This is a genomic window from Veillonella sp. 20925_1_51, from assembly GCF_041431445.1.
Lineage (GTDB): Bacteria > Bacillota > Negativicutes > Veillonellales > Veillonellaceae > Veillonella > Veillonella nakazawae.
On the sequence record NZ_JAPVXT010000004.1, the window covers coordinates 1 to 57,671 of the forward strand.

The 57,671-nt window shown below is 38.9% G+C and carries 57 protein-coding genes (1 of these 57 running past the window's edge); 41 read left to right on the forward strand and 16 right to left on the reverse strand.

The window, feature by feature from the left end; all coding sequences use genetic code 11:
• Positions 1 to 158: 158 nt before the first annotated feature.
• The 3 genes from O3607_RS05315 to O3607_RS05325 form a co-directional block, all read right to left on the reverse strand.
• Positions 159 to 566, reverse strand: a complete 408-nt coding sequence (locus O3607_RS05315; protein ID WP_295214648.1) for a Fur family transcriptional regulator — start codon at positions 564 to 566, stop codon at positions 159 to 161.
• A 129-nt stretch (positions 567 to 695) separates the two neighbouring features.
• Complete coding sequence (locus O3607_RS05320; RefSeq protein WP_371443496.1) at positions 696 to 1,514, reverse strand: metal ABC transporter permease; 819 nt, start codon at positions 1,512 to 1,514, stop codon at positions 696 to 698.
• Positions 1,507 to 2,316, reverse strand: coding sequence for a metal ABC transporter ATP-binding protein (locus O3607_RS05325; protein ID WP_371443497.1), 810 nt, complete (start codon positions 2,314 to 2,316; stop codon positions 1,507 to 1,509). Before O3607_RS05325 ends, O3607_RS05320 begins: the two co-directional genes overlap by 8 nt.
• Before the next feature lie 147 nt (positions 2,317 to 2,463).
• Here O3607_RS05325 and O3607_RS05330 point away from each other — a divergent pair, with 147 nt between their 5' ends.
• The 7 genes from O3607_RS05330 to O3607_RS05360 all read left to right on the forward strand — a co-directional run bounded on the left by O3607_RS05330 (position 2,464) and on the right by O3607_RS05360 (position 7,797).
• A complete protein-coding gene (locus O3607_RS05330; protein ID WP_129823615.1) occupies positions 2,464 to 3,369 on the forward strand; it encodes a metal ABC transporter substrate-binding protein in 906 nt (301 codons plus the stop codon).
• 136 nt (positions 3,370 to 3,505) lie between these two features.
• On the forward strand, positions 3,506 to 4,111 hold the full coding sequence (gene fic / locus O3607_RS05335) for a protein adenylyltransferase Fic (protein WP_371443498.1): 606 nt from the start codon (positions 3,506 to 3,508) through the stop codon (positions 4,109 to 4,111).
• 11 nt (positions 4,112 to 4,122) lie between these two features.
• Complete coding sequence (locus tag O3607_RS05340; RefSeq protein ID WP_285365279.1) at positions 4,123 to 4,692, forward strand: hypothetical protein; 570 nt, start codon at positions 4,123 to 4,125, stop codon at positions 4,690 to 4,692.
• 166 nt (positions 4,693 to 4,858) lie between these two features.
• Positions 4,859 to 5,530, forward strand: a complete 672-nt coding sequence (locus O3607_RS05345; protein WP_156719703.1) for a hypothetical protein — start codon at positions 4,859 to 4,861, stop codon at positions 5,528 to 5,530.
• A 180-nt stretch (positions 5,531 to 5,710) separates the two neighbouring features.
• Positions 5,711 to 6,394, forward strand: a complete 684-nt coding sequence (locus O3607_RS05350) for a hypothetical protein (protein ID WP_371443499.1) — start codon at positions 5,711 to 5,713, stop codon at positions 6,392 to 6,394.
• A 15-nt stretch (positions 6,395 to 6,409) separates the two neighbouring features.
• The gene (locus tag O3607_RS05355; protein WP_371443500.1) at positions 6,410 to 7,039 is read left to right on the forward strand and encodes a hypothetical protein; all 630 of its coding nucleotides are present in this window, start codon (positions 6,410 to 6,412) and stop codon (positions 7,037 to 7,039) included.
• A 149-nt stretch (positions 7,040 to 7,188) separates the two neighbouring features.
• Positions 7,189 to 7,797: a hypothetical protein gene (locus O3607_RS05360; RefSeq protein WP_371443501.1), complete on the forward strand. Its 609-nt coding sequence runs from the start codon at positions 7,189 to 7,191 to the stop codon at positions 7,795 to 7,797.
• A gap of 20 nt (positions 7,798 to 7,817) precedes the next feature.
• Here the strand turns inward: O3607_RS05360 and fliB are convergent, their stop codons facing one another.
• Positions 7,818 to 8,732: a flagellin lysine-N-methylase gene (gene fliB / locus O3607_RS05365; protein WP_371443502.1), complete on the reverse strand. Its 915-nt coding sequence runs from the start codon at positions 8,730 to 8,732 to the stop codon at positions 7,818 to 7,820.
• A gap of 156 nt (positions 8,733 to 8,888) precedes the next feature.
• Here fliB and O3607_RS05370 point away from each other — a divergent pair, with 156 nt between their 5' ends.
• The 3 genes from O3607_RS05370 (at position 8,889) to O3607_RS05380 (ending at position 11,092) form a co-directional block, all read left to right on the forward strand.
• Complete coding sequence (locus tag O3607_RS05370) at positions 8,889 to 9,452, forward strand: PepSY domain-containing protein (RefSeq protein WP_314360288.1); 564 nt, start codon at positions 8,889 to 8,891, stop codon at positions 9,450 to 9,452.
• Between the two features lie 513 nt (positions 9,453 to 9,965).
• Entirely contained in the window at positions 9,966 to 10,655 is a 690-nt protein-coding gene (locus O3607_RS05375) for a ribonuclease E (RefSeq protein WP_371443503.1), read from the forward strand.
• A gap of 158 nt (positions 10,656 to 10,813) precedes the next feature.
• The gene (locus tag O3607_RS05380) at positions 10,814 to 11,092 is read left to right on the forward strand and encodes a PepSY domain-containing protein (RefSeq protein ID WP_119206988.1); all 279 of its coding nucleotides are present in this window, start codon (positions 10,814 to 10,816) and stop codon (positions 11,090 to 11,092) included.
• Between the two features lie 494 nt (positions 11,093 to 11,586).
• On the opposite strand, the gene alr is transcribed toward O3607_RS05380, so the two are convergent.
• The gene (alr, locus tag O3607_RS05385; protein ID WP_371443504.1) at positions 11,587 to 12,699 is read right to left on the reverse strand and encodes an alanine racemase; all 1,113 of its coding nucleotides are present in this window, start codon (positions 12,697 to 12,699) and stop codon (positions 11,587 to 11,589) included.
• A 296-nt stretch (positions 12,700 to 12,995) separates the two neighbouring features.
• Here alr and O3607_RS05390 point away from each other — a divergent pair, with 296 nt between their 5' ends.
• The gene (locus O3607_RS05390; RefSeq protein ID WP_371443505.1) at positions 12,996 to 13,949 is read left to right on the forward strand and encodes a 2-hydroxyacid dehydrogenase; all 954 of its coding nucleotides are present in this window, start codon (positions 12,996 to 12,998) and stop codon (positions 13,947 to 13,949) included.
• 215 nt (positions 13,950 to 14,164) lie between these two features.
• On the opposite strand, the gene pflA is transcribed toward O3607_RS05390, so the two are convergent.
• The 3 genes from pflA to pflB all read right to left on the reverse strand — a co-directional run bounded on the left by pflA (position 14,165) and on the right by pflB (position 17,386).
• Positions 14,165 to 14,941 (reverse strand): pyruvate formate-lyase-activating protein, encoded by a 777-nt coding sequence (gene pflA / locus O3607_RS05395; protein ID WP_371443506.1) that lies wholly within the window; start codon positions 14,939 to 14,941, stop codon positions 14,165 to 14,167.
• 12 nt (positions 14,942 to 14,953) lie between these two features.
• Positions 14,954 to 15,193: an autonomous glycyl radical cofactor GrcA3 gene (grcA3, locus tag O3607_RS05400; protein WP_024066082.1), complete on the reverse strand. Its 240-nt coding sequence runs from the start codon at positions 15,191 to 15,193 to the stop codon at positions 14,954 to 14,956.
• 75 nt (positions 15,194 to 15,268) lie between these two features.
• On the reverse strand, positions 15,269 to 17,386 hold the full coding sequence (pflB, locus tag O3607_RS05405; RefSeq protein ID WP_285365265.1) for a formate C-acetyltransferase: 2,118 nt from the start codon (positions 17,384 to 17,386) through the stop codon (positions 15,269 to 15,271).
• Between the two features lie 376 nt (positions 17,387 to 17,762).
• Here pflB and O3607_RS05410 point away from each other — a divergent pair, with 376 nt between their 5' ends.
• From O3607_RS05410 to O3607_RS05460, 11 genes are all read left to right on the forward strand, one after another.
• A complete protein-coding gene (locus tag O3607_RS05410) occupies positions 17,763 to 18,629 on the forward strand; it encodes a DMT family transporter (RefSeq protein WP_371443508.1) in 867 nt (288 codons plus the stop codon).
• 204 nt (positions 18,630 to 18,833) lie between these two features.
• Entirely contained in the window at positions 18,834 to 19,856 is a 1,023-nt protein-coding gene (locus O3607_RS05415) for a methionine ABC transporter ATP-binding protein (RefSeq protein WP_371443510.1), read from the forward strand.
• Positions 19,856 to 20,527, forward strand: coding sequence for a methionine ABC transporter permease (locus O3607_RS05420; protein WP_005381510.1), 672 nt, complete (start codon positions 19,856 to 19,858; stop codon positions 20,525 to 20,527). The genes O3607_RS05415 and O3607_RS05420 overlap by 1 nt, the downstream gene beginning before the upstream one ends.
• Positions 20,528 to 20,581: 54 nt before the next feature.
• Entirely contained in the window at positions 20,582 to 21,406 is an 825-nt protein-coding gene (locus tag O3607_RS05425) for a MetQ/NlpA family ABC transporter substrate-binding protein (RefSeq protein ID WP_118091042.1), read from the forward strand.
• A gap of 378 nt (positions 21,407 to 21,784) precedes the next feature.
• Positions 21,785 to 23,251, forward strand: coding sequence for a DASS family sodium-coupled anion symporter (locus tag O3607_RS05430; RefSeq protein ID WP_105085184.1), 1,467 nt, complete (start codon positions 21,785 to 21,787; stop codon positions 23,249 to 23,251).
• A 322-nt stretch (positions 23,252 to 23,573) separates the two neighbouring features.
• Positions 23,574 to 23,978, forward strand: a complete 405-nt coding sequence (locus O3607_RS05435; RefSeq protein WP_371443511.1) for a PACE efflux transporter — start codon at positions 23,574 to 23,576, stop codon at positions 23,976 to 23,978.
• 58 nt (positions 23,979 to 24,036) lie between these two features.
• Positions 24,037 to 24,540, forward strand: coding sequence for an ECF transporter S component (locus O3607_RS05440; RefSeq protein WP_009352023.1), 504 nt, complete (start codon positions 24,037 to 24,039; stop codon positions 24,538 to 24,540).
• A gap of 151 nt (positions 24,541 to 24,691) precedes the next feature.
• Entirely contained in the window at positions 24,692 to 25,825 is a 1,134-nt protein-coding gene (locus O3607_RS05445; protein ID WP_371443512.1) for a PLP-dependent aspartate aminotransferase family protein, read from the forward strand.
• A 10-nt stretch (positions 25,826 to 25,835) separates the two neighbouring features.
• Complete coding sequence (locus O3607_RS05450) at positions 25,836 to 27,020, forward strand: MalY/PatB family protein (RefSeq protein ID WP_287533600.1); 1,185 nt, start codon at positions 25,836 to 25,838, stop codon at positions 27,018 to 27,020.
• 79 nt (positions 27,021 to 27,099) lie between these two features.
• Positions 27,100 to 28,059 (forward strand): homoserine O-succinyltransferase, encoded by a 960-nt coding sequence (gene metA / locus O3607_RS05455; protein ID WP_195186631.1) that lies wholly within the window; start codon positions 27,100 to 27,102, stop codon positions 28,057 to 28,059.
• Positions 28,060 to 28,336: 277 nt separating this feature from the next.
• Positions 28,337 to 29,608 carry an O-acetylhomoserine aminocarboxypropyltransferase/cysteine synthase family protein gene (locus tag O3607_RS05460; protein ID WP_129823639.1) on the forward strand — a complete coding sequence of 424 codons (1,272 nt, stop codon included), beginning with the start codon at positions 28,337 to 28,339 and terminating at the stop codon, positions 29,606 to 29,608.
• Positions 29,609 to 30,125: 517 nt separating this feature from the next.
• On the opposite strand, the gene O3607_RS05465 is transcribed toward O3607_RS05460, so the two are convergent.
• Positions 30,126 to 30,713, reverse strand: coding sequence for a PepSY domain-containing protein (locus O3607_RS05465; RefSeq protein ID WP_371443513.1), 588 nt, complete (start codon positions 30,711 to 30,713; stop codon positions 30,126 to 30,128).
• Positions 30,714 to 31,048: 335 nt separating this feature from the next.
• On the opposite strand from O3607_RS05465, the gene O3607_RS05470 reads away from it, so the two are divergent.
• Positions 31,049 to 31,615 (forward strand): biotin transporter BioY, encoded by a 567-nt coding sequence (locus O3607_RS05470; protein WP_024066798.1) that lies wholly within the window; start codon positions 31,049 to 31,051, stop codon positions 31,613 to 31,615.
• Positions 31,616 to 31,756: 141 nt separating this feature from the next.
• On the opposite strand, the gene O3607_RS05475 is transcribed toward O3607_RS05470, so the two are convergent.
• From O3607_RS05475 to O3607_RS05490, 4 genes are all read right to left on the reverse strand, one after another.
• Positions 31,757 to 32,521 carry a TIGR03943 family protein gene (locus tag O3607_RS05475; RefSeq protein WP_371443514.1) on the reverse strand — a complete coding sequence of 255 codons (765 nt, stop codon included), beginning with the start codon at positions 32,519 to 32,521 and terminating at the stop codon, positions 31,757 to 31,759.
• 51 nt (positions 32,522 to 32,572) lie between these two features.
• Positions 32,573 to 34,108, reverse strand: a complete 1,536-nt coding sequence (locus tag O3607_RS05480; protein ID WP_316582419.1) for a permease — start codon at positions 34,106 to 34,108, stop codon at positions 32,573 to 32,575.
• Entirely contained in the window at positions 34,105 to 34,974 is an 870-nt protein-coding gene (locus tag O3607_RS05485) for a GTP-binding protein (protein ID WP_024066394.1), read from the reverse strand. The genes O3607_RS05480 and O3607_RS05485 overlap by 4 nt, the downstream gene beginning before the upstream one ends.
• 445 nt (positions 34,975 to 35,419) lie before the next feature.
• The gene (locus tag O3607_RS05490; RefSeq protein ID WP_371443515.1) at positions 35,420 to 36,868 is read right to left on the reverse strand and encodes an aminoacyl-histidine dipeptidase; all 1,449 of its coding nucleotides are present in this window, start codon (positions 36,866 to 36,868) and stop codon (positions 35,420 to 35,422) included.
• A gap of 316 nt (positions 36,869 to 37,184) precedes the next feature.
• Between O3607_RS05490 and O3607_RS05495 the strand changes: the two genes are divergently transcribed.
• The 3 genes from O3607_RS05495 to O3607_RS05505 all read left to right on the forward strand — a co-directional run bounded on the left by O3607_RS05495 (position 37,185) and on the right by O3607_RS05505 (position 40,479).
• Positions 37,185 to 38,636, forward strand: a complete 1,452-nt coding sequence (locus O3607_RS05495; RefSeq protein ID WP_371443516.1) for a nicotinate phosphoribosyltransferase — start codon at positions 37,185 to 37,187, stop codon at positions 38,634 to 38,636.
• Positions 38,637 to 38,644: 8 nt separating this feature from the next.
• Positions 38,645 to 39,412: an NAD(+) synthase gene (gene nadE, locus O3607_RS05500; protein WP_371443517.1), complete on the forward strand. Its 768-nt coding sequence runs from the start codon at positions 38,645 to 38,647 to the stop codon at positions 39,410 to 39,412.
• An 89-nt stretch (positions 39,413 to 39,501) separates the two neighbouring features.
• On the forward strand, positions 39,502 to 40,479 hold the full coding sequence (locus tag O3607_RS05505) for an asparaginase (protein WP_371443518.1): 978 nt from the start codon (positions 39,502 to 39,504) through the stop codon (positions 40,477 to 40,479).
• A gap of 156 nt (positions 40,480 to 40,635) precedes the next feature.
• Here the strand turns inward: O3607_RS05505 and O3607_RS05510 are convergent, their stop codons facing one another.
• Positions 40,636 to 41,412 carry an adenosylcobinamide amidohydrolase gene (locus tag O3607_RS05510; protein WP_195186623.1) on the reverse strand — a complete coding sequence of 259 codons (777 nt, stop codon included), beginning with the start codon at positions 41,410 to 41,412 and terminating at the stop codon, positions 40,636 to 40,638.
• Positions 41,413 to 41,575: 163 nt separating this feature from the next.
• Here O3607_RS05510 and O3607_RS05515 point away from each other — a divergent pair, with 163 nt between their 5' ends.
• Genes O3607_RS05515 through yfbR form a run of 3 tightly spaced genes read left to right on the forward strand, consistent with a single transcriptional unit; the run spans position 41,576 to position 44,004 of the window.
• Positions 41,576 to 42,505 carry a mechanosensitive ion channel family protein gene (locus tag O3607_RS05515; RefSeq protein ID WP_316061693.1) on the forward strand — a complete coding sequence of 310 codons (930 nt, stop codon included), beginning with the start codon at positions 41,576 to 41,578 and terminating at the stop codon, positions 42,503 to 42,505.
• A 24-nt stretch (positions 42,506 to 42,529) separates the two neighbouring features.
• A complete protein-coding gene (locus tag O3607_RS05520) occupies positions 42,530 to 43,387 on the forward strand; it encodes a D-alanyl-D-alanine carboxypeptidase family protein (RefSeq protein ID WP_371443519.1) in 858 nt (285 codons plus the stop codon).
• A gap of 26 nt (positions 43,388 to 43,413) precedes the next feature.
• Positions 43,414 to 44,004 (forward strand): 5'-deoxynucleotidase, encoded by a 591-nt coding sequence (gene yfbR, locus O3607_RS05525; RefSeq protein ID WP_213467631.1) that lies wholly within the window; start codon positions 43,414 to 43,416, stop codon positions 44,002 to 44,004.
• A gap of 110 nt (positions 44,005 to 44,114) precedes the next feature.
• Here the strand turns inward: yfbR and O3607_RS05530 are convergent, their stop codons facing one another.
• Positions 44,115 to 44,990: an epoxyqueuosine reductase gene (locus O3607_RS05530; protein ID WP_371443574.1), complete on the reverse strand. Its 876-nt coding sequence runs from the start codon at positions 44,988 to 44,990 to the stop codon at positions 44,115 to 44,117.
• 154 nt (positions 44,991 to 45,144) lie between these two features.
• On the opposite strand from O3607_RS05530, the gene O3607_RS05535 reads away from it, so the two are divergent.
• The 12 genes from O3607_RS05535 to glmM all read left to right on the forward strand — a co-directional run bounded on the left by O3607_RS05535 (position 45,145) and on the right by glmM (position 57,220).
• Positions 45,145 to 45,927 (forward strand): xanthine dehydrogenase family protein subunit M, encoded by a 783-nt coding sequence (locus O3607_RS05535; protein WP_371443520.1) that lies wholly within the window; start codon positions 45,145 to 45,147, stop codon positions 45,925 to 45,927.
• Positions 45,927 to 46,382 carry a (2Fe-2S)-binding protein gene (locus tag O3607_RS05540; protein ID WP_024065760.1) on the forward strand — a complete coding sequence of 152 codons (456 nt, stop codon included), beginning with the start codon at positions 45,927 to 45,929 and terminating at the stop codon, positions 46,380 to 46,382. The genes O3607_RS05535 and O3607_RS05540 overlap by 1 nt, the downstream gene beginning before the upstream one ends.
• Positions 46,382 to 48,676 (forward strand): xanthine dehydrogenase family protein molybdopterin-binding subunit, encoded by a 2,295-nt coding sequence (locus O3607_RS05545; protein WP_227283274.1) that lies wholly within the window; start codon positions 46,382 to 46,384, stop codon positions 48,674 to 48,676. The genes O3607_RS05540 and O3607_RS05545 overlap by 1 nt, the downstream gene beginning before the upstream one ends.
• Positions 48,677 to 48,717: 41 nt before the next feature.
• On the forward strand, positions 48,718 to 49,476 hold the full coding sequence (gene yqeC / locus O3607_RS05550) for a selenium cofactor biosynthesis protein YqeC (RefSeq protein ID WP_060923868.1): 759 nt from the start codon (positions 48,718 to 48,720) through the stop codon (positions 49,474 to 49,476).
• Positions 49,477 to 49,482: 6 nt separating this feature from the next.
• Positions 49,483 to 50,205, forward strand: coding sequence for an NTP transferase domain-containing protein (locus O3607_RS05555; protein WP_371443521.1), 723 nt, complete (start codon positions 49,483 to 49,485; stop codon positions 50,203 to 50,205).
• The gene (yqeB, locus tag O3607_RS05560; RefSeq protein ID WP_371443522.1) at positions 50,202 to 51,014 is read left to right on the forward strand and encodes a selenium-dependent molybdenum cofactor biosynthesis protein YqeB; all 813 of its coding nucleotides are present in this window, start codon (positions 50,202 to 50,204) and stop codon (positions 51,012 to 51,014) included. The genes O3607_RS05555 and yqeB overlap by 4 nt, the downstream gene beginning before the upstream one ends.
• Positions 50,998 to 51,726, forward strand: coding sequence for an XdhC family protein (locus tag O3607_RS05565; RefSeq protein WP_213467968.1), 729 nt, complete (start codon positions 50,998 to 51,000; stop codon positions 51,724 to 51,726). Before yqeB ends, O3607_RS05565 begins: the two co-directional genes overlap by 17 nt.
• Positions 51,716 to 52,030, forward strand: coding sequence for an XdhC family protein (locus O3607_RS05570; protein ID WP_371443523.1), 315 nt, complete (start codon positions 51,716 to 51,718; stop codon positions 52,028 to 52,030). Before O3607_RS05565 ends, O3607_RS05570 begins: the two co-directional genes overlap by 11 nt.
• A 130-nt stretch (positions 52,031 to 52,160) precedes the next feature.
• A complete protein-coding gene (gene cdaA, locus O3607_RS05575) occupies positions 52,161 to 52,973 on the forward strand; it encodes a diadenylate cyclase CdaA (protein WP_105090135.1) in 813 nt (270 codons plus the stop codon).
• Positions 52,970 to 53,890: a YbbR-like domain-containing protein gene (locus O3607_RS05580; RefSeq protein WP_295794395.1), complete on the forward strand. Its 921-nt coding sequence runs from the start codon at positions 52,970 to 52,972 to the stop codon at positions 53,888 to 53,890. Before cdaA ends, O3607_RS05580 begins: the two co-directional genes overlap by 4 nt.
• 209 nt (positions 53,891 to 54,099) lie before the next feature.
• Entirely contained in the window at positions 54,100 to 55,698 is a 1,599-nt protein-coding gene (locus O3607_RS05585; RefSeq protein ID WP_371443524.1) for an NAD(P)/FAD-dependent oxidoreductase, read from the forward strand.
• Between the two features lie 169 nt (positions 55,699 to 55,867).
• Positions 55,868 to 57,220 (forward strand): phosphoglucosamine mutase, encoded by a 1,353-nt coding sequence (glmM, locus tag O3607_RS05590; protein WP_371443525.1) that lies wholly within the window; start codon positions 55,868 to 55,870, stop codon positions 57,218 to 57,220.
• A 411-nt stretch (positions 57,221 to 57,631) separates the two neighbouring features.
• Here the strand turns inward: glmM and O3607_RS05595 are convergent, their stop codons facing one another.
• Positions 57,632 to 57,671: the final stretch of a hypothetical protein gene (locus O3607_RS05595; protein WP_371443526.1), read on the reverse strand. Its footprint extends 1,343 nt past the window's final position; only the last 40 of its 1,383 coding nucleotides appear in the window; its start codon lies off the right edge, out of view; the stop codon is at positions 57,632 to 57,634.

Genomic DNA, 57,671 nt, shown 5'->3' on the forward strand with positions numbered 1-57,671 from the left:
AAGCCCCCGAGTAGGGGGCAGCCAGTGGTAATAGAGTGGTTGTCAGATCATTCAATGCCCTCTTTAGAGGGCCACCACTAGAGAAAGACCCTTATAGGGTCAGAGCAAACCACCCGTTCTACGGGTGGTTATGATTTGATTTATTTAGAGAGTTTTTATTAACCTTTATTCTTACAATCCTTACATGTTCCTGCAATTTCCAAATGATGCTCCGTCACCGTAAAGCCTGCATCAATTAATTCCTGTGGCATTTCTACAACAGGGCAGGTGTGGAGCGGTATCATGGTTCCACATTTGGTACATACTGCATAGTGACGGTGCGTATGAGGGGTAATCTCATAATATGCCATATCGCTACCCATGAGTGTTGTACGGGTAACAATTTCCTTTGTTTCTAATAATTCAAGGGTACGGTAAATGGTAGACATCCATGTAGTGCTGCCATCGCCTAATCGCTCTGCGATTTCCATAGCCGTAATAGGTTTATCTGTAGTTGTTAATACGGACCAAATTGCTTCGCGCTGTTTGGTTTTTTTTATGCCTTCAGGCCAACTTGTTGTATTCATAACGCTCTTTCGATTCTGTTTTAATACTAAACTTGTTATACAAGTATAAGTAGATAATTTATTTTGCACAGGATAGCCATCTTATTTTGCTAATAGAATAGCTATCTATATATTGATGATTATCTTTGTTTACTTGCTAAATTGCATACGGCGTAGGATGGTTCTGATATTTTTAATGACTAATACTACGAGTAGAATTGCAACTGATATTAGCGATACAAAACCACCTGGAGCTATGTTGAGATAGTAGGATCCGAAGAGGCCGATAATCATGGCTAGCAAACTAAATCCAATAGAACAGAGTAATGTCGTTCTAAATCCTTTTTCTAGTTGTAATGCCGATGCTACAGGTAAGGCAATCATAGCACTTAATACGAGAACACCAACGATTTTAATAGAAATGGATACGGCAGCAGCCATTAAGATGGCAAAGATGTAATTGATAAAATCAACCTTAACACCGGCTACACGAGCTGCCTCTTCATCATAAGCGATGTAAAGAAGTGAGTTATATAAGAAATATAAGGTTAAAACAGATAGAATTGTTAGGGCTGCAATACTAATCATATCCGTAGTGTTTACGGTTAAGATACTGCCAAAGAAGAATACATTGGCGTTAGCTTTTAATTTACCTGAACTAATAAGGGTAATAGCTGTACCGATGCTAAGAGATAAGATAATAGTAAGAATCAGATCGAGATGGTGAGAAAAATATTTTCGCAAGAACTCGATAAGGGCACCGCAAATAGCAGTAAAGATAAATGCTCCTAAGATAGGATTCGTATTTGTTAATAAGCCTAATGTAATACCTGCTAGCGATGCGTGGCTCATGGTGTCGCCAATCATACTAGACCGACGAAGTACCATGAAAATACCAATACATGGACATAATAGAGAAATGCAGATAGCTACGAAGAAGGCATTTTGCATGAAATCATAACTAAACATGGTGCACCTCCTTAGTTGTAGTATCATCGACCTGAGCCTGAGCCTGAGCCTGAGCCTGAGCCTGAGCCTGAGCCTGAGCCTGAGCCTGAGCCTGAGTTGTTACATCTGTGAAGCAAACGCAGTTTTCGTGATCCATAGGATTGCGTCCTGTGCTGTGCATAATTTCACTAGCGTATTGTTCAGGGGAGCAAAGATGACCTTGACCATTTGCAATATGGTAAATGTTAGTTGAATTGGCTAAGGCCATTTCAAGGTTATGTTCCACCGAGATAATCGTAATGTGATGAACTTGATTTAATTCGCAGAGGAGTGAGTAAATGCCTTCTTGGCTTTTACGGTCAACACCAGTAGATGGTTCATCAAGTATGATGAGGTCAGGATTACCGATGAGGGCACGAGCGATAGATACACGCTGTGCTTGACCACCAGATAGTTTGCTAATTAAACGGTCTTTGAACTCCGTCATATTGGTGAGTTCTAAGACACGATCTACTTCATGTTTATCTTTAATTTTTAATAGCTTACGGTAGGAATCAAGTATTTCTTTTACCGTAATAGGGAAGCCTGCATGAGAGAAATCATTCTTTTGAGATACGTAGCGAATGTTGTTTGTATCTCGCTTGATAGAGCCTTTCACAGGTTTCAGGAACCCTAAGATGAGACGTAGAAGGGTACTTTTACCAGACCCATTGTCCCCAACGATGGATATATAATCACCGCTGTGAATATGTAAGTTAAGGTCATTCAACACATAAGGTGGCTGACCTTGATAGGAAAAATAAAGATGTTCAATAGATAACATATAAAAACCACTTTTCTAATTGACAAAATCTTGAGTAAGTTTATACTATAACTATATTACAAATGCAACTGAGTCGCAACTGCAACTATAGAATGATTAATATTCTATGAATGCATAGCGATCAGGATTAACAAAAGGAGGACTACGATGGTCAAAAAACTGGTTTTGTTAGTTGTAGGCATCATGATGGCCGCTCTATTTGCAGGCTGTGGCAATGATGCACCGAAGGAACAAGCAAGTAAGAAGATCCAAGTGGTAACAAGTTTTAATGCAATGGCTGAATTTGCAAAGGCTATTGGCGGTGACAAGGTAGAGGTATCTACTATTATTCCAGATGGCGTAGAGCCACATGATTTCGAGTTGAAACCTGACAATATGAAACAATTGGCAACAGCTCAAGTATTCGTGTACAACGGTTTCGGTATGGAACCTTGGGCACAACAAGCGATTGATGCGGCTAAAAATAGCAAGCTCATCACTGTTGTTGCTACAGAGGGCGTAGAAGCTATCAAAAATACTGATCCTGAAGAAATTAAAGAACATGGTGCGGAAGATCCTCATGCATGGTTATCTTTAAAAAATGCAAAAATCGAAGTGAAAAATATTAAAGATGCTTTTGTAAAAGCCGACCCAGCTAATAAGGATTACTACGAAAAGAATTACAATGACTACGTAGCTAAACTTGATGAAATGATTAAGAAATATGAAGGTCAATTTGCACAAGCGCCTCATAAAAACTTTGTTACAGGTCATGCAGCATTTGCGTACTTATGTCGTGACTTTGGTTTGGAACAAAATAGTGTAGAAGATGTATTTGCTGAAGGCGAACCAAATGCAGCGCAATTGGCAGAACTCATCAAGTATTGTAAAGAAAACAATATCACTACTATCTTCGCAGAAGAAATGGCTAGCCCAGAAGTATCCAAGACTTTGGCAAGCGAAGTTGGTGCTAAGGTAGAAACTATTTACACAATCGAAAGTAACGAAGATAATAAAACATACTTAGAACGTATGGATGAAAACCTTACAAAAATTGCAGCATCTTTGAAATAAGATGAATGAAAAGCAGCCCTTGTTGGGCTGCTTTTTTAGTTCTATTCATTGCTCGTAATATTTAAAGTTGTAATAACTATAATTTTTGTTCCTATAGTATAATATATAATGAAAATAAATAAAAAGGAGGTCCAATATGGTTATTACTAATAAATTAGGCATTACTGATTCTCCCACTTTGGCTAGAGGAGAAGAACGAATTAGTAAAAAAGCGGCAACAACATTGTTTGAAAAAAACTTACTTAATGATATGCCTAGTGGTACGTGGACTACCTTGCAAAAAATACATACTATATTATTTCAAGATATATATGATTTTGCTGGTACATTGCGGACTGTGAATATTGCAAAAGGAAATTTCCGCTTTGTTCCTGTCATGTATCTTGCTGAAGCGGTTAAAACTATTGAAGATATGCCGCAATCTACCTTTGATGAAATTATAGAAAAATATGTAGAAATGAATGTAGCCCATCCTTTTAGAGAAGGTAATGGGCGGAGTATGCGATTATGGCTTGATCATATGCTGTGTACAGAATTACTAAAGACTATAGACTGGAGTCAAGTTGATAAAGAGCAATATTTATCTGCTATGGAACGAAGTCCAGTAAATGATTTAGAAATTAAAACTGTCCTAGCTAAGGCGCTTACAAGTGATATCAATAATAGAGAATTATTTATGAAAGGCCTTGACCATAGTTATTATTTTGAAGGTTATCAATTATTTAAGAGTGAGGATTTATAAGGTATAGTATTATGAATGGTTTGTTTGGTCCTTATATAGAAAAATGGATGCATTTGATCACTATTAAGAATATGTTATTATTAGCTGTTATATCAGCAATCATAACTGACTTGGGGTTACATATATTATCGCTAATTTTCTCCAAAAGCCCATTTTTTAAAACATTTATTTGGGAGATTATAAGTCCCGTAGAGATTGAGGTAGTGCCTATCGTTGGATATGTGCTTGGAATTGTAGCATTTGTTTTCGCATCTTCTGGTATTTTATATGGTATTTTCAAGATCTTTAAGGGGCAGGTTACATATAAGCAACTAGTAGCAGACTTACTTTTGAATACTTGTATTGCTGGTTGGATTCATTTTATTTTTGTGCTTTTGGCTGCACCTATTTATCTCTTATTAAACTTACAAATTCGAGGTGGGTCGGGGGGATTAAGCACTATAGAACTCATTAATGTCTTTATCATGGCACAATTAATGTCTAAGCAATTTAGCCTGAGCCCTTGGATAACGGGTATTTCCTTTTATATAGTATCCTTTATCTTTGGTGTGGGTGGTATTATATTGTCCATGTCTCTTTAAATACATATGTAATTGAAATATTGATAGATGCCTTTTAAGTGTCTATCAATTTTTTATTTTCTATTCAATATCAAATTTTGATTTAAAATAAATTTATATTTATTTTAAATGTATATTATGGTAAAATGATAAAAATATGTGCTTTAGATGTTTTGGAGGGGAACATATGGAACGAAAATGGTATTTAGATTTTTGGGCTTTGATTAGAGAGCCTTTTAAACGTGGCATTCCAGAGATTGTTGAATTTGGTACAATTCAACGCGGTTTTGCTGCAACGGTAGCCATGGTTGCGATAACTTTAGTATTTTCTGCTATTACAGAGTTGCTATTGGCTTATGTATTTGGTGCTCATATAGTGAAACTGGGTAGTGTTATAGGCCGATTTGCTGGTCAAGGTGTAATGTCCTTAACGCTTGGTTTGATAGGTACGTTTTTTGTTTTAGCAATTTATTCTGTTATTTTTAGTCAGGTAGCTAATAAGTTTGGGGCCCATACTAATTACGAATCTGTTTTAAAAATCTGTTGGTATCAAAGTGCATATACTCAGTTTCTATCAATAATGATAGGACTCCTTGAGATTATGCTGGTTATCATAGCAAAGGGATTAGGCTTTTATGAGGCATCATCAACGCTTGGATTAACCATATTTAATTATTTTTTCCAAATCGTCAATCTAGGCACTTTTATTTGGTTTTTGTGGGTCAGCTTATCACTTATGGGACGTCAAATTGAAAAGGGACGACTTGCGACTTTTGGTATTGGAATTTTGGCATCTTTAATTCCTGTGGCCTTTATTGGCATATTGGTAGGCATGGTTATGCTTGCTACATCTAGATAATTACATAGTATGAAAAATATGAAAGCAAGGTATGATTATACCTTGCTTTTGTGCTATAATAATGAACAGAGTATGAATTAAAAATAAAATTATTGTTAGAAATTCGTAATCTTGTGTTGTGTGCTGCATCATTCTATATGGAATGGTGCTATTCTTGTTGAGTAAAAGGTGGTGAGAGGTATGATGGCAGGTTTAGTAGAGTTCGTTTATCGCTTATTAAACCCCATTGAAGAAAAAAATCCACGAATGTACCACTATGATGTTACCTATGGACAGCTTGCTTGGATGCTCGTATTGACGCTCATATGCTATCAATTTACCATCGTCGGTGAAAGTGTATATTTAGATGCTATACGTGCTTTGATACGCAACTCATCACTATTAGTGAAGTGGCAAATGTTTGCGCTTCCCGTAGGTCAACATGAGATACAAGTCTTTTTTGAACACTTAAGTAAACCGCGTGAGTTTTGGAATATCGGTCGGTTTGCGTGGGTAATTTTAAAAGCGGCCCTCGTGTCTGGCATTGTTATAGGCTATGCGATAATACAAAAACGTAAGTTCTATATCCGCGGCGTAGTCACTGGGGTTTTACATATGATGGCCTTTGCTCAATTAGTAGTAGCTATGATCACTCTCACGGCAGGTATTATGTTGATTCTTACGACCATACCAATTCTGTTACAAGCTATTATTGGTTTTTGTATGATTGTATTATGCATTCTTAGTACTGTATTGTTACTACAGACCATGGGACGTATTGCAGGGGCTTGTATTGATGGTAGTGCTTATGAAGGTCTAAGCATTATGTTGCTTGCCATTCTAGTGGCTTTGTTGTGCGAAGTGCTATATACATTAACTCGATAACAGATAAGGAGCATTATGACTTGGTATAAGGATATATTGCATTTATTCACGAAATTAAGTGAACAATCCTTTCAAAATATTATTAGAAATGGATCCTATGGTCGCGCTATTTTAAATCTCGTAACATCTACGGTTGTATTATATGTAATGACTTATGTGTTGCCTTTGATAGTGAAAGCCATATCGCCCGCATTAGGCATAAAACGGATGACAGGATTAACACATTTTGATATAGTGAGTGCCTTCGGGAATGCATCGTTTTTAATTTTTCAGATTATCCTAGGCGCTTTCGTTATCTGGCGATTACTTATATTGTTAGGAGGCACAGGTACCTATAAGGGAGTAATGCGGAACTATATTTATGGCTTAGCCTATACGAATGCACTCCGTACCGTAGTATTGGTATTGGTTCATATAGTGGGTCTTATATTATTCTATGTATCTATGCCAAAATATGTAGGCGATATGGCCTATCTTGTTACCATGTTTAGTCAGTATTACGCTGTCTTTATTGGGGCTCAACTCATGCGCCGCTATGTTAATCTAGGAATCGTTAAAACATATATTGTTATGTTTGTTGTGGCTTTGCTATCAGTGTCGGTATTGCCTCAATGGATCCGCTTTGTACATACATTAGTTAAATAATATAAGACATAAAATCAAGTATAACCGCAAGATGAAAGTCTTGTGGTTTTTTTATCGTTTAATTTATATTAAAATTAATTATATATAATTTAAATCTGTGAATTTATGATATAATTAAATTTATAGTATAGTTGAGAGCGGAGTTAGTTATGGATACGACATTTTTACGAGAAATATCCCTGCTGGTGCGTTCACCGAAGAAGGGAATAGATGAAATCTTCTGGTTTGGTACCTTAGAAAAGGGGATTAAAGCTGGCCTTGCCGGTTGGTGTGCCACTCATATTTTAGGCTTTGCTTTAGGTATTGTTCTGTTACCTTTGGCCATGACCTTTGGTGGTTTTTTATTTGGCTTTATTCCTGCTGTATATGGCATATTTTCTATATTGAGAGAGATATTAGGCCTTGGTATATATTGGTTTGTTGGTAGCTTTATACTGTGGAAATTACTGAGCGTTCTTTTAGAGCGTGAGTTTGATTTCAAGCAAGTATTAATGGGCACTGCTTATGTGGAAGGCTATACAGGCGCACTGGGATTAGCATTAATTTTGGTATCTATTATTTGCATTTATATTACGCCATTTTTGCTGATTCTATTAGTTCCTCTAGCACTAGCCTATGTTTGTGCCGTTATCTATGTGGCCGTTATGCTTTTATCTCGTCTTATGAAAGTAGAGCCTCTTACAGTAGGGGCTGTTTATGTGGTATTATTTATTATAAATCTCTTATATAACTGGATTATGCGCATACTATTTGCGTAACTATATGAAAACCTCCTAGTTTATACTAGGAGGTTTTTTGTTGCTTCATAATGTTGTAATAGCAGTTCTACATTATCTTCGTCGTATTCGATTTGTTGGGACCATCTTGACACTTGTTTAAGTGGAGAGCCTTCGAGGGCACTTGTCATAAGTATGTATTCCACACCATCCTTAGCATAGGAAAGGATGGCTTCTAAAGAATAATCTGCTAGCATATCGATTTGACGATATAAGATGTATTGGAATACCTTGTTGAATAGGCTCATATCGTGAGTGGCAACATAGGTTTGAACAGAGGTAGTGAGTTTATCTATATCATGAGATAATGCACTGATTTGTGCAGTCCATTCTTCATCGATAGGCTCTGTTGTACCATATAGATCTAATAGGCTTGTATAATACTGTGCGTCAGGAGATGGAATATATTGAAATAGTGCTGGATCTATATCAAAGGCTAATAGTTCAAATATATTCTGAATAGTTAAACGTTCATCAGGACTAAATTCGCCGTTATCGTCTTCGATAGTAAAGATTACTTGATTAGACTGCATGTCTTCTGCTAGCAGTTCTACCGATGCTTCACAGGATAAACCAACCCCACATAGCTCGAGGTCCTCAATATATTTATAAAATCGCGGATGCATGTGACATGTATCGCATAGGCCTTCTTCACCTAGTTCGAGCACCACCTTACAGAGGCCATTTTCATTGAGTAACGGACACATAGGTTGTTCTTTAGAAAACACGAAATGGCTACCTTCGTCATCGACAGTGATGGCTTGTCGTAAACTTTCACCAAGAGGTCCTGTCATGGCATGATAGCGTTCAGCAGTGGTCTCATCAATATCGATGGTCCACAGTTGGCAGCATGTATTTTCACATCGATCTGCTTTGCATTGAAATGTGTGATATATAGTAGGATATATTGAAATCATAATGGTCTCACTTGTAGTAAAAAATATTCTACGTGCATTGTATCATAGGGCAGTGGTCTATGCATTAATATTATAAATAAAGATTAATAAATCGTATCGATTTAGTGTATAATTGTATATATACACTATGGTCCTGTTTGAGAGATGGAGGAGCCTATGAAATCCTTATTTATAAAAGGTAGCCTTGTATTAGCCTTGGCAGCAGTGTTTGGTATGCCAAATGCAAGTGCGGCGCCTTTAGTAGCAGTAGAACCAACTATTGCAGTCGTTGATGGAAACCATGCAGCGATTGTAGGTGCAAATGGTTTATTGAATGCATTTATTCAAAATCATCCAAATGCAGCTATCACTGAAATCGCTTTTGATGCGGATGGTGGACAAATTAGATATGATGTAGAAGGTTTTGATGAAAGTGGCAAATATGAGCTCACTTATATCTATGCAACAAATCAAATCTTTGAAAAACGTGAAGGTGACTTCCATAAATCCTTAAAGAAAAAATCCTTTGATCCTCGTGAAATCTTACCACCAGCAGCTGTAGTTAACTTTGCTTATGCTCAAACACAAGGTAAAGCGACAAGCCTTAATGAGTGGTCTGTACAATATGATAAAGGTAAAATAGTATACAAAGTTAGCTTCGGTACAGAAGGCGACAAAGAGGTCAATGTACGCATTGATGCTATGAATGGTACGTTGTTGTCTGTTAAATTTGACGACTAAACTATGGTGACTAGTAAATATAACTTAATAGTAGAAGGCTTATTATCTTAAATATAAGAATGAAACTCCTTAAAATTATCTTTTTTTGTAGAAAAGGATAGTTTTAAGGAGTTTTTTTGTGAACATTTGCTCATGAAAGGGGATATTTACATTATGAGAATTACAATGAGTGTCTTCTGTTCCTTTATTTAGGGGAAAAATGGCTTTTTGGAGTTAATTCATAGAATACTTAGTTGTAAATCGAATACTATAGAATTTCATTGAAATTACATATAAATTCATTTTATTCTCACCCCAAAATAAGCTAGACCGGTGAGTTCTACATTTTTATTTCATAGATTATCGATAATATGTGTCCAGTCAAAAGACAGAACTCAAATATATCGGGAGTTTCCAGATTATATATCTACAGTCCACGCTAGATATATATTTTGGAACTATAACGATGACACCGAGTTGGTTGAAATATATATGCGTAAGATTGCATATATATGAATTATCAAGGAGGATATTATGAAAAAATCTATTTTGAAAAGCAGTATTGCTTTAGCAGTAGCTGGCGTATTTGGTGCTACTGTAGCAGTAACAGCAGCTGAACAAGCAACACCAGTTCCTGTAACTCAAGAGGTAGCAGCTACTGCAGCTCCTGTCGCAGAACCTGCTACTCATCAAGTAGTTCCTACTATTCAAGTGACTCCAGCAGCTAAAACAGAAGCAGCTCCTACAGTAGCTAAAGTAGAAGTAACTCCAGCTGCTAAAGTAGTACCTACAGCAGCTAAAGTTGAAGTGACTCCAGCTACACCAACAGCTAAAGATATTACACCAGTTCCAACAGCAACTCAAGATGTAAAAGCTCCAGTTGCTCAAGACACTGTAGTTCCAGCAGCAGCTAATCCAGCAGCAGCAACTCCTACAATTGAAACTGCAGCGGTAGCGAAAGCTCCTAGCGAAGCTAAAGTAGTACGTGCAGCAGATAAAAAAGTAGAAGCTAATAAAGACGAAAAAAATACTAAAAAAGCGCAAGCACACAAAGCGCCTAAAGTAAAAGCTGACAAAGCAGTTAAAGCTGATAAAGCTGTAAAAGAAACTAAAGAAGTAAAAGCAGATAAAAAAGCTGACAAAAAAGAAACTACTAAAGAGGAAAAAAAAACTCTAAAAGTGGAAAATCACAACCTAGCACAACAAGTAAGCAAGCAGGCGTAGTCGATCAAAATAGTATTTTCGTAATTGGTGCGAATTATTTAATCGATCAATTTGAAAATAAATATGGCGACTCTAAGATTACTAAAGTATCCTTCAAAGCTGCCGACAAAACTGCTATTTATGAAGTAGACGGTTTCAATGCTAGTGGTGCCCATTCCATGACTCTAGATGTGGCAACTGGTAATGTAACTGAAGGTACTCCTAAAGCATATGATGCATCCATGGAAGCTAGTGCTATTGATGCTGGTACTGTGTTACCTCCACATGTGGCGATCAATGCAGCCTTCGCACAAACTGGCAATGTAGCAACTGGTATTAACTCTTGGTCTGTAGTGAACCAAAATGGTAAACCTATATATACTGTAGAGTTCCATGATGCACAAAACAAACCTGTATCCATTGCATTGGATGCTAAAACAGGTATGGCCGTAAAATAAGCTAATCCTAAGCCTATCCTACTGTAAAGCAAACCCCTTTAATACACGAACACTAAACACATAATACTATACACACTTACACACATACACAACACACATACACAATACACTTACACACACAATAAACAATTACACACACGCAGCCCTCTGGATTGGATAGACAAACATTGACTCTCTCCTATGCCGTCTGTCGTTCAGAGGGCCCCTTATGCATTGTGGTTCCCTCCCAATCATAAGATTATATACTTGGTATATAATACTCTCTCTCACAATAAGAACGTAACTGCTTTACAGTACGCTAGGTATAGGAGAGCAGGAAAGCCCGTAATACATGTAGACCGCTGCATGTATTACGGGCTTTTTCTATGTCCATTCAATATAAAAATGTACCATATAAGAAAAATCCGTAGCAGAAATTGGAAAAGCGCAGATACAATGTATATCTGCGCTTTTGGTATATGGAGTATTTACTATTAGTAACAATAGTTAGCCTTTTATATGTATTGTCGAGGCACGCGTTCTGAGAAACCACAAAAGATTTCATAAGGAATTGTAGATGCAAGAGCAGCAATCTCGAGTGCAGAGATGCTTTCATGACCTTGAGAACCTAGGAGCACAACCTTGTCACCTGGTTGTACAGTAATCGTATCTGGAACGGCCACCATGAATTGGTCCATACAGATGCGACCCACTACAGGACAACGTGTGCCATGAATGAGGACTGTACCGCGGTTGGATAAGCTACGAGGATATCCATCTGCATAGCCTACAGGAATGGTAGCAATCGTCATTGGTTCAGGTGTTACATAGGTAGAACCATAACCGATACCTTCACCTGCTTCTAGTCGCTGTACATGAACTACTTCGCTATGGAAGGAGAGGACTGGTTTTAATCCTAATCGATTTGGTACATCAAGGGATGGCATAATGCCATACTGAATAATACCAGGACGGGCATCGGTGAACAAGCTATCTTTTACGGATAACAACCCAGCACTATTGGCAAGGGAGAAGCGATAGTCCGCATCAGGTCTAAATGCACGAATTTCATCGACCATTTTATGGAACTTTTGCGCCTGCCCATGAGCGTGGCTTTGATCCGCCGCATCGGCGTTACTCATATGAGAAAAGAAACCGTCTACTTCAAGATTTTCATAGGATTCAACGCGTTTGATAAATTCCACAGCATCTTCAGGCTTGATACCAATACGATGCATGCCTGTATCAACGGCAATCGCAACGCGAATGATCATATCGTGATTTTCTGCTACCTTGTCAAGCGCTTCTAAATCGGTAGATTCGCATACAGCGGGAATGGAATTTGTGTCTGCTACAAGCTCAAAGGACTGAGGTCTTGTGAGACCAAGTAGATAAATTGGTACCATAATCCCTGCGTTGCGAAGTGGAACTGACTCTTCAGGAATGGCAACGGCTAAGGATTCATAACCTTCCTCAACGGCAATACGGCCCATCATAACACTGCCGTGGCCATAGCCATTGGCCTTGATAACAGCGGTGGATGTGCTCCATTCCGGTAAACTATCTTTAATTTTACGCAAATTCTCGCGAACGAGACTTGTATTTATGGTCAAATAGGTAGGTCTCATGGTATTCCTCAATTCTATATAACATTAATATAATTGTATAACTTTTAGGGAATTACACAATACTTTTGTGAAAGTTTTATACAGAAATTCTATTTTTATGATTTTTATACATATATTATATACAATAAACGTGAAAGTATACTAATTAATATAGTTCTCTGTGATATTAATAGTATAAATTCATATAAATAATAGTATAATTTATGTAGAAGTATTTTCCTTAATAGGTGTATGTACCCCTAGATTTGGGCATTATGTATACTCTATAAAATTTAATAGCTATGTAGGAGGTTCTCATGAGCGAACGTGTGGTAGTGGTAAACGCAGGTAAAATGAATTATGACCATGCATTAGATTTTTCTATTTTATCTAATGATGTACAGGTCTATGATAATAGTACAAATGAAGAGCTTATTGAGCGTATCCAAGGTGCTCGCGTTGTAGTTACAAAAGAATTACCCGTAGGAGCTGATTTGCTTTCACAATTCCCAGATACTGTAAAACTCATCGTAGAAGCGGGTACAGGATATAATAATATCGACCTTAATGCAGCAAAGGAAAGAGGCATCACTGTGTGCAACATTCCAGCGTATAGCACAGAGCGTGTAGCGCATACGGTAATCATGATGATCCTCAATTTTGCATCTACAATGCAACAACAAATCGGTATGCTCGCTAAAGGTGATCGCAGCAACTTTACAAAATATTTGCAAGTGAGCCACACAGAAGTGAATGGTAAAACATTAGGTGTTGTTGGTGCTGGCCACATTGGTATGGAAGTGATCAAAGTAGCTAAAGCACTTGGTATGAATATCTTAATCCATACGCGTACACCAAAGGCTGATGGCGACGGCATTCGTTATGTAAGCCTTGATGAATTACTAGAAAATAGTGATTATATTACATTGCATTGCCCATTGAATGACCAAACTAAGCACATGATTAATAAAGAAACCATTGCTAAGATGAAGCCAAATGCTGTTATTGTCAATACAGGTCGTGGTCCTCTTATTAATGAAGCCGACCTTTGTGAAGCATTAGCAGCTAAACGTATTGCAGGTGCCGGTCTTGATGTACAAGAGGTAGAACCGCCAGCAGAGGATAGCCCTCTATATACATTAGATAATGTTATCCTTACACCTCATATGGGCTGGAAAGGTCTCGAAACACGCCAACGCTTGGTAGGCATCATTCGTGACAATGTACAAGCCTTCTTTAAAGGTGAACCTATTAACGTAGTATCTAAATAAAATAGATATTAGAACAAATCGAATATCAAATTGAACACTGCACTGATAGTAGTGAAAATAGTGTACCAATTATAGATATTAAAATAGTCTATAAATACAATAAGAGCCGTCCCCGGTTGTGTGGGGGCGGCTCTATTGTTTTTAGGGCTATCATAGATCAAGTCTTGGTATATATATGTATATATATCAAGGGAGGTAGTTATCCTCAAACTTGATTATGATTGATGTTGTGTTTTGATGGGACTCCACCAATGGCGTCGATAGGCCTTGATGCCTTCCACCACGGTTCTTGTCGCTTTGGCCGCTAAATCTTTTGTTGCGGCCGGTATGCCCTCTAGGCGATAGGTGAGACCTAACTCCTTATATTTAGCAGTACCCATAACGTGATATGGTAAGCAATCAACGGCTTGTAAGTTTTTCAGAGATCCTAGGAAAAAGCCTAGACGATAGTGATGATCTGCATTATCTGTGATTGTTGGAACCACAACGTGACGAACCCAAATAGGAACTTCTACATCTGCCGTCAATCGAGCAAAGCCGAGAATAGGCTCTAACGATTTTCCTGTTAACCACAGATGTTTATCAGGATCGATTTCTTTAAGGTCTAGGATGACGAGACTAGTGACACTGAGTAATTTACGGTAGGGCACCTCTTGGTGGGGATCAAAACAAATTCCACTTGTATCTAAACAGGTATGGACGTTTCTTTCACGGAAATATGTGAACAGCTCAGTAACAAAGTCGATTTGCATTAGAGCTTCCCCACCTGTGACGGTGATACCACCATTAGCATAGAATTGGCGGTTACGTTCGTACTGGTCCCACAATTCCTCAACAGTCATAAATTTAACATCATCGCTACTTTCATTCCATGTGTCGGGATTGTGGCAATAAGCACAACGCATGGGGCATCCTTGGAGAAAAACCACCATGCGCATGCCTGGACCATCAACCGTACCCATCGTTTCAACCGAATGAATACGTCCTGTCATAGGAAACCTCGATTAGATTTGTTGATGGAATGTACGGGAAATAACTTCGTCCTGTTGTTGTTTTGTCAATTTGCTGAAGTGCACTGCGTAACCAGATACACGAACAGTTAATTGAGGGTACAACTCAGGATGTTTTTGAGCGTCTAACAATGTTTCACGAGTGAACACGTTAACGTTCAAATGATGACCGCCTTTTTGGGAGTAGCCATCCAATAACTCTACCAAGTTATCAACTTGTTGTTGGTTGCTCATGGGTATTGCCTCCTTTCAACCAAGACTAACACTCGTATCGGTGCCGGTGAAAGCAGTCCGATACTATGGAAGACGTTAATTATCTTCCTTTATAGTAACATTCGGTTCGCTACACGCGAAGTTTGTATTGGAGTTAGGCAATTGAGATGGATCTAACTCAATATCAAAATCGCTAACGGACACAAATGTTTCACCAGATTTACCTAATGCGTCAGGAATGATAGAGAAGGTATTGGAAATACCATCGGAGCTATCACGCCATGGCATTTTTGCTACGGATGCCAACGAAGAAATAGCACCGTGAGTATCACGACCATGCATTGGGTTAGCACCAGGAGCGAAAGCTTCACCAGCTTTACGGCCATCTGGAGTGGAACCTGTTGCAGTACCATATACTACGTTGGAAGTAATTGTTAACAAGCTCATAGTTGGAACGGATTGACGGTATGTAGGATGTTTACGAATCTTGTTCATAAATGTGGAAACAACTTTTGCTGCCAAGCTATCTACACGATCGTCATCGTTACCATATTTAGGGAAGTCACCTTCGATTTCGAAATCAACAGCAATGCCGTTTTCGTCGCGAATAGGTTTTACCTTAGCATATTTAATAGCAGACAAGGAGTCAGCTACTACGGATAAACCAGCAATACCAGTTGCAAACCAACGAGTTACTTTGCGGTCATGCAATGCCATTTCTAGTTTTTCATAAGCATATTTGTCGTGCATGTAGTGAATGATGTTCAATGCGTTTACGTATACGCCTGCCAACCATTCCATCATGTCGTCGAATTTTTCCCATACTTCGTCGAATTCTAAGTATTCGGAAGTGATAGGGCGGTATTTAGGACCAATTTGCTTCTTTAATTTTTCGTCAACGCCGCCATTGATTGCATAAAGCAAGCATTTAGCCAAGTTGGAACGAGCGCCGAAGAATTGCATTTCTTTACCAATACGCATTGGAGATACGCAGCATGCAATAGCGTAGTCATCACCAGAGTTAGGACGCATTAAGTCGTCGTTTTCGTATTGGATGGAAGATGTTTCGATGGACAATTTCGCACAGAAGCGGCGGAAGCCGATTGGCATGCGAGGAGACCACAATACAGTGAGGTTTGGTTCTGGAGCAGGACCAAGGTTAGTCAATGTATGTAGGTAACGGAAGGACATTTTGGAAACTAATGTGCGGCCGTCAGTACCCATACCACCGATAGATTCAGTAGTCCAAACAGGGTCACCTGTGAACAAGTTATTGTATTCATGGATACGTGCGAAGCGAACCATGCGCAATTTCATGATGAAGTGATCTACGAACTCTTGAATTTGTTCTTCTGTATATGTACCGTCGCGAAGGTCACGTTCTGCGTAGATGTCTAGGAATGTAGAGTTACGACCGATGGACATAGCAGCACCGTTTTGCTCTTTAATAGCGCCAAGGTAACCGAAGTAAATCCATTGCATAGCTTCTTTAACGTCTTTAGCTGGTCCAGAAATGTCGTAACCATAAGATGCGGCCATTTCTTTCAATTCTTTCAAGGACCGAATTTGTTCTTGGATTTCTTCGCGATCGCGAATTACATCTTCAAGCATATCGCCCATTGTGATACTGAATTGTTCTTTTTTATCTTCGATGAGGTAATCAATACCATACAACGCGATACGGCGATAGTCGCCAATGATACGGCCACGGCTGTAAGCATCAGGCAAACCAGTTACGATATGAGCTGTACGAGCGGCACGCATTTCAGGTGTATATACATCAAATACGCCATCATTGTGAGTTTTACGGTGCTTTTTGAAGAAGTCTTCTGTTTGCGGATCCATTTTGAAGCCGTATTCTTCAATAGCAGATTTTGCTGTACGCAAGCCACCATAAGGGAACATAGCGCGTTTTAGTGGTTTATCAGTTTGCAAACCAACGATTGTTTCGAGGTCTTTGTCGATATATCCTGGCGCATGGGCAGTAATGTGTGTGGCCACGGAAGTATCGGCATCGAGCATGCCGCCTTTTTCACGTTCTTCCTCGTAAAGCTTCATTACTTGATCCCATAATTTTGTCGTTCTTTCTGTAGGACCAGCAAGGAAGGAATCGTCCCCTTCATAGGGAATATAGTTTCTTTGAATAAAGTCGCGTACATCAACGGCTTTATCCCACACACCTGTGTTAAAATCTTTCCATGCAGTATGTTGCATTTTGCACCTCCATAAAAGGATATAACTATAGATTTCTATGCCTATAGTGTACAATGTTTGTCCTGATTTAACAAATTTTAAATGATATATATTTTCAATACATACTATGCGATTTTCGTAAGAATGGATGTTATTTGTAATTTAATAATATTGAAAACACTATATAAATACATTGAAAGTATAACTAATTACTTGATTTATTTGAGTTTGGGTTTTGAAGAATCAATTATTATATTATCTTTAAATAATGAAAATTTATATCAATAAATAGAGAGTGTTCGATATGTTGTGATGTATCTTCTTGGAATTGTAGGGGCTTATTATGGTAATATTTAGATAGTATTGATTATGGAATTACGTAGAAAGGTAGATGCTAATGACAAATCGTATGAAAGCCATTTTAGGGGCATCTGCCACCATTGCCGTTTGGGCTACGGCGTTTCCTTTTGGTAAAGTAGCATTGCAATCAGTAGATGCATTGACACTCTCGGTAGCAAGGGTTGTAGGTGGTGCTATACTCATGCTAATTATTGGTGTATTTAAGGGATTACATATACCTACATCTTGGCGTGAGTGGGGCATATATATTTTGTTGGGGGCTACAGGGAACTTCCTTTATCAAGTTGTTTTTAATGAAGGACTTCGCACAATCCCAGCAGCTACGTCAAGTATTATTATGGCTTTAACGCCCATGACGACAGCACTTTTAGCGTTAGTGGTGTATAAAGATAGAATACGTCCCGTCGGATGGATCTTCACTATCACTGCATTTATAGGTGTAGCTATTATTATTCTTTGGAATTCTACTCTTACAATTCCTATGGGCGCAATATGGACGTTGTTGGGTATGATACTGTTTGCGATTTATAACATCCTCAATCGTGGCCTTAGCCTGAAAGGTTATAACTCCATTACTATCGCCATGTGGTCCATGTTTACAGGTGCCATTATGGCACTACCTTTTGCAGATCATGCTATTGAAATGATTGGAGCTGCACCAATTACTGCAAAGCTTGCTATGGTATACCTAGCATTCTTTTCCAGTGCATTAGGATTCGTATTCTGGAGCTATGCCTTTGAACATGCTGAAAAAGTTTCAGATGTAACCAATTTTATGTATATCTCGCCAATCGTGGCAGCCGTAGTAGCCGCCTTTTTATTAGGAGAATATCCTAATATGGGACTCTATATTGGAGCGCCCATTATACTAGGATCATTGTTCTTATTTAATCGATATAGATGATGGCTTTGATGTAAAGGACCTGTTTTAATCTTAAATAAAAGTATATAGATACGAAAAGAACCTCAACATTTTTGTTGAGGTTCTTTTTGTGTTTGACAGTCATTATAAATTGTAGTAATCTAAGTATACAATTAAAACATACCTTAAAGATATGTTTTAGAAAGATGTTAATTCCTACTAATGTGTAGGGAAAGAGGTGGTACAGTGATTGCTATACGAAATGTAACGAAAGAGTTTGACGTTAATAAGCAAAAGGTTACTGCATTATCTGATGTAAACTTTACCATAGAAAAAGGCGATATATTTGGCATTATTGGCTTTAGTGGAGCTGGTAAATCTACACTGCTTCGCATGATTAATGCCTTAGAGGTACCTACCTCTGGTCATGTTGAAATAGATGGTGTGAATATCAATGGTTTAAGTTTTAATGAGCTTAGAAAGGTTCGTAAGCGCATCGGCATGGTTTTTCAACAGTTTAATTTGTTGAATGCTAAATCTGTGTATGATAATGTGGCTATCCCGCTAATTCTTAATAAGGTGCCAAAATCCGACATTGATAAAAAGGTTAAAACCTTATTAGACTTTGTTGATTTAGGCGATAAAGCAAATGCATATCCAGGCGAATTATCAGGTGGTCAAAAGCAGCGCGTTGGTATTGCCCGTGCGTTAGCTACAGATCCATCGATTCTTTTATGCGATGAAGCGACAAGTGCTCTTGATCCAGATACAACAGAGTCTATTCTTCAATTATTAGAGCGCGTTAATCGTGAACTTGGGGTAACAGTTGTTATCGTAACTCATGAGATTGATGTAATTCAAAAAATTTGTAATCGCGTTGTGGTTATGGAACATGGAAAGCTTATAGAGAGCGGCTCCGTACTTGAGGTGTTTAGTAAACCTAAACATGAAACAACTAAACGATTTGTACGTACTGTAATTCCTGATGAAATTCCATCAACAGTGAAACATACCTTGGCTTGTGATAAAAGGCCATATACAATTCTTAAGATGCACTTTTTAGGAAATAATACGACCGATAATGTTCTATATCATATTAATAAAACCTTTAATTTGGAAACGAGTGTATTATTCGCTACCGTAACAGAGCTAGAGCATACAGTACTTGGTATTTTTATTGTTCAGTTTATTGGCGACGATCTTGAGGTGGGCAAGGTGAAAGAGTATCTTGTGACACAAGGTATTGAATGGCAGGAGGTGACACTATAATGGACTTCTTCATGCAAGAACTTGGTGTTCCAGGTTCACAGTTATTACTAGCTGCAGAACAAACATTATACATGGTGTTCCTATCTCTATTCATTGGTACCGTACTAGGGCTGATTATCGCAGTGACACTGGTGGTAACAAATCCGAATGGTATTGTTAAAAATAGCATTGTTTACACCATTACAAATACAATTGTTAATATTGTGCGTTCCGTCCCATTTATCATCTTGATGGTGTTTATCTTACCGTTGACTAAGATGATTGTTGGCACTCGGGTTGGTACAACGGCGGCCATCGTACCGCTTGTTATATTTATTGCGCCTTATCTTGCTCGACTCTTTGAAAACTCTATTTTAGAGGTTAATAAAGGCATTATCGAGGCTGCACAATCGATGGGGGCCTCCCATTTTGAAGTGATTTGGCATTTCCTTTTACCAGAGGCAAAGGGTTCACTTATCTTATCTATTACGACTGGTACGATTGGTCTAATCGGTGCTACTGCTATGGCTGGTGCCATTGGTGCAGGTGGTGTAGGTGATTTGGCCCTCACCTATGGTTATGAACGGTTGAACTTCCCATTGATGCTATTTACCGTTGTTATTTTGATTATTTTTGTTCAAATTATTCAAACAATAGGTAACTACTTTGCACGTCGTGCGCGTCGTTCCTAGTTTGATGAAATAGATTTTGGTTATATTGATTGTGAAAGCATAGGAGGATGTACTATGAAATTTAAAAAACTTCTTGCCCTTGGTGCGGCATTAGTATTTAGCGTAGCTTTTATCGCAGGCTGCGGTTCCAATAATAGCGATAATGGTGCTAAAAAGGAATTATCCTATAGTAAATCTCAGGGCCCTTACTCTGAACTATTTGAAAAAGGTGTTAAACCAATTTTGGAAAAACAAGGCTATACCTTTAAAGGTGTAGATATGTCTGACTTGGTACAAGCGGACCAAGTGTTGAGCGATGGTGAAGTAGATTTCAACGTTGAACAACATACAGCATATATGAAAAACTTTAACGAAAAGCAAAATGGTCATCTTGTAGCGTTGACTCCAATTCCAACTGTACCAGCAGGTATCTTTAGCGGTTCCAAAACATCTTTAGACCAAGTGGCAGATGGTGATACTATTGCGGTACCAAATGATGCATCTAACATGGCACGTGCCTATGCGTTGTTGCAAAAAATCGGTTGGATTAAACTTGATCCAAATAAAGATTTAGCAACAGTAACACAAGCTGATATAATTGAAAACCCTAAACATCTTAAATTTACAGAAATGAAATCCCTTACAATTCCTTCTGTACGTACTGATTTTGACTATATTGTTATTACCGGTGCTATCATCTATAATGCAAAAATTGATCCTAAATCTGCATTAGCAAATGAAGATGTATTGCCACAATGGTTGTTACAAGTCGTAGTTAACGAGAAAAACAAAGATGCTCAATGGGCAAAAGATATTGTAGCTGCTTACCACTCTCAAGAATTCAAAGACTACATGGAAAAAAATAACAACGGCCTATGGTTCGTACCAAAAGGTGAATAGAATATAGAAATATAAAAGAACCCCTAATAAGTTTTTACTCATTAGGGGTTCTTTGTTTGTCGGGAATAATTTGAGCTCATTAGTATCTACTGCAAGTAGGTTGGTTACCTTTGGTAGACTTCCTTATACGGTCATACCTGCCGCATAGTTTTCATAGAGTTCTTTATAGTGACCACCGCGTTCGATTAGTTCGTGATGTGTTCCTTGTTCCACAATGGTACCGTTTTCTACTACGAGTAGGATGAAATTTATTACTAAAAGTTTATTATCAATTAATAAGTGTTATGATTAAGTTTATATCATCTTATTAAAATTTTTGATATACTAAATAAGCATTTTTTTGTAATTTTTGTTTTGAAGTAGTAAGGAGAGTTTCTAATGAAGTTGAATTGGAAATTATTCGCACCGCTTGTAGTAGCTATTCTTGTATGGCTCATCGGTGCTCCTGAAGGCCTTAGCGCAAATTCTTGGATTTACGTAAGTATTTTCGCTGGCCTCGTGGTAGGTTTGATTTTAGAACCAATGCCACCAGCTTTTATCGGTATCATTGCAGTTACCGTATCTATGTTGTTTAAAGTAGGTCCTGCCCCTGTTGTAGATAAAGCAACTGGTGTAGCAAAGGCGATTACTGATGCACAAGCTATCAGTTGGGGCCTTAGTGGTTTCTCTAATGCCATCGTATGGTTGATCTTTGCAGCTTTCATGATCGGTATTGGTTATGAAAACTCTGGTCTTGGCCGTCGTATTGCCTTGTTCTTGGTAGCAAAGCTTGGTAAGTCCTCTTTAGGTCTTGGTTATGCCATTGCTATTACTGACCTTGTGTTGGCTCCATTCATTCCAAGTAATGCGGCTCGTTCCGGTGGTACGATTTATCCAATCGTATCTAGTATTTGCCCAATGTTCGATTCCTATCCAGATAAGAACCCTCGTAAAATTGGTTCCTATTTGAACTGGGTAGCGTTGGCAACTACATGTGTATCTAGCTCTATTTTCTTGACTGGTGCAGCGCCAAACCCATTGGCTCTAGAATTGTCTGCTAAATCTGGTATCGTAGCTGCTAACTGGGGCACATGGTTCCTTGCATTCTTGCCAGTAGGTCTCATCTTGTTTATCATCACTCCATTGTTAACGTATGTATTCTGCAAACCAGAGGTAAAAGGTTCTCCTGAAATTGCAGCATGGGCAAAAGATGAATACAAGAAATTAGGTTCTATGACACGTAGTGAAATCTTCATGGCCTTGATTTCTGTATTGGCTCTTGTATTGTGGATTGGTGCTTCTACATTCAAAGTAAACCCAACTACAACGGCTTTAATTGTTATTATCTTGATGATTTTCACTAAGATTATGACATGGCAAGACTTCCTTGCTAACAAACCAGCATGGAATGTTTTGACTTGGTTTGCTACACTCGTACCTATGGCTTCTGGCCTTAAAAATGTAGGCTTCTTAGACTGGCTTGCTAAATCTGCTGGTGGTTCTTTGGTTTCTTTAGATCCTACAATGGCAGTTCTTGGTTTGTTATTAGCATTCTGCTTACTTCGTTACTTCTTTGCTTCTGGCACTGCTTATGTAACAGCTATGGTAGGCTTGTTTGCTACTCTAATTCTTCAAATTCCTGGCGTTGATCCAGCGCAAGTTATGTTGATTCTGTTAGTACCGATGGGGATTATGGGTATCCTTACACCATATGGTACTGGTCATAGCCCAATCTGGTTTGCTAGTGGCTATAACAAAGGCCCTGAATTCTGGAAATTGGGCGCTATCTTTGGGATTATCTACCTCGCGATCTTTATCGTGGTGGGGATTCCATGGATTGAGTTCGTAATGCCACTTTTAGGATAAAGTGCTCCGCCGCATTGTATCTCCTTGCGCTCCATTCTGACGCAAGTCGCTTAGAAGATACAATGCGGCTTCTTTTTATCCTGAAATAACAATACTCACTACCGGAAACGCAAGTCGCTGGACAGACATATGGCGGCTTTTTCTATCTTAAAATGGCAAAACTCACTTCAGGTGCGCAAGTCGAGCTTACAGAACACTACGAGGGGCTTTCTTTATATCTGGAAATGGCAAAGCTCCACAAAACTCGACAAATCTAAAAAAATAAATATAATAGTAGAGTGATAGTGAATTTCTTGTCTAGTTTCTGATGGAGGTGTTTGTTATGTCTGCTTCAGAGCGTGTGGTACAGTCGATTTTGTATGAGCTTGGTTGTATTTTAATTGGTTGTTTGGTAATGCAGTTTGTTCCTCATGAGGGACAGCCTTTTGTATTAATGGTTATTTTTTCCTTACTAGCTATGGTTTGGAATTTTGTGTTTAACTGGATTTTTGATAAACTAGTACCAGGTGATCGATTAGCGCGAGGCCCAATCATTCGTACGGTTCATGCTGTGTTATTTGAAGGCTTATTTATGATTGCAACGGTGCCAATTATTATGTACATGATGCAGATGAGCTTTTGGATGGCTTTTATGACGGATATAACGATGACATTGGTTATCTTAGGTTATACGTATGTGTATAATTGGGTATATGATCGAGCGCGTCTATATTTTGTAGAGGCTTAATTTGAAATATGAGGTGGGTACCTCTTGTGAAATCTATATCGTATAGTAGGAGGTTCTTATGTCTACAAAGTCTATTACGGGCACAGGTCTATTGTTGGCCGTAGCCTTATTGGCGCAAAGTTTGCGTCTCATTTTTCCATTTATTCCTAATCAGGTGAGTATGTTCCTCATCGGTTCTATTACATCTGCTACATTTGTACTCGCCACATGGCGCTATGGTTGGAAAAATGGTCTTGTTATTGCTTGGATTGCACCAGTAGTAGCACATTTACAAGGCATGTTGCCGTTGCCACCGTTTATTTTGATTACCGCCCTTGGCACGACAGCCTATGTATTCGTAGCGCACTGGTTACAACATAAACCGAAAGTATTGCTTATTATCGTGGCGGCCTTGGTAAAAGCAGGTGTTCTCTTTGGAGGATATTCCTTGTTCTTTTCCCTATTCCAATTCCCACCGAAGATTGTAAATACTATGTTATTTGTATCTAGTTGGCCTCAATTGGTAACATCTTCTTTGGGCATTATTTTGGCTCTACTTATTACAAAACGTACTAAAAATTAGTCTAACGTAACTTATAGTTATGACAACCCATTCAAAATAGATATGACTTTTTCGGGGCACTCAGGTTGTATGAGTGCCCATTTTTATTGACCTTAATCATTGTCTACTTTACAATTAACATATTGTATACAAATATGAGGAGTTGATTGGAATGAAATTTAATACAAAATGCGTTCATGGCAGCGGTAGACCAGATAGTACTGGTGCAATTTCCCCTGCAATTTATATGTCTAGTACATTTTCTCATCCACAGTTGGGTGATACGACAGGTTACCAATATACGCGTGAGTCTAATCCGACGCGCGACCGCTTGGAACAATTGATAGCAGGCCTTGAAGAAGGTACGGATGCATTAGCATTCTCCTCTGGTATGGCCGCAGTGGATGCAGTATTCCATCTATTTTCCCCTGGAGACCATATCATTTTAGGCGATGACTTATATGGTGGCTCTATCCGTATGTTCACAAATATTTACGAACAAAATGGCATCGAGTTTACCTATGTAGGTACATCTGATCTTGATGCGGTGAAAGCAGCTTTCAAACCGAATACAAAGGCTGTTTATATTGAAACACCAACAAATCCTATGATGGAGATTACCGATATTCGCGCTCTCTGCACGTTAGCCCATGAGCGTAATGCGCTTGTAATCATCGACAATACATTCTTGAGCCCATATTTCCAAAAACCTTTAACGTTGGGTGCAGATATTGTCGTTCATAGTGGTACAAAATTCATCGGTGGTCATCACGATGTAATTTCTGGTTTCACTATTGTGAAAGACGATGAATTGGCTGCTAAATTGCGTTTAACTTACAAAACTGTAGGCGCTTGTTTGTCCGCTATGGATAGTTGGCTCGTAATCCGCGGCGTCAAAACATTGGCCCTTCGTATGGAACAACACCAAAAGAATGCCATTGCTCTTGCGGAATGGCTCAAAACACAACCTAAGGTTACTAAAGTATTGTTCCCAGGTCTTCCTGAACATCCAGGCTATGAAATTAATAAAGCCCAAACGACTGGTTTTGGTGGCATGTTATCTTTTGAAGTAGATAGCGAAGAAACGGCTAAAACAGTATTGGAAGGCATTGAGCTAATTCAATTTGCTGAAAGTCTTGGTGGTACAGAGTCCTTGTTGACCTACCCTGTAACGCAAACACATCCAGATTTAAAACCAGAAGATGCTGAGCGCAAAGGTATTACACGTCGCTTATTGCGTCTATCTGTAGGTATTGAAGATACTGATGACTTGATTGCGGACTTGGAACAAGCTTTCAATAAATAAAGGAGTTCCTATGGGACAATATAATTTTGATCAAATTTTAGATAGAACCCACACAAAATCCTTGAAATACGATTTTGCTGTAAAGCGTGGTAAACCAGCAGATGTATTGCCATTCTGGGTAGCGGACATGGATTTTGAAATCCCACCTGAGTTAAAGCAAATTTTATTGGACCGCGTGAACCATGGCGTGTTTGGTTATACCGAATCCGATGACGAATACTTTAAAGTGCTACAAAATTGGTTTACTACGCGCTTTAACTGGACGCCAGAACGAAAATGGCTCGTTAAAACTCCTGGTATTGTCTTTGCTTTGGCCATGGCTGTTCGCGCTTTCACCAAGGAAGGTGAAGGGGTACTCATCAATCAACCGGTGTACTATCCATTTAGTATGGTTATCGATGATAATGACCGTCGTCTCATCAATGTGCCATTAATCAAAGGCGAAGAGAAGTACACCATTGATTTTGAAGGCATTGAACGGGCTATCGTTGAGGAAAATGTAACATTATTTCTTTTATGTAATCCGCATAATCCAGTAGGTCGCGTGTGGACTGAGGATGAGTTAAAACGACTTGGCGATATTTGTATTAAATATAATGTACTCATCGTAAGCGATGAAATCCACGCTGACTTTGTTTGGAAAGGTCATACTCATAAGGTCTTTGCTGACCTAGGTGAAAGCTATGCAGAACACTGTATCGTATGTACAGCGCCTAGTAAGACTTTCAACATCGCTGGCCTTCAAGTAAGTAATATTTTCATTCCTAATGACTCCTTACGTGGTCGTTTTATTAAAGAAATCGACCGCGCTGGTTATAGCCAGTTAAATACGATGGGCATCGTTGGTTGTGAAGGGGCCTATAAAGTTGGGGCACCTTGGCTCGACGAGTTGAAAGAGTACATTCAAGATAATATTCAATTTACCATCGACTATGTAGCAAACTATATGCCGAAAATTCATGTATATCGTCCGGAAGGGACGTATCTCATGTGGTTAGATTGCTCTAAGTTGCCATTAAGCCCTAAAGAGCGTGATGAATGGATTATCAATGAAGCTAAATTGTGGCTTGATACTGGTTCCATGTTTGGTGTAGATGGGGAAGACTTTGAACGTATCAATGTAGCGTGTCCTCGTAAAACATTGGAAGAAGGCCTTGAAGCTTGGCGCCGTGCCTACGAGGCTAGAGGCTTTTAATCAGATTGGTTAGATTATTTAGATTAGTTAGATTATTTAGATTAGGTTATCAAATTGTTTAGTGTGTAGAGGTGATAATATGCCTATTAAAGTAATAAAAAATTTACCGGCCATAACGAAATTAGCTCAAGAGAATATTTTCGTTATGGATACAGAACGGGCGGAAAATCAACAAATCCGACCTTTGAATATTCTGTTAATCAATTTGATGCCTACTAAAGAGATTACAGAGACTCAAATTTTACGTGCTCTTAGTAATAGCCCATTACAAGTTAATTTAACCTTAATACATACTGCATCTCGAAAATCAAAAAATACAGATGAGCAGTATTTAGAAACTTTTTACCGTACCTTTGAGGAGGTAAAAGACGAGTTCTTTGACGGCATGATTATTACAGGGGCTCCTGTAGAGTTAATGCCTTTCGAAGAGGTAGACTATTGGCCTGAGCTAGTAGAAATTATGAATTGGGGCGAAGAGCATGTATACTCTACGTTCTATATCTGCTGGGGCGCTCAAGCTGGTTTGTATCATCATTTTGGTATTAATAAATCCATTATGGATGAGAAATTATTTGGCGTGTACGAACATGATATCTACAATGATCGACCATTACTCTTACGTGGCTTCGATGAAAAGTTCTGGATGCCACACTCCCGCCATACGACAGTTTCCTTGCAACAAATTAAGGAAAATCGCGATTTGGAACTCTTAGCGGGTTCTGACCCAACAGGTGCAGCTATTGTTCGTAGCTTAGACAATAAACATATCTTTGTCTTTGGTCATGCCGAATACGATTGGGATACACTCAATCGTGAATATGAACGGGATATCAAAAAAGGTATGGATATTGCGGTTCCTGAAAATTATTTTCCTAACGACGATCCAAAACAACGTCCTATCGTACGCTGGCGTTCAGTAAGTACATTATTATTTACAAATTGGTTAAATTATTATGTTTACCAAGAAACACCGTACATTATTGAACAAATTCAAAAAATGAAATTTGAACGCGATAAAAATTTAGGTGCCTATATCTAAACTATCGTATGTAGCTATTGCCCCTAATTACTTCTGATAGTCTCTAATATGGACTAGTCAATTAGAAGTTACTAGGGGCTTTTCTGTACATTCATTTATACAGTTACTTAGCTCGCTAGAGTAGGTTGAAACTACTTGGTGACTTTTAAAACCCACCATAGTTTTAAGTTATGGATAAGTTCATATAAAAAATAGTAGACATAATTTTTAAAGCATAGTACTATACTAGGTATAAACAACGAACTAAATTCACAGTTAACATAAAGGAGTTGTCATAATGAGTAAACAATACAGATTTGAAACATTACAATTACATGCCGGTCAAACGGTAGATCCAACAGGTGCGCGTGCAGTACCTATTTACCAAACTACATCTTTCGTATTTAAAGACGCAGAAGAAGCAGCAGGTCGTTTTGCCTTAACTAATCCTGGTGGCATTTATTCCCGCCTTGGCAATCCTACTACTGATGTATTGGATGCTCGTGTGGCACAACTTGAAGGTGGTGCTGGTGGTATCGCAGTAGCATCTGGTTCCGCAGCGATTACATATTCTATTTTGAACGTAGCTAATGCGGGCGACAATATCGTAGCAGCTTCCACTTTGTACGGTGGTACTTACAACTTGTTCACAGCTACATTGCCACGTCTTGGTATCGAAACTAAATTTGTAAATCCTGATAACTTAGAGGAATTTGAAGCAGCTATCGATGAAAATACAAAAGCTGTTTACATCGAGTCCATTGGTAACCCTGGCATCAACCTTATCGACGTACAAGCAGTAGCTGATATTGCACATAAACACAACATTATCTTGATCGTAGATAACACATTTGCATCTCCATACTTGTTCCGTCCATTAGAACATGGTGCTGACGTAGTTGTTCACTCTGCTACTAAATACCTTGGTGGTCATGGTACAACATTGGCTGGTGTAGTAGTAGAATCTGGTAAATTCGATTATAAAGGTTCTGGTAAATATCCTGGCTTCTCCGAAGGTGATGAACACTATAATGGTTTAGTATATGGTGATTTGCCAATTCCATTCACTGTAAAAATCCGCGCTCAATTGCTTCGTGATACTGGCGCATGCATTACTCCACTTGCATCTTGGCAAATCTTGCAAGGCATTGAAACATTATCCTTGCGCGTAGAACGTCACGTTGAAAATACTCGTAAAGTAGTAGACTTCTTAAGCAAACATCCAAAAGTAGCGTGGGTAAGCTATCCAGAATTAGAAGATAACAAATACAAAGCATTAGCTGATAAATACTTCTCCAAAGGTGTTGGTGCTGTGTTCACATTCGGCGTAAAAGGCGGTAAAGAAGCAGGTATTAAACTTGTTGACTCCTTGGAAATCTTCTCCAACTTGGCTAACGTAGCAGATGCTAAATCTCTTGTTATTCACCCTGCATCTACAACACATGCACAACTTAACGAAGAACAACAAAAATCTGCTGGCGTAACACCAGATATGATCCGTTTGTCCATCGGCCTTGAAAATATCGACGATATTATCGAAGACTTGGCTCAAGCTTTGGATAAGGCATAATTTCCTACTCCAAATATTGAAATACTATAGATCAAACTTTCAGAACATACAAATGACATTCTTAAGCTTTGACCTCGCTTAAGAAATAGAACACAAACTATCAGACTTATAAAACTTATACAAAAGACCTCCCTTCGTGGGAGGTCTTTTTGTGTTGAAGTATGTATTCTAGTTAATTCTAAATTAGATTGTTGTGTTATGGTAGATATCTATAAATATATAGTAATATCTGGAGGATAGAAAAAAAGACCTTGAATTCAACGATCCAAGGTCTTTTAAAGGGAGTATAGTGTGTGTAACGTTTGGTCTGTGGTGTGTGAGCACAGACCCTTTACCTATTGTGTGAGATAGGGTTTTGGGAGAGCCCTTTATGAGTTACAGGGCTCTCTAAGTTTGTGTGTTAGTTTGTGTTAGAGAGTGTATCCATTGGGATACTGTGTGTATAGTATGTGTGTTATATGTGTAGTGTGTCATCTTAGTGGGTTAGGATAGGGGTTCACTAGATGAAAAGAGCTTCTTAGTATTTTGTAGTTTTTACTTTGGAGCTCAATACTTTACCGGATGTAGCGTCAACTTTTACTTCTGCTTTTTTGTCGCCACCAGTTGTCATATCGAATTCGTATACAACTTTACCGTTTTCACGTTCAACAGTCCATTCCATAGTTTGGAAGTCAGCACCAACTTTTTCGATAGCTTTTGTTTCAGCTACTTCAGGGATGATGATGTTTTGAACGTTGATAGCTTTATTGCCTATTGTGTAGCCTTTAACTTCTTTACCAACGATTTGACCAGTTGCTTCGTCTACTTTAATTTCTACTTGACGGTGGTTGTAGTAACCTTCTACTTCATAGTAAGGGTTGTGTTTAGCGTCGTAGGAAATAGATTTTACAGATGCGCCAGGGAATTGTTGTTGGAATACTGTAACAGCGCCCATGTAATCAACAGAATAGTTAGCTTGAGCGGATGGAGCTACGCTACCAACGCCTTTCCAGTTGCTATTGTTGTTGTAAGCATGGTTGCTAGCTGCGCCAACTACGCCTGCTAATAATACTGTACTAACGCCAAATGCACATAATACCTTTGATACTTTTTTAACATTTTTCATAATGAATGCCTCCTAATATAAGGTACGTTTATATACTGTTTTGTGAAAGTAGATTTTACTCAATCTACTTACGTATAATTTAATGTTGCTACATGAATATAAGATGAAATACAAAGTTTTTTGTATGAAGATGAGTATATCTTTTAGTTATTATAAATGATTAGTAATAACTATAATGTATAGTCAAAAAAATAAAATACTTGAAATTGCCATATATATAGTATTAGACTACATAGTTAACTAAAAGTCAACACACGTAGTTGACAATTAAAAATACAAGTGTTTTAATTTAGGTAGTTAGTAGTTTGTTGATGTGTTATTAATGGAGGTATACCATGAGTTCTACCGTGTCGAAACAAGGTCGCATCACTACCCGTCAGTTAACGATGACAGCACTCTTTGTCGCATTGATTGCCGTAGGTGCTTTTATACGGGTACCATTACCAAATTGTCCATTTACATTACAAATCTTATTTACTACCCTCGCAGGCATTGTATTAGGCAGTCGATTGGGGGCTGCTAGCGTTGGTATTTACATTGTCTTAGGTTTAATTGGGGTACCGATTTTTACATCCGGTGGTGGGCCTGGTTACATTTTACAACCTACCTTTGGTTATTTAATTGGTTTTATGGTAGGTGCTTATGCAGTAGGCCGTATTGCAGAGTCTATGGAGACTTTATCCTTTAAACGATTATTAGCAGGATCTATATTAAATCTATTTATCGTGTATGGCCTTGGTATGATTTATCTATACTTTATTATGAACTTATACTTAGGCAAACCAATTGGGGTTGAAGCTGTTATTATTACATGCTTCTTGATTCCCGTAGGTCCAGACATCTTCCTTTGTGCCGTTGCAGCATCTCTTGGCAAACGAATTGTTAAAGAATTACATCGATAATATAGTCTTTATATAATACTATTATATATTTATTAAAACCGAGGCGTTATGCCTCGGTTTTATTTGTTTACAGATCTATTTAAGACTGTTTAATGATGTCTCTTTAAGATTTATTAAGACTGTTAATTTAATATTATTTATTTAAGGATATACATAACCTAAAATAGGCTCTGCTGTTTTTATTTTGGTTACTTCTATATATGGTTGAGCACGACCGTGGAAGTCTCGTGTAGATACTTTGCCTTCGATAGAAACCCATTGTTCATTAGCTAAACTATCGCCATCTGTTTTATAAGCTGTCATGCCAATGGGTGCTACGTCAGCGATGCAACAAGACATGGCCATACGAGAGATGGTAAATTCATTAGATTTTAGCGTATTATCATCGCGATTTACATAACCTGTCATATATACAGTGTAGTCCTTGTATTGGTCTACATTAGATCCAACCTTTACGATGGTTTGATAGAAGTTATCGGAGTTTAGTACGATTTCTTTTTTGTCTTTAGAAATGCCAGGCTCTTTGCTTTCACTATTAACGGTAATAACCTCACCTATAGCATCATTTGTAAAATCAAAATTGTTCGTATCATCATTAACCCGTGTTGCGCCGTGAACACCAGTATTAGGAACTAGGACAGGGGGCACAATGAGCAAAACTACGGGGATAATAATAGGTACGATAGAACGTAAATTGTGCTTGTAATAGCGGGATGGAGCCCAAATGATAGTTGCTAATCCACCTAATATGAGAGCTATGCTACTGATGCCGAGCAGTAGTTCATATCGGGGTGCAATATAGTTCAAATAACGGCCCGTCAGAATTAGGTATACACAGCAGATACCTAAGATGAGATAGAGAGCGCCTTTCACAATTGAAAAGCGATCTTTCAGTCCTAATTTCATAGAATCATCTCCTTTTATATTTATTACGAACTGAAATGGTAATGACTAAAATTAGCCTACAAAGAATTGAAAACCTAATGCTGTTATATAAGACATAATTACAATAGTTATGCCTAGACGAAGTATGAATGAAGTTGGCATATATTGTTTTAAAATATATACATTTTTAATATCGAGCATTGGTCCTAAGATGAGGAAGCCCATAACTGAGCTTATAGGAAATAGGGTGCTCAAGGATTTGCCTATAATAGCATCTGATGTAGAACAGATTGAGAAGAAGAAAGCTAATACTAGCAAGATTGGAATAGCCCACACGATAGGTAATGTGATACCCGCATTGATGAGCCAAGGTTTTCCATATACTTGGACTACTGATAAAACAGAGGCTGCCATGGAGAAATAGAATAAGAGTTGGGAAAACTCTTTTTCCATATGAATTAACAATCTTTTTTTGTTGATGTGTTTACTCCTAGATGACTCTATTAAAACCTCTTCGTAGCTAAGATTCTGGGTATTTCTAGCTTTCATTAGTTCCTTTGAAGGTGGATAGAAGCGAAAAGATAATGCCACTAATAAAGCTACGCCAAGTCCAAGGACGATACGCCATACAGAAATCATGGGATTATCTGGAAAGGCATACCAAGTGGAGAGAATGGTAATAGGATTGATGATTGGGCTGGCTAGCATAAATAGGAGGGCCACTGATAATGGTACGCCTCTATCTGTGAGTGCTTTAAATAATGGAATAATGGCACAGTCACATACAGGTAAGGCTAGGCCACTAACCATGGCGGCACCATAGCTTTTCCAAGAATAATCGCCTAATAGTTTTAGTAGTACGCTTTGTGGTACAAAATAGCGTATAACGGTTGAGCCAATAGTTCCTAATAAAAGGAATGGAATCGCTTCGACAATGAGCCCTGTAATGATGGCAAAGCATTGATGAATGGAGTAAGGAATGTCATGACGGAACGCGGTAACTAAAAGTATATAGGCGGTAATGCCGATAACTAATAGATTTGGTATGAGGCCCCACGTAGAATTGCGACATAATTGCTCTACCTTTTCTGGCGTTGGCGCTGTTATAATCTTGGCCTCTCTATTATAGGTCCGTAATAAGGTATGATGTGTATCGGTCTCCGTGATGATGCAATCTGCACTGTATAATTGGCTTGTTACGTCATTACCTAAACCAGGTAACATCGATGCGACGAATTGATCCGTACAAATATATAATACCTTTTCGATTTGTAACATGTGACGCAGCTTATCACTGTATAGCAAGGATTCTAGTTGATAAAAGCTGACCATACCATTCCATTCAATCCATATTTCTTTGGGATTTGTCTTATTGATATAGGTTGCGATCTCGTCTGCTATAGAACTATAGGTGTCAGGTTGATTAGGCGTGATTGCACTGAGTTTATCAGGGCTAAGTTGTAAAGCATCTTTAATAAGTGATACAGAACCTTGTTCGGCACTGATACATGCTGTGCCGCCCAGCTTTTTACGGTATTGTAATTGTTCATTTATAAATGTACTTTTACCAGAACCGATAAATCCGGTAACGATATAAACAGGTATCATGATTGACACACTTCGTTATGTACCATTGGCACATTAAAATCAGTACCAATAACGACTAAGCTGTAGTCAGTGGATTCGCTAGGTACTAGGGAGCAGTAATGCGTACCGTATTGCAACTCATGGGGACCTTCGGTGGTCGGTACAATACCTTTAGCGCGGAGCACACCGTCTGGCATACCTTCTAAAATTGTTTTCCACTGTAATACAGTGAGTGTACGCAAGTCTTTAAAGGTATGACTCATAAATAGATGCTCATCATGTAATGAATTGTCATCATGACAGTGATAGAGGCGTTTAATATAGTCTCGTAAGGAAATGGTATCCCATGACTCTTCGTGAATAGGTGTGTTGGGAGCTAAGTCGTGAATCATGCGCTTTGTAATACTTGTTTGTTGAACATCTTCGGTGTGACTCAAGAAGATAGCGTCACTGTTTGTGATTTGATCTTTAAAGAATAAACCAAAGTTTTTGATAAACATAGGTGCTTGCATAGCATCCACCGTTGTTACTGAGGCGTGAACATAGGCGGATTTCGCAATGTCTTCATCTTCACATGTATGGATGATTTCGCTCAATTTGCTGACCCCAGATGGTTCAATATAGATAATATCTACATCATAATTTTGAAGAATATCGAGTAATGCTTGTTGGAAATTTCCTTGTAGGCTGCAGCAAATACAACCAGACGTTACTTCACGAATAGTAGCACCTGTTTTAGCAAGATTTGCCGCATCAAGACTAGTTTCGCCAAAATCATTTTCTATAATTAAAACCTTGTCTGTAGGTTTATGTTCTTTTAGTATATGTTGTAAAAATGTTGTTTTTCCCGAACCTAGAAATCCGGATATGATAATAATAGGAATCATACGTGCCTCCTGAGTAAGATAAACACAGTATACACCTATAGGATAACACAGAAAATACATCCTAGGGTATATGCATAGTTATGAGAGTTCTATTATTCTTAAAATTCTCTTTAAATATATGGATTATATACATTATATGAGTATATTAACAGATGTATTTAATATTCATAATTAATTGTGAAAAACGTAGGGATTATCAATTTATCCATATATGAATGAATACTCTTGTTTGAATATATATTAATTTTATATTTTTTTGAAAAACATAAAAAAATCCCTCCTATAGAAGGTTCAGTCGGGAAGAGTTGACTGAAGCCCTCATAGGAGGGGGGAAGAGAATTCGTTATATAAATCTCTAATTAGATTACTTTTAGTATACCAAATTATATATGAAGTATATAGTCATTATTTAATATAGTATATTTATTGTAATTTTATTGTAACTTTATTGTAACTTAGCTAACAATGCTTTGAGGTATACATACACGTTTTCAACGGATGGTAAATGAACGCGTTCCATTGGTGTATGTGGACTTACGATAGTAGGTCCAAAGCTAATCATTTGGGTGTTTGGTAATACGCCTTTCAACAAGCCGCATTCAAGACCTGCATGAATAGCGTTTACATTAGCTGGTGTATCAAACATTTCGTTATGTAAGGAAATAGCTTGTTCTTCAAGCTTGGAGCCTTTATCGTATTCCCATGCAGGATAACCACCAGTACGCTCTGCAGATACACCTAGTGTTTTCGCAAGTAATATCATTTTCTTAGCCAAGAATTCAAGACTGTTGCTATTGGAGCTACGAATGGAAATGAGTATTTCAATAGTATGTTCGTTTTCTCGTACGATAGCGATGTTGTTAGAAGTTTCTACAAGATTTGGGATAGATTTGCTTACAGAATGAACACCATCTTGTGCAAGATAGATATAAGTAATAAGAGCTTCTGTTGTGTCATCTGCATATACTACATCAGGAGTAGCGACATCTTCTACAACAAATTTAAGACCTGGATCTTGGATACCATATTCATGGAGATATTGCTTTTCTTGGTAGGCAATTAATGTTTTAATGGCCGCTACATCTTCAGCGCGTACGGATAATACAGCAACTGCTTCAGAAGGAATGGCATTATGTTTTACGCCACCTTCAAAGGATGCTAAGCATACAGGATATTGTTGTTGAATATCATAGAGTACACGTGTTAATACTTGGTTAGCATTAGCACGTTGTTCGCAGATTTCAATACCGGAGTGACCACCTTTAAGGCCTGTTACGGTAAAAGATAAGCCTGCATCATAACCAGGTTGGTTGTTTTCGCGCAATAATGGAATGTTTACGTGAACATGGCAACCGCCAGCACAGCTAACAGTGAAGTCGTGCTCTACCTCTGTATCGAGGTTGAGTAAGTAATCGCCACTTACTTGGCCTTCTTTAATGGCGAAAGCGCCATCCATGCCAGTTTCTTCATTTGTGGTGAACAATAATTGCATAGGTCCATGTTGTTGACTATCATCTTCGAGGATGGCAAGCATCATGGCACCACCCATACCGTTGTCCGCACCTAGTGTAGTGTGGTCTGCGTGCATCCATTCACCTTCGATGATGTTTGCAATAGGATCCTTGGAGAAGTCATGATTGGAGTCATGATCTCGTACACAAACCATATCGATATGGCCTTGTAAGATGATAGAAGGTCGGTTTTCATAACCTGGAGACGCTGGCTTTTGGATAACTACATTAAATTGATCGTCTTGATGAGCTTCAAGCCCCAAATTTTTAGCAAAGTTTACGATATAATCGCTGATGCCTTTTTCGTTTCCTGATTCACGAGGAATTTGGCTCATTTCTTTAAATATTTCTAATACGCGTTTTGCTTGAACGATTGATTCCATAATGGTTCCTTTCATTCTCATGTAAATAATAGATATATATGTTGATTGATTATACGGAATACTTAGTGTTTTTATTAGTATCTGAATTTGTAATACTAATAAAAGAGTTCATTCCAGTGATAACTTTTACCGACATATATATGGAATATATAAATAGTTAGTATATATATAGTTATATCACAAGAATGATTATTAGGATAGTTTATGGAAACTGTAGTATATGTATGTACTAGCTATATAGGAATAATAATGTATAATGAGGGTATACGATTAACGATTAATTGAATCCATTAGATTTTAGAAGGTTGGTGAACCGATGCAACACGACAGTCGCAATATTAGTATGCTTATGGATTTTTATGAGATGACCATGGCACACGGCTATTTTACACAACATGAAAATACGGATCGCGTCGCTTTTGATGTGTTCTTTAGACGTAATCCAGATAAGGGTGGCTTTGCCATTTTTGGTGGTCTTGAACAAATCGTTGAGTACATTTTAAATCTACATTTTGATGAAAGTGATATTGATTTTTTACGGAATCAAGGGATCTTTAGTGAGGAATTTCTAAACTATCTTAAAGATTTCTCCTTTACTGGTGATGTATATGCGTTTCCAGAAGGTTCGATTATTTATCCAAACGAACCAGTTATAACCGTCGTAGCCCCTCTCATAGACGCACAAATCGTAGAAACTGCAGTACTAACTATGATGAACCATCAGTCCCTTATCGCTACAAAGGCTAATCGCATCGTTCGTGCTGCGGATGGGCGTGTAGTAGCCGATTTTGGGGCTCGTCGAGCTCATAATGTGGATGCCGCTGTATATGGTGCGAGAGCAGCCTACCTTGGTGGGGTACAGTCTACGGCAACTGTTTTAGCAGGCCAACAATTTGGTATTCCTGTGAGTGGAACCATGGCTCATAGTTGGGTTATGTATCATGATTCTGAATACGAAGCTTTCAAAGCTTATGCTGAAGTGTATCCGGATGGGGCTGTATTCCTTGTTGATACCTATGATGTATTAAACTCTGGGGTTCCTAATGCTATTAAAGTAGCTAAAGAGGTATTGGAACCTATGGGAAAACGCTTAAAAGGTATACGCCTTGATTCAGGTGACCTTGCTTACTTAGCTAAAAAAGCTCGTCGTATGCTTGATAAGGCAGGCTTAGAAGATTGCAAAATTATGGCTTCCAATAGTCTTGATGAATATACAATAACCTCTTTATTGGGACAGGGTGGTCCTATTGATATCTTTGGTGTAGGTGAAAGACTGATTACCTCTAAGAGCGACCCTGTATTTGGCGCCGTATACAAGATTGCTGGCGTTGAAAAGAATGGTGTGTGGGAGCCTCGCATCAAGATTTCTGAATCTGTTGAAAAGATTACGAACCCAGGTTTTAAAAAGGTGTATCGCGTATACAATGATAAAGGGCGTGCCATTGCAGATTTATTAACATTGTTAGCAGAGGTGCCAGATACGACAGAACCATATCGTTATATCGATCCAGAACAACCATGGCGTGAATTGTACTTTGAAAATTGCACCTTTAAAGAGATGAAACAACTCATTATTAAAGATGGCAAGCTTATCGTAAAATTGCCGACATTAGAAGAGCTTCGTCAATACGTTAAAGACCAACTAGACCGCGAAATTTGGTTAGAAGAACAGCGCTTTGAAAATCCACATCGTCATTACCTTGATATGAGTCCAGGATACTATCAAATGAAAATGGATTTATTAAATCGTATTTTCCGAAAGAAATAGGAGGGCTTATGTTAGACAATCCAGAAGCAACAAAAGAGGCTCTCGTTCAATGGATTCGAGATTATTTTAGTCAAAATGGGCCTAGTTGTAGCGCTGTAGTGGGTATTTCAGGTGGTAAGGATTCCACAATCGTAGCTGCTTTATGTAAAGAAGCCCTTGGGGCAGAACGCGTAGTAGGTGTTCTTATGCCGAATGGAATTCAGTCTGATATCGATGATGCTAAGGCTGTAGTGGCACATTTGGGAATTCCACATATCATAGTGAATATTGGAACTGCCTATGAAGCTTTGATGAATGCTATCATTCAAGGTGAAGGTTATACAGCAGTTACTGGTAGATCAGATATATCCAAAGATGCAGGAATTAATACACCACCGCGTCTTCGCATGACAACACTATATGCAGTAGGGCAAAACTTGCCAAATGGGGCACGCGTAGCTAATACATGTAATGGATCTGAAGATTATGTAGGGTATTCTACAAAATATGGCGATAGTGCTGGGGATTTTAGTCCTCTTGCTAATCTTGTCGTAGAAGAGGTGCGCCAAATAGGTCGATTACTTGATATTCCAAAATATCTTGTAGATAAGACGCCTAGTGATGGACTCAGCGGTCTATCTGATGAGGATAAATTAGGATTTACCTATGCTGTATTAGATCGATATATTAGAACTGGAGAGATAGAAAATCCTGAAACGAAAGAGCGTATTGATTATTTAAATCGTATTAATAAGCATAAATTAGAATTGATGCCGTCCTTTCACCGACAATGTTGAGAGAGGACTTGTTTTAGCTAGTCTAATTCATGCTAATGTTGATTAACAAAAGATTTACTATTTCTTATGTATTTTATGATGGAGGTAATATGGAGACAAAAATTGCGTTGATTGGTACGGGTGGTACAATTGCTGGACAAGGTGCATCCGATACAGATTTGACGGGATATACTGCAGGTGTACTAGGCCTCGATGAAATTTTAGACTCCGTACCAGGTACAGAACCATATGGTCCATATACATATACTCAGTTTAGTAATATTGAAAGTTCCGATATTACTGTCCAGCATTGGTTGGATTTATCTAAGTTAGTACAAGAATTAGTCAATCAAGAGGATATAGGCGGTGTTGTTATTACTCATGGAACAGATAGCATGGAGGAGACAGCTTATTTTCTTAATCTTACTGTTCATACAGATAAACCTATCGTTATTACTGGCTCGATGAGACCTGCTGGGGCAATCAGTGCAGATGGCCCTATTAATTTATTACAAGCGATTCAAGTGGTAAGAACACCTGCATCTGTAGGTAAAGGTGTGCTTGTTGTTCTAAATGGCTATGTTGATGGGGCGCGTGATGTGTCCAAACGGAATACAACTAATGTGGCTACCTTTGACAGTCCATTAGTAGGGCATCTTGGTATCGTCCAGGATGGTGTAGCTCATTATTATAAAGCCTCTACTCGTCGTCATACGAAAGAATCCATCTTTGCTGTACATGACTTTAAGGAATTGCCTCGTGTAGTCATTTTGACTTGCTATGGTGGTATGGATGACATGGTGCCAATGAGTGTAGTTGCCACTAATCCTGATGGACTCATCTTGACTGGATTGGGTCATGGTACAATTCCTCAAAATGTACGTCAAATAACACAAAATACAGCATTCCCAACTGTACGTGCCTCTCGTACAGGGAGTGGCATGGTATCTGCTGTACCACAAGATGCACTAGCAGGCTATCTCGTAAGTGATACATTGAGTCCACAAAAAGCTCGCATTTTATTGATGCTGGGGCTTACAAAAACTAAAAATCTTAAAAAGTTACAACAGTTTTTCTATGAATATTGATTAGAAAATAAAAAAGATTTGAGAAAAACTCTCAAATCTTAATTTGATATTCATTTTCAAGTATTATACTATGTGTAACAGTTTTATATGCAATGAACCGCACATCACGATCGCTTAGGATGTGCGGTTTTTTATTTCGCCTAGAATGCGTATTTTTTATTCGGCGCCAATAGCATTTTCTAAGGCTCGTTGTATACCTACATAAACCGCTTTAGCCAATGTGTCTCCAAATAGGGAGAAGGAGCCGGCGTCCGTTAACACATCACCATTTGTATCTATGGTGAGAATGATACCGTCTGTGGATGTTCCTGTAGCAGAAGTCTTGCGTTCTTTTGTGATGGCATCAGGAATATCTTCGTTGATAAATGGATAGAGGCGTACACTTTCAACACCCCAATCTTGGATGGCTGCGGTTTTAGCCTCCGTAATTGTCATGATGGCTTTCACCATGGCACTATCTGTTAATGCCTTGTTTGTAAAGACAAGAATATTAATGGTACCAGGTACTATGAAATTACCATCTCGCTCCTCGTAGCAATAGCCTGTTCCTGCACGATGGGCCGTCTTTTCATAGCCTGCAGTAACGATGGTCTCCACAATCGTATCGTGTTCTTCAACCTTAGCGTACGCGTGAAGGTTCATTGTAGCAGACGTAAGAAGCGCTGTACTAAAATGAACAGGTGTATCGATGTGTTCAAACTCTTGTGCTAAATAATTTGCTACAGAGCCGCCGGGCAAATCTTTTTCTGTTTCAATTTGATACGTCAATTGCTGATTTCGTACGGCCAAAGTATGGTGATATCCGCCATTGAGTTGACCACTAGATAAGGAATAATGGATGTCATCAAAGTGTACGGTAACGGAATTTAACTCTTTTGTTACATGACCTCCTGTTGCAAGCTCTTGTGGTGCTTCATATGGATTGTTAAACATATAAGTCTCCCTAGGTTTAGATTGTTATATATATAATATAAGGATATAATAGTTTTACTAAATTATTGTAAAATACATATGTTAGATTATAACACATATGTTTATTTCGAATATATTTCCGATTCTACCGAATGAGCGTTATATTTTATTCATGGAGGTTAGTATGAGTGATCTTTTAAATAGGGCTTCTGAATTACTGTTTAAAGATGCGAATGTATTGATTCAATTTCGAGATTGGTTCTTTTCTCAAGCAGGCAATATATTATTAGCTCTTATTATATTTTGGGTAGGTCGTTATGCTATTAAATGGGTGAAAACCTTTGCTGTCCGTATTATGACTAAGGCCTCTTATGACTCTGCTGCGATGAGCTTTATTACGCAGATCATCAATTATGCATTGCTAGTAGGTCTAATATTGATTTGCTTAAATCAAATTGGTGTCCCTACTACATCCTTTGTAGCTGCCTTTGGTGCCTTTGGTTTAGGTATTGGTTTGGCCTTACAAAACAACTTATCTAACTTGGCATCAGGCTTATTAATTCTTATATTTAAGCCTTTTAGAGCAGGTCATGTTATTCAAGTTGGAGATACTGTAGGTAGTGTTAAGTCTGTTCAATTTATGTATACTATTATCACTACTAAAGATCAAAAAAATGTGTATATACCAAACTCTATCCTTACCTCCCAAGCCATAACTAATATTGCTTATACCCACGAAAGGGTTATTCCGTTCGTCTTTGATATTGGTTATAACAATAATCATCATGAAGCAATTAAAATCTTAAAAAATATTTTTGCTGCTGATAAACGTGTACTCAATCCTAAAAATATGGAAATTGGTATTTCTGAATTTGGCGATAACTCTGTACGCATTGCTGCCTATGCACGCGTTAAGTCGAAAGACTTCTTAGATGTGCAATATGGAATTATGTCTGATGTAAAAGATGCGTTCGATAAATATGGTATCGACATTCCATATCCTCAACGTGTTGTATATCTTCAAAATGTAGATAACTCTACTGGTGAAATTAAGGGAACTAAGAAAAAAGCAAGTGGAACGGATGTTGCCATTGATGATAACCCTGAAAGTTAATATGTGATACAGAAAGTGAGATATATGATATCTTTAACAACTAATGTTTGTATAGTTTGGAAACGACTTATTTTGATGATAGCCTGTATAGGCGCTATTATTTTCAGTACTAGTGTTTCTCATGCGGCGTATATTGCGCCGCCATCTACGATAGGTGAGGCTGTTGTTCTCATTGATGCGGATACAAAAGAAATCCTATTTGCAAAGAATCCTGATAAGTGGATGCATCCTGCGAGTACTACGAAAATGGTTACATTGTTAACAGCTCTAGAACTCAAAGGTACACAACTTGATGAACTGGCGACTATTAGTAGTTATGCCACTAGTATGGAGGAATCCAATCTGGGGGTTCGTGTTGGTGATCAAATTACCTTGGAAGGCGTTCTTGAAGGCATGATGGTTGCCAGCGGTAATGATGCGGCCGTTGTAGTAGCAGAAAATGTAAGTGGCTCTGTAGAGAACTTTGCAAAGGACATGAATCGCGTTGCTGCAAAAGCAGGGGCAAAAAATAGTGTATTTTTAAATCCTCATGGTTTGACACAAATGGGACATCACTCTACGGCTCGTGACTTGGCGATGATTGCAGCGTATGGTATGAAATACCAAATGTTCCGCGATAAAGTAGCCAATGATTATTATAAGGTGCCTTATCAAAACCGTACGCCAGAAACAATTCGCACCACAAACCATTTCATTCGCAATAAATATCCCGGTGCTAATGGTTTAAAAACTGGCTTTACGAATGCGGCAGGAGAATGCTTGATTGCATCGGCTACCCGTAATGGCCATACTATGATTGTAGTTATGCTTAACGATGATAACCGTTGGGAAGAAGCAGTACAATTCCTTGATTACGGTTTTAAACTTCGTGGAGTTATTTAGGGGAACTATTGTGTAATGGGGGATATATGAGTTCATTCTTTGCCTTTTTAAAACGCATGCGCTTTATCAATCGATGGAGCCTCATGCGTAATACAGAAATTGAAAATATTCAAGAACATAGCCTCGAAGTAGCGATGGTAGCTCACAATTTAGCAGCTCTCAAAAATGAATACTTTGGTGGTAATGTGGACATTAATAAGGTAGCGGTCATTGCCATGTACCATGAGGTGAGTGAAATCTTTACAGGCGACATGCCAACACCGATTAAATATTTTGATCCAAAACTTCGTGAACTGTATGGTGAAGTTGAAACATTAGCACAAGAGAAAATGTTATCTACCTTGCCAGAACGATTACAAGCCGTTTATAAGCCTTTCATAGTAGATGCAGAGGATAATCCTGAGTGGCCTATCGTTAAGGCGGCAGATACAATTTCGGCCTATATGAAATGTGTAAACGAACTCAAGGCAGGGAATGATGAGTTTAAAGAAGCACATGACTCCATTTTGGCTAAATTGAAAGCACTCAACATGCCAGAAGTAGATATGTTCCTTGAGACTTATATGCCTGCTCTTGGTAAAAGCTTGGATGAGCTAAATTACTACGAAATCAAATAATGATTAAAAAAGAGACGACCAGCGGTCGTCTCTTTTTATTCTATAAAAATAGCCATAACATCTTAATAGACGTCACAGCCATTTTACATCTCAAATACAAATTATAATATCTATTTTTCTTCAATAATATTTTGGTTTCTCATTAATATTTTCTTCCCACGCCACGAGAATGCCCGGTGCCCATATTTAGCTTTGAACTCTTTGTTTGTAAGCATTTCTAGTTCATTAATATCGATGTGTGGTTCGATTTGTTGGAACTCGGGAATTGGTGTTGTAGGAATACCTTGATTATGGGGGCACACCTCTTGGCATACATCGCAACCAAACAATAATGGAGTTTTAGCTATAATATGTTGTTCTTGGTCGGTGAGTTCGCCTTTTTTCTGTGTTAAGTAGCTTTTACAAGTATCATATTTGAATTCTTCGTGCCCTAAGCATTGACCTAGACAAGCGGTAATACAACGGTTACAACCCATGCAAGATTGTTCAAGTGGTGTGTTCGACTCAAATTCTAATGTGGTTAATATCGTTCCTATTACTACGTAGGATCCCCATTTAGGACTGATAAAACAATTGTTTTTGCCATAAAAGCCAAGGCCCGCTAAGTATGCCATGTAACGGTCTGCGAGGGGAGAGGTGTCACAATGTATAGAAAACTGAGCTGAAGTATTCATTTTTTGTAATTTTTCAATAAGTTTTTCTAAATATTCATTAATGACCAGGTGATAATCTGTGCCCCATGTATAGCGGGATAGATTGGATGGACCGTTATGTTCTACGTAGTATGGAAAGAGACAGACAATAGCACTTTTAGGTGTGAACTCAGTTGTTCCTAGTAGTCGTTCCTCCACATCTGCAGCTGTAAATGGACAGGGATTAGTTTCGTACAAAATGGTTTTTGCATTTTCAGGTAGAGGCCAAGGGGCAATCCCAAATTCATAAATATGTAATTCTTTGCAAAATTCCTGTAAATTTATATCTTTCATCATAGATTTAGTGGCGAATAATTGGTAAAATAAAAGTATAAGAAACGTGAGGAATTCTATAGATTCCTGCTAAGTTTGTAGTTCGGTGATATCTGTATTTTTGTGGTTATCATCCAGTTCTGTTAGTATTAGTATACCATTGAGAGGACAGATTATGTTAGCATTTATGAAAGTATTACAACCGAAGACGGTGGAAGAGGCTTATGAATTAGCCACAAAAAACAAAACTGCCCCAATGCTAGCTGGCGGCTGCTGGTTGCGTTTAGGTCGGCGCACATGGCCTGCAGTGATTGATATGGCTAGTCTTGACTTGCGTTATGTTCGCGAAGAGGATAACGAATTTGTCATTGGTGCTATGGCAACGCAAGGCGACGTGGAACGTTTTGAGCCATTACAACAATTCTGTGGTGGTGCTGTTGTTAAAGGTGTTAAAGAAATTCTTGGCATTCAATTCCGCAACACTGCTACTATAGGTGGATCTGTAGCAAGCCGCTTCGGCTTCTCCGACATTATTCCTGCATTAATGGCAGTACATGCAGACATCGTTACTTTTAAAGGCGGTCGCATGTCCATACATGACTATATGAAATACAGAGAACGTGATATCTTCGTGGAAATTCGTATCCCTAAAGTAGATGTGCCTGTAGCTGTAGAGGCTCTTCGCATCTCTCGTGGTGATTTCCCAGTGTTGACAGGTGCTCTTCGCCGTGATGACAAAGGCGTTGAAGTGTACATCGGTACAAGACCTGGCGTGCCTCAATTAGCAGAAAAAGCAAGTGCTTTGCTTTCAGAAAAAGGATTGTCTGCAGCAAAAGAAGCAGGTCAATTAGCATCTGAAGAGTTGGTTTACCAATCTAACTCTCATGCTTCCAAAGAATATCGTATGGAAATGGTAAAAGCTATGGTTCAACGCTTGTCTAAGGAGGTGGCACAATAATGGAACTCGTACTTAATATTAATAATAAAAATGTAACTGTTAATGTGCCAACTGATGAAATGTTATTGGATACATTGCGTAATCTTGGTTACTATAGCGTACGTTGTGGCTGTGACACAACAAACTGTGGCCTTTGCACTGTATGGGTAGATGACGAAATTATCTTGTCTTGTGCATATCCTACATTCCGTGCACCTGGTCATAAAATCACTACATTAGAAGGCTTGCAAGAAGAGGCTGAATTATTAGCGGCTTGTATTGCTAGCGAAGGCGCTGACCAATGTGGCTTCTGTACAACTGGCATGATGATGAGTGCTATCAACTTGAAACGTAAAAATCCAAAGGCTAGTGATGATGAGATTCGTGAATACCTCATCGGTAACTTGTGCCGTTGTACTGGCTATGAATCACAACTTCGAGGGGTTCGTAAATTCTTAGAAGGAGGCCTAAAATAATGAATAAGCACATTGGTAAATCCTATGACAAGGTTGACTCTAAAGGTATTTTGACGGGTAAACCGTCTTATACTGGCGATTTTGTTCCAAAAGATGCGCTCGTTATTAAGGTTCTTCGTAGTCCTCATGCACAGGCGCGCATTAAATCAATCGATACATCTAAAGCTAAATTGATTCCTGGCGTAGAAGCGATCTTTACACATGAAGATGTGCCTAATACTCGTTTTACATTGGCTGGTCAAACATACCCAGAGCCATCTGCTTATGATGCTCTCATCTTGGATCCTGTAGTTCGCTATGTAGGCGATGAAGTGGCTCTTGTTGTTGCAAAAGATGAAGCTACAGCACTTAAAGCGATGCCTCTTATCAAGGTTGAATACGAAGTACAAAAACCTGTGCTCGATATGCATACGGCTATCGACCATGAAACAGTAGTCCATCCTGAAGATGATATTCATAATAATATCCCTGTAGGTCAAGATTATAAACGCAATATTTGCGTATCTTATCATAAACGAGTAGGCGATATTGAAGCTGAACTTGCAAAATGTGATTATGTAGTAGATGGCACTTACTTTGACCAGGCTACACGCCAAACAGCAATGGAACCATTCCAAAGTTATGGTTACATTGATGCATTGGGCCGCGTAGTTATCGTATCTTCTACACAAATCGTATTCCATGTACGCCGTCATATTGCACGTGCACTTGGTATTCCTGCGACAAAAGTTCGCGTAATCAAACCTCGTATCGGCGGTGGATTCGGTTCTAAACAAACGGCTTGTACAGAAATTATGACAGCTTTTGTGGCATGGACATTGAAGAAACCTTGCTATCTCTTATACGATCGTACGGAAGCGCAAACTTGCTCTACTACACGTCATGCTCGTGAGTGGAAAATCCGCGTAGGTGCTACAAAAGATGGTATTATCAAGGTCATTGATATGGATTCCATTACTGACGCTGGTGCTCATGCAACTCACTGCTTTACTACAACTACAGCTGGTGAGCATAAGTCCATTCCTTTATACAATAAAGCGACAGCAATTCACTATGGTACAGAAGGCGTATACATGAACCATACACCAGGCGGTGCATTCCGTGGTTATGGTGCTACTGAAGCGTTGTGGCCATTAGAGTGTGCTGTTAATAATTTGGCGGATAAAATGGGCGTTGACCCTGCTGAATTGCGTCAAAAGAACTTGATTGCTCAAGGTGAACAAAGCTTGGTATACGCTCCAGATGAATACCTTGACTCTGGTCTATTCCAAGATACAGTAAACCGCGTAAAAGAAATGGCTCGTTGGGATGAGCGCCCTCATTCTTGGGATATTGACGAACGTTATCGCGGCGGCCTTGGCATGGCATTAGCGTTACAAGGTTCTGGTGTTGCTAACATTGACGTAGCATCTGTAGAAATTCGTCTTGGTGATGATGGTAACTACACATTGTATACTGGCTCTTCCGATATGGGCATGGGTGCTAATACTGTATTGACTCAAATGGCTTGTGAAATCATTGGCTGTCCTATGGAATACATGACTGTTGTTGAATCTGATACAGACATCGTACCATTTGATCCAGGTTCCTATGCATCTAGTACAACATACGTAACTGGTACGGCGGCGAAAATGGCTGCTGAAGAATTACGCACTAAGATTATTGCTAAGTTTGCTCAATTCTTCGATACAGATATAGAAAATATCGACTTTGATGGCGTTGTAGCTACCACAAAAGATGGTTCTCAAACTATGGATATCCATCAATTAGCTCCAAAATTATTAGTAGGCGTTAATGCAGAACAATTGTCTGGTTTCGCTACATGGGGCAGTCATACGTCTCCACCTCCATTCATGGCAACTATTGCAGAGGTAAAAGTAGACAAACAAACTGGCAAGGTTATTCCGCTTCATACATATTCCTGCATCGATTGCGGTACTGTTATTAATCCTAAATTGGCTCGTGTTCAAGTTGAAGGTGGCGTAGTACAAGCTATCGGCATGGCGTTGTATGAAGATATACGCTATTCTAATAATGGTCGCTTAGAGACTAATAACCTTATGACTTATAAAATTCCAACCCGTCAAGATATTGGCGAGTTACATGTAGACTTTGTAGAGTCTTATGAGCCGACAGGCGGATTTGGTGCCAAATCTATTGGTGAAGTTGTTATTAATACGGCTAGTCCAGCTATTCAGCATGCTATTAAAAATGCAGTTGGTGCGGACGTTCGTACATTACCTATGACACCTGAGAAGGTATTTGTGGCTATGGACGAGAAATATAAAGTATAGAGATTTCTATTTACTTTTCCTTTCTAAGGAGGCCTGGTTTTATGACATCACAAACATCCTATTGGAATCGATTGATTCAGCCGGGAATCGTGGCCCTTGTTGGGGCAGGCGGTAAAACGACTGTGCTTTCAAAATTAGTAGAATATGGAAGGCTGAAAGGTCAGCCCATCGTAGTTACAACTACGACTCGACTCTATGAATCTCAAGTGGCTCATTATGAACCGATTTATACTCGAAATATTAATGAAGCTGATGAATATTGTACTGATCGTATTTTGCGTGGATATTGTGGTGCGTGGTTCTCTGGCATTACAGGAACAAAAGTGGACTCCTTAGATTGTGATCTTATCGATGGTTTAGCAAAATTGCATCCGAACTGGCAAATTGTAGTGGAAGCAGATGGGGCAAAGGAAAAATGGCTTAAGGCGCCTAAGACGACTGAGCCAGTCATCCCATCTCTCACAAAGACTACGATTGGTCTTGTGAATTTACAAATGTTAGGAGCGCCGCTTGATGATGAGCACGTACATAATATCGAGCTCGTTCAAGATATTGTGAAACGCGATATGGGTGCCATTGTAACGCCACGCATGTTGGCTGATCTTGTGCTCCATAAACAAGGTTTATTCCAATACAGTAAAGGTAAAAAAATTCTGTTCTGTACTGGTTATGAAACGGTGCAACATCGTATTATTGATGATTTTATTGATCATATTGTAGATAGCGACATTTCCGATATCATCTTAGCTGATGGATACAAAGCAAGTTGTGAAATCCGTCGCATTATTCAATGTCGGTAGGTACTCATGACTTATGTGAAAGCAAAATCTAATACCGCTTTCAGTCCCATGAGAGACCCCATAGACCGTCGTCCTTTGCATATTGGCATTGTCCTTCTCGTAGGAGGTCAATCCAAGCGCATGGGATGTAATAAGCAACTTTTGCCTTGGCGTGGTAAAACTGTTTTAGATGCGGTCTGTGGGGCTCTTCATTGTGGATGGAATGATTCGGTAGAACTTACTGAATCCTGTAAACTACCTTTTGTAGCGGTTACTGGTGATGATCATGAAAGATTAAAACCTATAGTTACGAGCTATGGGTTTGAAGTGGTTCAGAATGAATATCCTAATCGTGGACAAGGTCTGTCCATAGCGATAGGAGTACATCATTTGGTAGAAAACTCACCGATACCGCTAGACGGCATTCTTTGTTCTGTAGGGGATCAACCACTATTGACTGGGAATGTTGTACATCAGGTTATTAGTGCATTTAGTGATAACTTTCATTCGAAAACTATCGTCGTCCCGCATTATGGGGCGAATTATCAGTCGGGAAATCCTGTTCTATTTGGTTCACATTGGTTTGAATCATTGCAACATATCCAAGGGGATCAAGGTGGCAAAACTATCATTCGCGGTAGTGGTAAAGACCATGTTATCAAATTGTGGATTCGTGACGATGTTGGATATGATATTGACACACCCGATGATTTTGAGCGTTTGAAACAACGTGAAAGTGAGGCATTATGAAACCATTAGTCCTTATGCGCGGAGGCGGAGACATCGCTTCTGGCGCTGTATATAGATTGAAACGTGCAGGCTATCCTGTGGTGGTTAATGAAATAGCCATTCCTACCATGATTCGCCGTGAAGTATGTTATGGCAATGCTGTACATCGTGGAGAAATGATTTTGGAACGCTTTGTAGCACGTCATGTAGCCCTTAGTGAAGTAGCAGATACGTTGGCACAAGGTGTTATTCCTGTTGTGACTAGTTCATATGAAGAGCTACTTGATACATTGAAGCCAGCTATTGTGGTAGATGCTATTTTAAGTAAAAAGAATCTTGGTACCAAACGTGATGATGCAGATCTCGTCATTGGTGTGGGGCCTGGATTTACTGCAGGGTATGATGTGGATGTTGTTATTGAAACCATGCGCGGTCATTACTTAGGTCGTTGTATCTATGATGGTCCAGCGCAGCCTAATACGGGGATTCCCGGTAATGTAGGTGGTTATACTCATGAACGTGTTATTCACTCACAAAAGGCTGGTCTGTTTACAGCTAAGCGCCATATTGGCGATTCTGTACAAGCTAATGAAGTCATTGGTTATGTAGATAAAGAGCCAGTGCGGGCAAAAATTACAGGTATTCTTAGAGGTATTCTTAAGAGCGGACTCATCGTATCCGACCATTTTAAATTGGCCGATGTAGATGCTCGTTGTGAAGAATCTCATTGTTATAGTATTTCAGATAAATCCCTTGCCGTTGGTGGCGGTGTTTTAGAAGCTGTTACTGCATGGGAGTATGAAAGGAATCAAGATGGAAACGATCTATGATGTGATGAAAGACCGTCTTCAGCTTACAGAAACTACGCTGATGGTTACTGTATTGTCTGGCCCTCGTCAAGGGGATAAGACAATTTATGCTGAAGATGGTAGTGTTTTGTATGGTACACCAATCGAAGGATTTATGGTAGATAAAGCAAAGCTTAATTCTTTATGTATGGTAGGCGAAGCGGAATGTTTCGTACAACCTGTAGAAAACGATCCATCTGTCCTCGTATTGGGTGCTGGTCATGTGAGTCGTGCTATTACCGATTTATTATTATTTATCGGGTGTCGTGTAACCGTTGTAGATGACCGCCCAGAATATGTAGTTCCTGAATTCTTTGATGAACGTGTAACTCGTAAATGCTTACCGTTAGAAAACTTTAAAAATGATCTACCTCTTGATGAATATAATGGGTTTATCATTGTTACTCGTGCTCATGAGTATGATAATGTATGCTTAGAACAATTGCGCGATTATTTGCCAACTTATATGGGTGTTATGGGCAGTCAAAAGCGTATTCATTATGCATTTGAAGTATTGCGTGAACAAGGTTGGACGCAAGAAGAATTAGATATGGTATATGCACCAATTGGTCTAGATTTAGGTGCACAAACTCCTGAGGAGATTGCATTATCTATCGTTAGTGAATATTTGGCAGTGGTGCGTGGTAAAAAAGGCGGCTCATTGCGGAAAGGTAGAGTGAGCCATGAATCGTGAGTTTATTGAATATTTAAGTGATCGTAAAAATGAAACACTAGCTGTAGCTACTATTTTATTTACCCGTGGTTCTACACCACGTAAGGCTGGTACATCTATGGTAGTATTCCCAGATGGATCTATCTTTGGTACTATCGGTGGTGGTCGTGCTGAAAATGAGATTCGCCTAAGTGCTGTTGATTCCTTGAATAAAAAAGAAGCACATCGTCGTATCGAAGTTCTTTTAGATGACGATGTAGCCGTTAAAGAAGGTATGGTGTGTGGCGGACAGATGGATGTGTGGATTGAAACACAAAATATTTAAGTCTATAACTATAGAAAAATCATAGCTTATAATTGTTTATAAATTTACAGTGCTTCTAAAATGAGTTAAAATATAAGGTACAGCCAAGTAGTTGGTTGTACCTTATTATTTTGTATAAGGAGCTATTTTTATGCATATTGACGCACTTATACATACCTTTAGGCTTCTTGATATTGCTGATATCTTAATCGTTGCCGTAGGTATTTATTACTTATATAAATTGCTTAAAGATACACGGGCCGTTTCTCTTTTAAAGGGCCTTGTTATGTTAGCAATTCTAAATTTATTGAGTCATTTGTTAAATCTATATGTTATCAATTGGATTTTGCAACAAAGTATGACCGTTCTTCTCTTCGCATTACCTGTAGTATTCCAACCGGAATTGCGTCGTGCTTTAGAACAATTGGGCCGTGGTCGAATTTTCAGTAAGGCACAGAATGTCAACGAAGAGGAAATGGATATGGCTATCAATGAAGTGATGGCGGCGGCTCGCGTTATGTCTCGTGAGCATACTGGGGCACTTATCGTTTTTGAACGTGAAGTGGGCCTCAATGACTTCGTTGATACAGGCATTTTAATTGATGCTGTGTTGAGCCGTGAACTAATTAAAAATATTTTCGTTCCTAGTACACCACTTCATGATGGGGCGCTAATCATCCGCGATGGTCGCATTCGTGCAGCTGGTTGTTTATTGCCACTAACTGAGGATCGTACATTGAGTACTGAACTTGGTACACGTCACCGTGCAGCCATCGGTTTGTCTGAACAAACTGATGCTGTCGTTGTTGTGGTCAGTGAGGAAACGGGGACAATTTCCTATACCTATGGCGGCCATATTTATCGCCATTTACCGGAAGATCAAATTAAAGAAGCGTTGCGTACATTTATGGAACGCCCTCGTCAAACCATTACTGGTATGTGGAAATGGGGGGCAAAAAAATGATGATACATTTGAAACGCAATTGGCCAGCTAAGTTGTTATCATTGCTAGCGGCTATCGTCATGTGGTTCTTTATCATGCGAGATCAGAACCCTGTGATGGAGGTAACCTATACAGTACCTGTTCAAGTCCAAAATCTTGATTCCCATTATATTATAGAAGATGCACCTGATGTAGCACGCATTGTCCTTTCGGGCCCTCGCGATACGATTATGGCTATAAAGGCAGATAATCTTCGTGCATATATTGATGCATCTGGTGTAAAACCAGGTCAAAATAATGTAACCATTGGATTTACCCCTCCAGCGGGGATGAGCCTTGTGGAGGTTAAGCCTGATACTGTAACAATTAATGTAGACGAATATGCAGAGCGGAAAATACCGGTTGAAATTGTTCCAATTGGTAAGTTCTCCGACGATGTTGCTCTCAAGTCAGTAACCATTGTACCGAAAGAGGTAACTGTGTCTGGACGTAAACAGCTTGTTAACGCTGTAAATAAGGTTGTTATGAAGGTTAATATCTCTGGTCAAACCAAGAACTTTAGTGCTGTTAGTACGTTAGAAGCCTGGGATATATCTGGTAATGTATTAGATGTACACATCAATCCGAGCCAAGGTCAAGCGCAATATGAACTAAACTTATTGCGTAAAGATAAAGCGGTTCCTATTACGGTACCAACTGTGGGAACGGTAGCTGATGGGTATGAAGTTAAGTCTATATCCGTTACACCAACTCAATTAACTGTGACTGGTCGAGAAGAAATGATTGATTCTGTTTCAGAAATTCAAACAGAACCAATTGATCTTACCGGTGCAACGAAGGGTATTCAAGGCAATTACAACTTAGTATTGCCAAGCGGTGTCAATAGTAATGTCACAACAGTACATGTTAAGGTGGATATACAAAAGAAAACTACGTAGCTAAAAAGACCCTATACGTAGCTAAAAAGACCCTAATAGAGTAGATTCATAACTCTATTAGGGTTTGTTTTATTATTCATATATTAGCTTTTATAGTAGTGTTGTATAATAAAAGTGTATGACCATTTTCTTGTAGGTCAATTGTTAGAAATTTAGGTCAAATAATAATGATATAAGCTGCCTCAAAAGGGAGCCGAAATAGGAAAGATATGATTAGAATAATAAATCTCCGCGTGGCTGTTACGGTCAAGTTGGATATAAAGGATATTGTAGAAAAGAAATATCCTCAATTGCGAGGCGCCATTGAAACGATTCACGTTGTACGACGCGCTGTAGATGCTCGTAAAAAACCGAATATTGTATTTGTGTATACCTTGTTTGTTGAGGTTCATAAGAAAGCTCAAATCATGAAAAAACTAGGTAAACAAAAGGATGTATCTGTATTTACTCCAGAGGATCCAGAACCTATTGTTTATGGTAATGTGCCTTTAGCACATCGCCCTGTAGTGATGGGCTTTGGTCCAGCTGGAATGCTAGCTGCCTTTTATTTAGCTCGTGAAGGGTACCGTCCAATCGTTCTTGAACGAGGTCAAGACGTTGATACTCGTAGCCAAGATGTAGAAACATTTTGGAAGGAGGGCGTATTCAAGCCTGAATCTAACGTACAATTTGGCGAGGGTGGTGCAGGTACCTTCTCTGATGGTAAACTGACAACCCGCGTTACACATCCAAGATTGCATGAAATCTCCAAATATTTTGTAGAGTTCGGCGCTCCAGAAGAAATCTTGTATAAACATAAACCTCATGTAGGTACAGATAAGTTGCGTACCATGGTAAAAGCTATGCGTGAACGCATCATCGAATGGGGTGGTGAAGTTCGCTTTGGCGCTAAGATTACCGATTTATTTATTGAAAGTGACCATATCGTAGGTGTTGAAGTTAACGATAACGAACGCATTGATGCGACGGTTGTGCTTTCTGGTGTAGGTCATAGTGCACGCGATACGTACGAGATGTTACATAAACGCAATGTAGAAATGACTGCAAAACCATTTGCTATTGGTGTTCGAATAGAGCACGATCAAGCTGTCATTGACGAGTCCCAATATGGTGTAGAACCATCCAGCTTGGGCCTTGGTGCCGCAGAATACTCCCTTGTGTACCACGATAAAGAAACAGGCCGTACGGCGTATAGCTTCTGTATGTGCCCAGGTGGTCAAGTAGTAGCATCTGCATCAGAAAATGGCGGCGTTGTTGTCAATGGTATGAGCTTGTATGCTCGTGATAGTGGTGTTGCGAACAGTGCCATCGTAGTTAACGTAGGCCCTGATGATTTTGGTAACCATCCTCTGGATGGTGTAGCTTTTCAACGGGAATGGGAACGCAAGGCATATGAATTAGGTGGCTCTAACTTCCATGCACCAGCGCAAACAGTAGGTCAATTTTTAGGACTTTCACAAGCACCAAGCGTACAAGATAGCACTTATAGCTATGAACCAGGCGTAGTAAATTGCGATTTACATGATTGTTTGCCACCATTCGTAACGTCTGTATTGGAGCGGGCATTGCCATATTGGGGACGACGCATTCATGGATTTGATAATCCTGCAGTATGCATGACGGGCGTTGAAACGCGTACCTCAGCACCATTACGCATGGGGCGTAATGAAGATCGCGTTTCTCCAACTGTAGGTGGATTTTATCCTATGGGGGAAGGTGCTGGCTACGCTGGTGGCATCATGAGTGCAGCCCTTGATGGGGCAGAAACTGCCATTATATGCATGGCAAAATATGCAAAACCTAACTAGTTAGTAGTAGAATGTATTGTGAAGTAAACTACAGTATAGGTTCATTTTGGTACTGTAAAATACTATATCTATATAGTATATATATGTGTGGTGTATATATTGTGATATAATACACAACAGTGAATATATGAGGATTTGTGATTTTCACAATCCCTAGAGGAGGATAATTATGGCTCGTTTATTTGGTACAGATGGTGTACGTGGTGTTGTTAATGAATTTTTAACACCTGAATTAGCCTATCATTTAGGCCGTGCAGCGGCTACATATTTTGGTAAAGAAAAAGACCATCCTACATTCTTGATTGGTCGTGATACGCGTATTTCTGGCTCTATGCTTGAAAGTGCGTTAGCATCCGGTATTTGCTCTGTTGGTGGCAATGTTGTAATTGCCGGTGTTATTCCGACTCCAGCAGTAGCTTACCTTGTACGTCAACAAGGCTTTGATGCAGGTGCTGTTATTTCTGCATCTCACAATCCATATCCAGATAATGGTATTAAATTCTTTGATGGCAATGGCTATAAATTGCCAGATGAAGTAGAAGATCAATTAGAACAATATGTTCGTCAAAGTGCAGATAATGAATTGCCACGTCCTACAGGTGATGGCATTGGTACCATTGAGTACAACAGCAATTTAGCTCATTTCTACGCTCACTTTGTTCGCCACACAGTTGATACATCCCTTGAAGGTTTGACTATCGTATATGATGGTGCAAATGGTGCTGCATCTAGCGTAGGTCCTGAAATTTTATCTGGTCTTGGCGCTAAAGTAATCAACATCAACGTAAATCCAGATGGCTTGAATATTAATCATCACTGTGGTTCTACACATATCGAAGGCTTGCAAGTGGCTGTACAACAACATAATGCAGACCTTGGTATCGCTAACGATGGTGATGCGGACCGTTGCTTATTGGTAGACGAAAAAGGTCAAGTTCTCGATGGTGACCAAATCATGCTATTGTGTGCGCTTAAATTGAAAGAAGAAGGCAAACTCAAAGATGATACTGTAGTTGGTACTGTTATGAGTAATATTGGATTCCATAAAGCAGCAGAAGAACTAGGAATGAAAACAGTTTCTACTGCTGTTGGTGACCGTTATGTTTTGGAATACATGCGTGAACATGACCTCTCCGTTGGTGGTGAGCAATCTGGTCACGTAATCTTCTTAGATCACAATACAACTGGTGATGGCATGTTAACAGCTGTTCAAGTGGCGGCTCTTATGAAAGAAAAAAATCAACCACTTTCTGAGTTGGCTGGCATTATGACTAAGTATCCTCAAGTTCTTATCAACGTTCGTGTTGCTACAAAAACAGGTTGGGAAGACAATGATATTATCAAAGCAGCTATTGTGACAGCAGAAGGTGAACTTGGTGATGAAGGCCGCGTTCTAGTTCGTGCATCCGGTACTGAACCACTCATTCGTGTAATGGCTGAAGGTCCTAACCAAGAAGAACTACAAGCACTATGCCAAGAAATTGCTGATATCATCGGTAGAGAACAAGGGGTGGCCGAATAACTCTTAATGAGTAGTTTGATACTACTCCGTTTGGTTCCATTCTACAATTTCATATTAAAGGTATACCCTCCTATATATGTCCCTTTGCTCCGTCCTACGTAAAGTCGCTGCAGGAACATATATAGGAGGGTATTTATTTTATATTTATTTAGGATGGTTACCGAATGGAACCGTCACTATGGCGCAAATATTTCTGCATTATACCATTTCTACTCATTAAGAGTTATTTCGCATATGAGGGGGAGGATAGACGAGATGATGCAATTCATCTTATATATAGTTAAGAACTGTGTTGCTGTTACTATAGGTACATATATAGGATGTAATTTATGTTATTATAGCGATATAGCGAGAAATGAACTGAAAAAGCACTACTTTGAATTGTAATAATTCAGAGTAGTGCTTTTGTTATTATTTATCAGCCACAACGAGTTTGTATCCATTCAAGTGA

Bases quoted from the DNA above. Each gene is read 5' to 3' on its own strand.
- O3607_RS05315 (WP_295214648.1), bottom strand. From the start codon at position 566: ATGAATACAACAAGTTGGCCTGAAGGCATAAAAAAAACCAAACAGCGC.
- O3607_RS05320 (WP_371443496.1), bottom strand. From the start codon at position 1,514: ATGTTTAGTTATGATTTCATGCAAAATGCCTTCTTCGTAGCTATCTGC.
- O3607_RS05325 (WP_371443497.1), bottom strand. From the start codon at position 2,316: ATGTTATCTATTGAACATCTTTATTTTTCCTATCAAGGTCAGCCACCT.
- O3607_RS05330 (WP_129823615.1), top strand. From the start codon at position 2,464: ATGGTCAAAAAACTGGTTTTGTTAGTTGTAGGCATCATGATGGCCGCT.
- fic (WP_371443498.1), top strand. From the start codon at position 3,506: ATGGTTATTACTAATAAATTAGGCATTACTGATTCTCCCACTTTGGCT.
- O3607_RS05340 (WP_285365279.1), top strand. From the start codon at position 4,123: ATGAATGGTTTGTTTGGTCCTTATATAGAAAAATGGATGCATTTGATC.
- O3607_RS05345 (WP_156719703.1), top strand. From the start codon at position 4,859: ATGGAACGAAAATGGTATTTAGATTTTTGGGCTTTGATTAGAGAGCCT.
- O3607_RS05350 (WP_371443499.1), top strand. From the start codon at position 5,711: ATGATGGCAGGTTTAGTAGAGTTCGTTTATCGCTTATTAAACCCCATT.
- O3607_RS05355 (WP_371443500.1), top strand. From the start codon at position 6,410: ATGACTTGGTATAAGGATATATTGCATTTATTCACGAAATTAAGTGAA.
- O3607_RS05360 (WP_371443501.1), top strand. From the start codon at position 7,189: ATGGATACGACATTTTTACGAGAAATATCCCTGCTGGTGCGTTCACCG.
- fliB (WP_371443502.1), bottom strand. From the start codon at position 8,732: ATGATTTCAATATATCCTACTATATATCACACATTTCAATGCAAAGCA.
- O3607_RS05370 (WP_314360288.1), top strand. From the start codon at position 8,889: ATGAAATCCTTATTTATAAAAGGTAGCCTTGTATTAGCCTTGGCAGCA.
- O3607_RS05375 (WP_371443503.1), top strand. From the start codon at position 9,966: ATGAAAAAATCTATTTTGAAAAGCAGTATTGCTTTAGCAGTAGCTGGC.
- O3607_RS05380 (WP_119206988.1), top strand. From the start codon at position 10,814: ATGACTCTAGATGTGGCAACTGGTAATGTAACTGAAGGTACTCCTAAA.
- alr (WP_371443504.1), bottom strand. From the start codon at position 12,699: ATGAGACCTACCTATTTGACCATAAATACAAGTCTCGTTCGCGAGAAT.
- O3607_RS05390 (WP_371443505.1), top strand. From the start codon at position 12,996: ATGAGCGAACGTGTGGTAGTGGTAAACGCAGGTAAAATGAATTATGAC.
- pflA (WP_371443506.1), bottom strand. From the start codon at position 14,941: ATGACAGGACGTATTCATTCGGTTGAAACGATGGGTACGGTTGATGGT.
- grcA3 (WP_024066082.1), bottom strand. From the start codon at position 15,193: ATGAGCAACCAACAACAAGTTGATAACTTGGTAGAGTTATTGGATGGC.
- pflB (WP_285365265.1), bottom strand. From the start codon at position 17,386: ATGCAACATACTGCATGGAAAGATTTTAACACAGGTGTGTGGGATAAA.
- O3607_RS05410 (WP_371443508.1), top strand. From the start codon at position 17,763: ATGACAAATCGTATGAAAGCCATTTTAGGGGCATCTGCCACCATTGCC.
- O3607_RS05420 (WP_005381510.1), top strand. From the start codon at position 19,856: ATGGACTTCTTCATGCAAGAACTTGGTGTTCCAGGTTCACAGTTATTA.
- O3607_RS05425 (WP_118091042.1), top strand. From the start codon at position 20,582: ATGAAATTTAAAAAACTTCTTGCCCTTGGTGCGGCATTAGTATTTAGC.
- O3607_RS05430 (WP_105085184.1), top strand. From the start codon at position 21,785: ATGAAGTTGAATTGGAAATTATTCGCACCGCTTGTAGTAGCTATTCTT.
- O3607_RS05435 (WP_371443511.1), top strand. From the start codon at position 23,574: ATGTCTGCTTCAGAGCGTGTGGTACAGTCGATTTTGTATGAGCTTGGT.
- O3607_RS05440 (WP_009352023.1), top strand. From the start codon at position 24,037: ATGTCTACAAAGTCTATTACGGGCACAGGTCTATTGTTGGCCGTAGCC.
- O3607_RS05445 (WP_371443512.1), top strand. From the start codon at position 24,692: ATGAAATTTAATACAAAATGCGTTCATGGCAGCGGTAGACCAGATAGT.
- O3607_RS05450 (WP_287533600.1), top strand. From the start codon at position 25,836: ATGGGACAATATAATTTTGATCAAATTTTAGATAGAACCCACACAAAA.
- metA (WP_195186631.1), top strand. From the start codon at position 27,100: ATGCCTATTAAAGTAATAAAAAATTTACCGGCCATAACGAAATTAGCT.
- O3607_RS05460 (WP_129823639.1), top strand. From the start codon at position 28,337: ATGAGTAAACAATACAGATTTGAAACATTACAATTACATGCCGGTCAA.
- O3607_RS05465 (WP_371443513.1), bottom strand. From the start codon at position 30,713: ATGAAAAATGTTAAAAAAGTATCAAAGGTATTATGTGCATTTGGCGTT.
- O3607_RS05470 (WP_024066798.1), top strand. From the start codon at position 31,049: ATGAGTTCTACCGTGTCGAAACAAGGTCGCATCACTACCCGTCAGTTA.
- O3607_RS05475 (WP_371443514.1), bottom strand. From the start codon at position 32,521: ATGAAATTAGGACTGAAAGATCGCTTTTCAATTGTGAAAGGCGCTCTC.
- O3607_RS05480 (WP_316582419.1), bottom strand. From the start codon at position 34,108: ATGATACCTGTTTATATCGTTACCGGATTTATCGGTTCTGGTAAAAGT.
- O3607_RS05485 (WP_024066394.1), bottom strand. From the start codon at position 34,974: ATGATTCCTATTATTATCATATCCGGATTTCTAGGTTCGGGAAAAACA.
- O3607_RS05490 (WP_371443515.1), bottom strand. From the start codon at position 36,868: ATGGAATCAATCGTTCAAGCAAAACGCGTATTAGAAATATTTAAAGAA.
- O3607_RS05495 (WP_371443516.1), top strand. From the start codon at position 37,185: ATGCAACACGACAGTCGCAATATTAGTATGCTTATGGATTTTTATGAG.
- nadE (WP_371443517.1), top strand. From the start codon at position 38,645: ATGTTAGACAATCCAGAAGCAACAAAAGAGGCTCTCGTTCAATGGATT.
- O3607_RS05505 (WP_371443518.1), top strand. From the start codon at position 39,502: ATGGAGACAAAAATTGCGTTGATTGGTACGGGTGGTACAATTGCTGGA.
- O3607_RS05510 (WP_195186623.1), bottom strand. From the start codon at position 41,412: ATGTTTAACAATCCATATGAAGCACCACAAGAGCTTGCAACAGGAGGT.
- O3607_RS05515 (WP_316061693.1), top strand. From the start codon at position 41,576: ATGAGTGATCTTTTAAATAGGGCTTCTGAATTACTGTTTAAAGATGCG.
- O3607_RS05520 (WP_371443519.1), top strand. From the start codon at position 42,530: ATGATATCTTTAACAACTAATGTTTGTATAGTTTGGAAACGACTTATT.
- yfbR (WP_213467631.1), top strand. From the start codon at position 43,414: ATGAGTTCATTCTTTGCCTTTTTAAAACGCATGCGCTTTATCAATCGA.
- O3607_RS05530 (WP_371443574.1), bottom strand. From the start codon at position 44,990: ATGAAAGATATAAATTTACAGGAATTTTGCAAAGAATTACATATTTAT.
- O3607_RS05535 (WP_371443520.1), top strand. From the start codon at position 45,145: ATGTTAGCATTTATGAAAGTATTACAACCGAAGACGGTGGAAGAGGCT.
- O3607_RS05540 (WP_024065760.1), top strand. From the start codon at position 45,927: ATGGAACTCGTACTTAATATTAATAATAAAAATGTAACTGTTAATGTG.
- O3607_RS05545 (WP_227283274.1), top strand. From the start codon at position 46,382: ATGAATAAGCACATTGGTAAATCCTATGACAAGGTTGACTCTAAAGGT.
- yqeC (WP_060923868.1), top strand. From the start codon at position 48,718: ATGACATCACAAACATCCTATTGGAATCGATTGATTCAGCCGGGAATC.
- O3607_RS05555 (WP_371443521.1), top strand. From the start codon at position 49,483: ATGACTTATGTGAAAGCAAAATCTAATACCGCTTTCAGTCCCATGAGA.
- yqeB (WP_371443522.1), top strand. From the start codon at position 50,202: ATGAAACCATTAGTCCTTATGCGCGGAGGCGGAGACATCGCTTCTGGC.
- O3607_RS05565 (WP_213467968.1), top strand. From the start codon at position 50,998: ATGGAAACGATCTATGATGTGATGAAAGACCGTCTTCAGCTTACAGAA.
- O3607_RS05570 (WP_371443523.1), top strand. From the start codon at position 51,716: ATGAATCGTGAGTTTATTGAATATTTAAGTGATCGTAAAAATGAAACA.
- cdaA (WP_105090135.1), top strand. From the start codon at position 52,161: ATGCATATTGACGCACTTATACATACCTTTAGGCTTCTTGATATTGCT.
- O3607_RS05580 (WP_295794395.1), top strand. From the start codon at position 52,970: ATGATGATACATTTGAAACGCAATTGGCCAGCTAAGTTGTTATCATTG.
- O3607_RS05585 (WP_371443524.1), top strand. From the start codon at position 54,100: ATGATTAGAATAATAAATCTCCGCGTGGCTGTTACGGTCAAGTTGGAT.
- glmM (WP_371443525.1), top strand. From the start codon at position 55,868: ATGGCTCGTTTATTTGGTACAGATGGTGTACGTGGTGTTGTTAATGAA.